Source organism: Thermobispora bispora DSM 43833 (assembly GCF_000092645.1).
Lineage (GTDB): Bacteria > Actinomycetota > Actinomycetes > Streptosporangiales > Streptosporangiaceae > Thermobispora > Thermobispora bispora.
Genome location: NC_014165.1, coordinates 171,894 through 229,564 on the forward strand (window position 1 = coordinate 171,894; position 57,671 = coordinate 229,564).

Annotated in this window: 45 protein-coding genes (2 of these 45 cut by a window edge); 20 read left to right on the top strand and 25 right to left on the bottom strand. The window is 72.3% G+C overall.

The genetic code is table 11. The features are described from left to right. Together TBIS_RS00745 and TBIS_RS00750 are read right to left on the bottom strand one after the other, a co-directional pair. Nucleotides 1-173 carry the start of a cation-translocating P-type ATPase gene (locus TBIS_RS00745; protein WP_013130411.1) on the bottom strand. Its footprint begins 4,213 nt before the window's first position, so the window shows 173 of its 4,386 coding nt (coding positions 1-173); the start codon lies at nt 171-173; its stop codon lies off the left edge, out of view. 829 nt (nt 174-1,002) lie between these two features. After that, nucleotides 1,003-1,512, bottom strand: a complete 510-nt coding sequence (locus TBIS_RS00750; protein ID WP_013130412.1) for a VOC family protein — start codon at nt 1,510-1,512, stop codon at nt 1,003-1,005. A gap of 114 nt (nt 1,513-1,626) precedes the next feature. Here TBIS_RS00750 and TBIS_RS00755 point away from each other — a divergent pair, with 114 nt between their 5' ends. Next, nucleotides 1,627-1,839, top strand: a complete 213-nt coding sequence (locus TBIS_RS00755) for a hypothetical protein (protein ID WP_013130413.1) — start codon at nt 1,627-1,629, stop codon at nt 1,837-1,839. 373 nt (nt 1,840-2,212) lie between these two features. Here TBIS_RS00755 and TBIS_RS19655 read toward each other — a convergent pair whose 3' ends face one another. After that, entirely contained in the window at nt 2,213-3,634 is a 1,422-nt protein-coding gene (locus tag TBIS_RS19655; RefSeq protein ID WP_013130414.1) for an ROK family transcriptional regulator, read from the bottom strand. 108 nt (nt 3,635-3,742) lie between these two features. On the opposite strand from TBIS_RS19655, the gene xylA reads away from it, so the two are divergent. The 3 genes from xylA (at nt 3,743) to TBIS_RS00775 (ending at nt 7,182) form a co-directional block, all read left to right on the top strand. Further along, nucleotides 3,743-4,888 carry a xylose isomerase gene (gene xylA, locus TBIS_RS00765; RefSeq protein WP_013130415.1) on the top strand — a complete coding sequence of 382 codons (1,146 nt, stop codon included), beginning with the start codon at nt 3,743-3,745 and terminating at the stop codon, nt 4,886-4,888. Nucleotides 4,889-4,899: 11 nt separating this feature from the next. Further along, nucleotides 4,900-6,291 (top strand): xylulokinase, encoded by a 1,392-nt coding sequence (xylB, locus tag TBIS_RS00770; protein ID WP_013130416.1) that lies wholly within the window; start codon nt 4,900-4,902, stop codon nt 6,289-6,291. Nucleotides 6,292-6,495: 204 nt separating this feature from the next. Beyond that, a complete protein-coding gene (locus TBIS_RS00775; protein WP_013130417.1) occupies nt 6,496-7,182 on the top strand; it encodes a DUF998 domain-containing protein in 687 nt (228 codons plus the stop codon). Here TBIS_RS00775 and TBIS_RS00780 read toward each other — a convergent pair. The 4 genes from TBIS_RS00780 to TBIS_RS00795 are packed head-to-tail and all read right to left on the bottom strand — an operon-like array spanning nt 7,163 to nt 11,105. Beyond that, entirely contained in the window at nt 7,163-7,738 is a 576-nt protein-coding gene (locus tag TBIS_RS00780; protein WP_013130418.1) for a GTP-binding protein, read from the bottom strand. The genes TBIS_RS00775 and TBIS_RS00780 overlap by 20 nt on opposite strands. Continuing rightward, nucleotides 7,719-8,084 (bottom strand): DUF742 domain-containing protein, encoded by a 366-nt coding sequence (locus TBIS_RS00785; protein ID WP_013130419.1) that lies wholly within the window; start codon nt 8,082-8,084, stop codon nt 7,719-7,721. Before TBIS_RS00785 ends, TBIS_RS00780 begins: the two co-directional genes overlap by 20 nt. Before the next feature lie 13 nt (nt 8,085-8,097). Next, the gene (locus TBIS_RS00790; RefSeq protein WP_013130420.1) at nt 8,098-8,505 is read right to left on the bottom strand and encodes a roadblock/LC7 domain-containing protein; all 408 of its coding nucleotides are present in this window, start codon (nt 8,503-8,505) and stop codon (nt 8,098-8,100) included. Then, nucleotides 8,502-11,105 carry a sensor histidine kinase gene (locus tag TBIS_RS00795; RefSeq protein WP_158306163.1) on the bottom strand — a complete coding sequence of 868 codons (2,604 nt, stop codon included), beginning with the start codon at nt 11,103-11,105 and terminating at the stop codon, nt 8,502-8,504. The genes TBIS_RS00790 and TBIS_RS00795 overlap by 4 nt, the downstream gene beginning before the upstream one ends. A 232-nt stretch (nt 11,106-11,337) precedes the next feature. On the opposite strand from TBIS_RS00795, the gene TBIS_RS00800 reads away from it, so the two are divergent. After that, entirely contained in the window at nt 11,338-12,147 is an 810-nt protein-coding gene (locus TBIS_RS00800) for an SDR family NAD(P)-dependent oxidoreductase (RefSeq protein ID WP_013130422.1), read from the top strand. 101 nt (nt 12,148-12,248) lie between these two features. Here TBIS_RS00800 and TBIS_RS00805 read toward each other — a convergent pair whose 3' ends face one another. From TBIS_RS00805 to wecB, 3 genes are all read right to left on the bottom strand, one after another. After that, nucleotides 12,249-13,070 (bottom strand): hypothetical protein, encoded by an 822-nt coding sequence (locus tag TBIS_RS00805; RefSeq protein WP_158306164.1) that lies wholly within the window; start codon nt 13,068-13,070, stop codon nt 12,249-12,251. 1,078 nt (nt 13,071-14,148) lie between these two features. After that, complete coding sequence (locus TBIS_RS00810) at nt 14,149-16,233, bottom strand: glycosyltransferase family protein (RefSeq protein ID WP_013130424.1); 2,085 nt, start codon at nt 16,231-16,233, stop codon at nt 14,149-14,151. A gap of 426 nt (nt 16,234-16,659) precedes the next feature. After that, nucleotides 16,660-17,787 carry a non-hydrolyzing UDP-N-acetylglucosamine 2-epimerase gene (gene wecB / locus TBIS_RS00815; RefSeq protein ID WP_013130425.1) on the bottom strand — a complete coding sequence of 376 codons (1,128 nt, stop codon included), beginning with the start codon at nt 17,785-17,787 and terminating at the stop codon, nt 16,660-16,662. Between the two features lie 56 nt (nt 17,788-17,843). Here wecB and TBIS_RS00820 point away from each other — a divergent pair, with 56 nt between their 5' ends. The 6 genes from TBIS_RS00820 to hisC all read left to right on the top strand — a co-directional run bounded on the left by TBIS_RS00820 (nt 17,844) and on the right by hisC (nt 25,857). After that, nucleotides 17,844-19,574 carry a glycosyltransferase family 4 protein gene (locus TBIS_RS00820; protein WP_242384291.1) on the top strand — a complete coding sequence of 577 codons (1,731 nt, stop codon included), beginning with the start codon at nt 17,844-17,846 and terminating at the stop codon, nt 19,572-19,574. Between the two features lie 110 nt (nt 19,575-19,684). Then, complete coding sequence (locus TBIS_RS00825; protein ID WP_013130427.1) at nt 19,685-20,947, top strand: nucleotide sugar dehydrogenase; 1,263 nt, start codon at nt 19,685-19,687, stop codon at nt 20,945-20,947. Between the two features lie 13 nt (nt 20,948-20,960). Then, complete coding sequence (locus TBIS_RS00830; protein ID WP_013130428.1) at nt 20,961-22,049, top strand: glycosyltransferase; 1,089 nt, start codon at nt 20,961-20,963, stop codon at nt 22,047-22,049. A gap of 47 nt (nt 22,050-22,096) precedes the next feature. Next, nucleotides 22,097-23,926: a DUF4434 domain-containing protein gene (locus TBIS_RS00835; protein WP_013130429.1), complete on the top strand. Its 1,830-nt coding sequence runs from the start codon at nt 22,097-22,099 to the stop codon at nt 23,924-23,926. 32 nt (nt 23,927-23,958) lie between these two features. Next, nucleotides 23,959-24,618 carry an NUDIX hydrolase gene (locus TBIS_RS00840; protein WP_013130430.1) on the top strand — a complete coding sequence of 220 codons (660 nt, stop codon included), beginning with the start codon at nt 23,959-23,961 and terminating at the stop codon, nt 24,616-24,618. A 180-nt stretch (nt 24,619-24,798) separates the two neighbouring features. Further along, a complete protein-coding gene (gene hisC / locus TBIS_RS00845; protein ID WP_013130431.1) occupies nt 24,799-25,857 on the top strand; it encodes a histidinol-phosphate transaminase in 1,059 nt (352 codons plus the stop codon). Nucleotides 25,858-26,318: 461 nt separating this feature from the next. Here the strand turns inward: hisC and TBIS_RS00850 are convergent, their stop codons facing one another. The 4 genes from TBIS_RS00850 to purD all read right to left on the bottom strand — a co-directional run bounded on the left by TBIS_RS00850 (nt 26,319) and on the right by purD (nt 31,513). Continuing rightward, on the bottom strand, nt 26,319-27,548 hold the full coding sequence (locus tag TBIS_RS00850; protein WP_050760598.1) for a hypothetical protein: 1,230 nt from the start codon (nt 27,546-27,548) through the stop codon (nt 26,319-26,321). Between the two features lie 270 nt (nt 27,549-27,818). Further along, complete coding sequence (gene murA / locus TBIS_RS00855; RefSeq protein ID WP_013130433.1) at nt 27,819-29,096, bottom strand: UDP-N-acetylglucosamine 1-carboxyvinyltransferase; 1,278 nt, start codon at nt 29,094-29,096, stop codon at nt 27,819-27,821. 167 nt (nt 29,097-29,263) lie between these two features. Further along, nucleotides 29,264-30,115 carry a phosphoribosylaminoimidazolesuccinocarboxamide synthase gene (locus TBIS_RS00860; protein WP_013130434.1) on the bottom strand — a complete coding sequence of 284 codons (852 nt, stop codon included), beginning with the start codon at nt 30,113-30,115 and terminating at the stop codon, nt 29,264-29,266. A gap of 156 nt (nt 30,116-30,271) precedes the next feature. Next, entirely contained in the window at nt 30,272-31,513 is a 1,242-nt protein-coding gene (gene purD, locus TBIS_RS00865) for a phosphoribosylamine--glycine ligase (protein ID WP_050760383.1), read from the bottom strand. A gap of 779 nt (nt 31,514-32,292) precedes the next feature. On the opposite strand from purD, the gene corA reads away from it, so the two are divergent. After that, the gene (gene corA, locus TBIS_RS00870) at nt 32,293-33,390 is read left to right on the top strand and encodes a magnesium/cobalt transporter CorA (protein WP_013130436.1); all 1,098 of its coding nucleotides are present in this window, start codon (nt 32,293-32,295) and stop codon (nt 33,388-33,390) included. A 196-nt stretch (nt 33,391-33,586) separates the two neighbouring features. On the opposite strand, the gene TBIS_RS00875 is transcribed toward corA, so the two are convergent. Beyond that, entirely contained in the window at nt 33,587-34,213 is a 627-nt protein-coding gene (locus TBIS_RS00875) for a TetR/AcrR family transcriptional regulator (RefSeq protein ID WP_013130437.1), read from the bottom strand. Between the two features lie 115 nt (nt 34,214-34,328). On the opposite strand from TBIS_RS00875, the gene TBIS_RS00880 reads away from it, so the two are divergent. Together TBIS_RS00880 and TBIS_RS00885 are read left to right on the top strand one after the other, a co-directional pair. Further along, complete coding sequence (locus tag TBIS_RS00880) at nt 34,329-35,516, top strand: cytochrome P450 (protein ID WP_013130438.1); 1,188 nt, start codon at nt 34,329-34,331, stop codon at nt 35,514-35,516. Between the two features lie 20 nt (nt 35,517-35,536). Further along, nucleotides 35,537-35,758 carry a ferredoxin gene (locus TBIS_RS00885; RefSeq protein WP_013130439.1) on the top strand — a complete coding sequence of 74 codons (222 nt, stop codon included), beginning with the start codon at nt 35,537-35,539 and terminating at the stop codon, nt 35,756-35,758. Here the strand turns inward: TBIS_RS00885 and TBIS_RS00890 are convergent. The 4 genes from TBIS_RS00890 to fbaA all read right to left on the bottom strand — a co-directional run bounded on the left by TBIS_RS00890 (nt 35,736) and on the right by fbaA (nt 40,478). Next, nucleotides 35,736-36,647, bottom strand: a complete 912-nt coding sequence (locus TBIS_RS00890; protein ID WP_013130440.1) for a glycerophosphodiester phosphodiesterase family protein — start codon at nt 36,645-36,647, stop codon at nt 35,736-35,738. The two genes, TBIS_RS00885 and TBIS_RS00890, sit on opposite strands and share 23 nt — an antisense overlap. Before the next feature lie 434 nt (nt 36,648-37,081). Next, entirely contained in the window at nt 37,082-38,365 is a 1,284-nt protein-coding gene (locus tag TBIS_RS00895) for an adenylosuccinate synthase (protein ID WP_013130441.1), read from the bottom strand. A gap of 510 nt (nt 38,366-38,875) precedes the next feature. Further along, nucleotides 38,876-39,316: a DUF3151 domain-containing protein gene (locus TBIS_RS00900; RefSeq protein ID WP_013130442.1), complete on the bottom strand. Its 441-nt coding sequence runs from the start codon at nt 39,314-39,316 to the stop codon at nt 38,876-38,878. Between the two features lie 139 nt (nt 39,317-39,455). Beyond that, nucleotides 39,456-40,478: a class II fructose-bisphosphate aldolase gene (fbaA, locus tag TBIS_RS00905; RefSeq protein WP_013130443.1), complete on the bottom strand. Its 1,023-nt coding sequence runs from the start codon at nt 40,476-40,478 to the stop codon at nt 39,456-39,458. Between the two features lie 191 nt (nt 40,479-40,669). On the opposite strand from fbaA, the gene TBIS_RS00910 reads away from it, so the two are divergent. Both TBIS_RS00910 and TBIS_RS00915 read left to right on the top strand, forming a co-directional pair. Beyond that, the gene (locus TBIS_RS00910) at nt 40,670-41,359 is read left to right on the top strand and encodes a DedA family protein (RefSeq protein WP_013130444.1); all 690 of its coding nucleotides are present in this window, start codon (nt 40,670-40,672) and stop codon (nt 41,357-41,359) included. A 55-nt stretch (nt 41,360-41,414) separates the two neighbouring features. Continuing rightward, the gene (locus TBIS_RS00915; RefSeq protein ID WP_013130445.1) at nt 41,415-41,846 is read left to right on the top strand and encodes a hypothetical protein; all 432 of its coding nucleotides are present in this window, start codon (nt 41,415-41,417) and stop codon (nt 41,844-41,846) included. On the opposite strand, the gene pyrE is transcribed toward TBIS_RS00915, so the two are convergent. Then, nucleotides 41,824-42,360 carry an orotate phosphoribosyltransferase gene (gene pyrE / locus TBIS_RS00920; RefSeq protein WP_013130446.1) on the bottom strand — a complete coding sequence of 179 codons (537 nt, stop codon included), beginning with the start codon at nt 42,358-42,360 and terminating at the stop codon, nt 41,824-41,826. The two genes, TBIS_RS00915 and pyrE, sit on opposite strands and share 23 nt — an antisense overlap. 119 nt (nt 42,361-42,479) lie before the next feature. Between pyrE and TBIS_RS00925 the strand changes: the two genes are divergently transcribed. Together TBIS_RS00925 and TBIS_RS00930 are read left to right on the top strand one after the other, a co-directional pair. After that, the gene (locus TBIS_RS00925; protein ID WP_013130447.1) at nt 42,480-44,957 is read left to right on the top strand and encodes a sigma-70 family RNA polymerase sigma factor; all 2,478 of its coding nucleotides are present in this window, start codon (nt 42,480-42,482) and stop codon (nt 44,955-44,957) included. A 189-nt stretch (nt 44,958-45,146) separates the two neighbouring features. Continuing rightward, nucleotides 45,147-46,553 carry an NYN domain-containing protein gene (locus TBIS_RS00930; RefSeq protein WP_013130448.1) on the top strand — a complete coding sequence of 469 codons (1,407 nt, stop codon included), beginning with the start codon at nt 45,147-45,149 and terminating at the stop codon, nt 46,551-46,553. A 195-nt stretch (nt 46,554-46,748) separates the two neighbouring features. Here TBIS_RS00930 and TBIS_RS00935 read toward each other — a convergent pair whose 3' ends face one another. Together TBIS_RS00935 and TBIS_RS00940 are read right to left on the bottom strand one after the other, a co-directional pair. Continuing rightward, nucleotides 46,749-47,381 (bottom strand): response regulator, encoded by a 633-nt coding sequence (locus tag TBIS_RS00935; RefSeq protein WP_013130449.1) that lies wholly within the window; start codon nt 47,379-47,381, stop codon nt 46,749-46,751. After that, complete coding sequence (locus TBIS_RS00940) at nt 47,374-51,018, bottom strand: HAMP domain-containing protein (protein WP_013130450.1); 3,645 nt, start codon at nt 51,016-51,018, stop codon at nt 47,374-47,376. Before TBIS_RS00940 ends, TBIS_RS00935 begins: the two co-directional genes overlap by 8 nt. Before the next feature lie 176 nt (nt 51,019-51,194). On the opposite strand from TBIS_RS00940, the gene TBIS_RS00945 reads away from it, so the two are divergent. Further along, complete coding sequence (locus tag TBIS_RS00945) at nt 51,195-52,733, top strand: PP2C family protein-serine/threonine phosphatase (protein WP_013130451.1); 1,539 nt, start codon at nt 51,195-51,197, stop codon at nt 52,731-52,733. Between the two features lie 227 nt (nt 52,734-52,960). On the opposite strand, the gene TBIS_RS00950 is transcribed toward TBIS_RS00945, so the two are convergent. Continuing rightward, a complete protein-coding gene (locus TBIS_RS00950) occupies nt 52,961-53,791 on the bottom strand; it encodes a putative RNA methyltransferase (protein WP_013130452.1) in 831 nt (276 codons plus the stop codon). Between the two features lie 317 nt (nt 53,792-54,108). After that, the gene (locus tag TBIS_RS00955; RefSeq protein ID WP_013130453.1) at nt 54,109-56,340 is read right to left on the bottom strand and encodes an MMPL family transporter; all 2,232 of its coding nucleotides are present in this window, start codon (nt 56,338-56,340) and stop codon (nt 54,109-54,111) included. A gap of 254 nt (nt 56,341-56,594) precedes the next feature. Here TBIS_RS00955 and TBIS_RS00960 point away from each other — a divergent pair, with 254 nt between their 5' ends. Then, a complete protein-coding gene (locus TBIS_RS00960) occupies nt 56,595-57,080 on the top strand; it encodes an NUDIX domain-containing protein (protein WP_013130454.1) in 486 nt (161 codons plus the stop codon). Between the two features lie 66 nt (nt 57,081-57,146). On the opposite strand, the gene TBIS_RS00965 is transcribed toward TBIS_RS00960, so the two are convergent. Beyond that, nucleotides 57,147-57,671: the final stretch of a transcriptional regulator gene (locus TBIS_RS00965; protein ID WP_013130455.1), read on the bottom strand. It continues 750 nt past the right edge of the window; the window shows 525 of its 1,275 coding nt (coding positions 751-1,275); its start codon lies beyond the right edge, outside the window; its stop codon occupies nt 57,147-57,149.

The following is a 57,671-nucleotide window of genomic DNA, read 5'->3' on the forward strand; positions in this document are numbered from 1 at the left end:
AGCAGGGCCGCGGACCGCTCGGTCCCCGGGCCGCCGATCCCGCGCAGGTCGATCCGGAGCCCGCCCGGGCAGGCGATGACCCGGCGCGGCGTCACCACCAGCCCGCGGAGGGGTTCCGGGAGCACGTCCCTGAGCACCGGGGCGTACGACGCGAACAGCTGGGTGAGGAACATTCGGTCTCTCCGTGTGGACGACTGCCTGGTTCCTGGCCCTGGGGATTCACCGGGATGGCCGGTCATCCGGCACCGTGAGCCGTTGGCGGCCGGGTACGGCCGGCCGGGCGGGGCGCCGTGGCGCGGCCCGGTGCGGCGGTGCGGTCAGTCATCACCCCTCCTCGCTGGCGTGCGATGGGGGGTTGACCGGCGTGCCCGCCGGGCGCTCCGGCGGGCTCCGGCCGCGTGGCGGCGGCCGGGTTCCGTCGTCTCTACTTCTTCCCCACGAATCCCGGACGGCCAATCCCGGAAAAACAGTGCCTTGACTCACGAATCAGCGCGCTGTGCAGGCGGGCACCGCGGACGGAACGCGTGCGGGTGCGGTCACGCCGTGGGGCACCGGCGGGGACGGCCGGCCGGAGGCCTCGCCCGATCGATACGGGGCGGCCAGCCGTACGCGCCCGAGCGGTTCGGGCCGGTCGGCGGGACGGGCTCGATCGGGTACGGGCTGGTCGGCGGGACGCGCCCGACCGGGAAGGGCAGTTCAGCGGGGCGCGCCGTGGCCGCGTGGACCGCGGGGCCGAGTTCGGCCGGAGCAGGGGGATCAGCGGGAGATGCCGTGGCGCGTGGACGCGCGAGAGTGAGCGGGGCCGGAGCCCTGGGCGGTCAGTCGGAGAGGCCCTGGCCGCGCGGACCTGCGAGACGCGCCATGGTTCCGTGGACCTGCGGGAGCGAGCGGCGGCCGGAGCCCTGAGTGATCAGTCGGAGAGGACCTGGCCGGGCGGACCTGCGGGACGCGCCGTGGCCGCGTGGACCCGCGAGAGTGGGCGGCGGCCGGAACCTTGGGCGATCAGCGGGAGACGCCGATGCCGCCCTGGGTGTGGGCGCCGTACCGCTCGATCTCCTTGGCCAGGTCGAGCGGCCGGATCGTGCTCCGCCCGGCGATGATCTCGTCGGTGAGCCGGTCCGCCGGCACCACCCAGCACACCTCGAACTCGAGGCCGTCGGGGTCCTGGGCGTAGAGCGCCTTGGTGGTCGAGTGGTCGGAGGCGCCCACGAGCGCGCCCATCTCCTGAAGCTTCCGGGCGATGCGCTCGAGTTCGGCGAGCGTGTCCACCTCCCAGGCGAGGTGGTAGAGCCCGACCGTGTGCCTCCCGGCGGTGGACGGCCCCGCGTGCGGGCCGATCTCGAAGAGCGCGAGGTCGTGGTCGTTGGTCGAGCCCGGAGCCTGCAGGAACGCCGCCCCGCGCAGGGCGATGTCGCCGATGACGCGGAACCCGAGCGCCTCCTGGTAGAAGGCCACGCTCCGGGCGAGGTCCCGCACGTAGAGCACCGCGTGGTTGAGCCGCTGGACAGGCATGACCTCTCCTTGAAATTTCAATCATGGTATCCGGCGGCTTTGCGACCGGAAAACGTCGGTGGGTGGCCATAGGGTGGGCGGTGAACCGGCGACCGAGGGCCCAAGGGGGGATGAATGATCGGGGACGACGCCACCCGCCAGTACGAGGCCAACCAGGCCTTGTTCCGGGCCGTTCACGAGGTGGCTGTCCGTCATGCCGGTGCGCCGTTCGATCAGGTCGTCTCGGCGCTCACCGGCAGCCTGCCGCCGACCCCGCGGTTGCAGGCGGATGAGATCCGCCGCATCGCCGAGGAGATCAGTCTGGGGCGCGACCCGTCGGGGCTCTGACGGGCCTTACGGCGGCTCCGCCGGGGTCGCCGGCCGCGGGCGTGCCTCCGTCACCGTCTGGCGGGCGCGATCCCGCAGTGCTCGCGGAGGTACGTCTCCGCAGGCCGGGCGTGCCCGGTCCGCGCCGGTGGGCATGCCCCGGGCGGCCCGGCGGGCGTGCCCGCCGGGTGCCCCGCGGCCGTGGTGGTCCGGGTGGCCGGCCGCGGGCATGCCGAAAGCCCGGCGGGATCTCAGTCGGCCGCACCGGCCGGTTCAGTCAGACGGGAACCGGCCGGCCGTGGGCGGGCCACGGTCACACCGGCAGGCTCGGTTGGATGCCAAAGAGCCGTGCCGGTCGGCTCAGCCGGATGTCGGACGGCCGCACCGGCCGGGTTCAGCCGGACAGCAGGGCGGCCGGGTCGGCGATGACCTGCTCGATCACCTGGCCGGCCGCGCCCAGGGCGGCCGCCTCGGTGCCGAGGCGGGAGACCACCACCGGGGGCACGGTCGGACGCATCCGGCCGAGCCGGGTGGTGAGCGCCTCGGTCACCGGCTCGGCGAGCCATGGGAAGAGCGGCGCGTAGATCCCGCCGAGGACGATCGCGTCGGGGTCGAGCAGGTTCACGGCCGAGCAGAGCGCGACGCCGAGCGCCGCCCCGGCCTGCTCGCACGCGGCGAGCGCGGCCTCATCCCCGGCCTCGAGCCGGGCGAGCAGGTCGCGGACGCCCGCGGCGGGCGCCTCGGCGGTGACGTCCAGGCCCTGCGCGGTATCCGGGCCGTGCGCGGAGCCCGGGCCCTCCGTGGTACCCGGACCCTCCGCGGTACCCGGGCCTTGTGCGGTGCTCGAGCCTTGCCCGATACCCGGGCCATGCGCGGTGTTCGATCCTTGCGCGCTGCCCGAACCGTGCGCGGTGTTCGAGCCTCGTCCGATGCTCGAGCCCTGCGCGGTGCTCGGGCCGTGCGCGGAGCCCGGACGGTGCGCGTCGCCCGGTCCCGTGATGCCGGCCGCCGCCAGCAGGGCCTCCTGTCCGGCGTACCGCTCCAGGCAGCCGCGGCCGCCGCACCGGCAGGGCGGGCCCTCGGGGCGGACCACCACGTGACCGAGCTCCCCGGCGAAGCCGTGCGTCCCCCGGAACAGGCGGCCCTGGACGACCACCCCGGCGCCGATGCCGATCTCCCCGGAGACGTACACGAAGTCGGGCAGGCCGGTGCCGAACCACAGCTCGCCGAGCGCGGCGAGGTTCGCCTCGTTCTCCACCCGCACCGGGAACGGCAGGTCGAGCAGGCCGGCGACCGGGACCTCCCGCCATCCGAGGTTCGGCGCGTTGTACACCGTCCCGGTGGCGTCCACGGGTCCGGGCACGGCCAGGCCGCCGCCCACCACCCGCAGCCCCATGTCCACAGCCTCATCCACAGCCGAGAGCGCCATTGTCCGCAGAGATCCGATGACTTCCACAGGGTCGGCGCCCCGGTTGTCCACAGCCTGTGTACGGCGCAGCCGTACCGTGTGGGCGAGGTCGACCACGCGGAGGGCGAGGTAGTCGACGTTCACCTCCAGGCCGAGCGCGGCGACGCGGTCGCCGCTCACCTGGACCTCGACCCCCGGCCTGCCGCGCTCCCCGTCCCGCACCGGGCCGGCCTCGGTCACCAGCCCGGCCTCGATGAGGTCGGAGACGAGCTTGGAGACGGTCGTCTTGGTGAGCCCGGTGATCTCCGCGAGCGCCGCTCGGGTGAGCGATCCCCGGGCGCTGAGCTCGCCGAGCACGAGCGCCAGGTTCCGGGCGCGCATTGCGTCGTGCCGTATTGCCCGTTTCATCACACCTCTCCGCCGTGGGCGGGGTGATTCTCCCACCCGCCTCTTGACCCGCCGTGCTCGGCGGCCGATATTTAGTCCACAACGTGGACTAAATCGGAGGCAAGCGTCATGTACACCCCCACCCCGGAGGACCGCTTCTCGTTCGGGCTGTGGACCGTCGGCTGGCAGGCGCGCGACCCGTTCGGCGACGCCACCCGGGCCCCGCTCGACCCTGTCGAGACCGTGCACCGCCTCGCCGAGCTCGGCGCGTACGGCGTGACCTTCCACGACGACGACCTGCTCGCGGTCGAGCCGGACCGGACCAAGGCCATCGAGCGCTTCAAGAAGGCGCTGAGCGAGACCGGCCTCAAGGTCCCGATGGCGACCACCAACCTCTTCACCCACCCGATCTTCAAAGACGGCGCGTTCACCAGCAACGACCGGGACGTCCGGCGCTACGCCCTGCGGAAGGTCATGCGCAACCTCGACCTCGCCGCCGAGCTGGGCGCCAAGACCTACGTCTGCTGGGGCGGCCGGGAGGGCGCCGAGTCGGACGCCGCCAAGGACGTCCGGGCCGCGCTCGACCGGTACAAGGAGGCCCTCGACATCCTCTGCCAGTACGTCATCGACAAGGGCTACGACATCCGGTTCGCCATCGAGCCGAAGCCGAACGAGCCGCGCGGCGACATCCTGCTGCCGACCATCGGCCACGCGCTCGCCTTCATCAACGAGCTCGAGCACCCCGAGCGCGTCGGCCTCAACCCGGAGGTCGGCCACGAGCAGATGGCCGGGCTGAACTTCGTCCACGGCATCGCCCAGGCGCTCTGGCACGGCAAGCTCTTCCACATCGACCTCAACGGCCAGCACGGCCCGCGGTACGACCAGGACCTCATCTTCGGCCACGGCGACCTGATCAGCGCGTTCTTCCTCGTCGACCTGCTCGAGCACGGCGGCTACGACGGCCCGCGCCACTTCGACTACAAGCCGATGCGGACCGAGGACAAGGAGGACGTCTGGGAGTCCGCCGCCGCGAACATGCGGATGTACCTCATCCTCAAGGAGAAGTCGAAGGCGTTCCGCGCCGACCCGGAGGTTCAGGAGGCGCTCGCCGCCGCCCGGGTCCCCGACCTCTCCCAGCCGACGCTCGCCGAGGGGGAGACCATCGACGACCTCCTCAACGAGGAGTTCGACCCGGACGCCGCCGCGGAGCGCGGCTACCACTACACCCGGCTCAACCAGCTCGCCATGGAGCATCTCCTCGGCGTCCGCGGCTAAGGAGGGCGAACGTGACGCTCGTCGCCGGGGTCGACTCCTCGACCCAGAGCTGCAAGGTCGTGATCCGCGACGCGGAGACCGGTGCCCTGGTCCGGGAGGGGCGGGCCCCGCACCCGGACGGCACCGAGGTCCACCCGGACCACTGGTGGACCGCCCTCCAGGCCGCCATCGAGGAGGCGGGCGGGCTGGACGACGTCGCCGCCATCGGCGTCGCCGCCCAGCAGCACGGCATGGTCTGCCTCGACGAGAACGGCGAGGTGGTACGGCCGGCCCTGCTGTGGAACGACGTCCGGTCGGCCAAGGCCGCCTCCGACCTGGTCGCCGAGCTCGGCGGCCCGGAGCGGTGGGCGGAGGCCGTGGGCAGCGTCCCCGTGGCCTCGTTCACGGTGACCAAGCTCCGCTGGCTCGCCGAGCATGAGCCGGAGAACGCGCGGCGCACCCGCTCGGTCTGCCTCCCGCACGACTGGCTCACCTGGCGGCTCGCCGGCCGGCCGGAGGTGATCACGACGGACCGGGGGGACGCCTCGGGCACCGGGTACTGGTCCCCGATCACCGGGTCCTACCGGATGGACCTGCTCGAGCTCGCGATGGGCGCCACCCCCGAGGTGCCCCGGGTGCTCGGCCCCACCGAGCGGGCGGGCACGGCGGGCGACGCGGTGCTCGCCCCGGGCACCGGCGACAACATGGCGGCCGCGCTCGGCGTGGGCATGGGCCCAGGGGACGTGGTGATCTCCATCGGCACCTCGGGCACGGCGTTCGCGGTCTCGGACACCCCGTCCCGCGACCCGTCCGGCACGGTCGCCGGGTTCGCCGACGCCACCGGGCGGTTCCTGCCGCTCGTGTGCACGCTGAACGCGGCCCGGGTGCTCGAGGCGGCGGCCCGGATCCTCGGTGTCTCCCACGACCGGTTCAGCGAGCTCGCCCTGCAGGCGCCGCCGGGCGCCGGCGGGCTGGTGCTCGTGCCGTACCTGGAGGGGGAGCGCACCCCGAACCTGCCGGACGCGACCGGGTCCCTGCACGGGCTGCGGCTCGCCACGTCCACCCCGGCGCACCTCGCCCGGGCGGCCGTGGAGGGCATGCTCTGCGGCCTGGCCGACGCGCTCGACGCGCTCAAGATCGAGCCCCGGCGGATCCTGCTGATCGGCGGCGGCGCGCGCTCCGAGGCGGTCCGGCGCATCGCGCCCGCGGTGTTCGGCCGGCCGGTGCTCGTCCCGGAGCCGGCGGAGTACGTCGCGAACGGCGCGGCCCGCCAGGCGGCCTGGGTGCTCTCCGGGAAGCCGGAGCCGCCGGAGTGGCGGCTCGGCGAGATGGCTCGCTACGAGGCCGACCCCACCCCGGGCCTGCGCGAACGCTACCGGGAGGCCACCGCCCTGGTGGCCGGCGGCGCCGTGGCGGGGGCCTGACCGGAGGCGGGGACGGGTCCAGCGGTGGGCGGCTCTCCCGGCCGCCGCCCCGCGGGTCCGTGGCGGCCCGCCCGCCGCGGGAGCGACCGCGGGCCGCGCCGGCCGGCGGGTCCGCCCACCCTGATCCTCCCCTGATCCGGAATCCGGGATGAATACGCGGATTCCCGGATGTACGGGGCGGTCCGGGCACGGGAGGCTCGGAACATGATCCGACCGCTCTCTCCCGTGATCGCGTGCGCCGGCCTCGGCACCGCGATGATCGCGCTGCTCGCCGGTCTGGTGGGAACCGGGGCACCGGCCGACCCGGTCTCCATGACGATCAGCGATCACGTGGCGCGGGGCGGCGGCGTGCTCCGGCCGGCGCTGGCGGTGCTCGGCGCGGCCTCGCTCGTCCTGGTCGCCGGGCTGCGCGCCGCCGGGGCGCCGGTACGGGGCCGGCCGGCGGCGTGGCTGGCCGGGTGGGGCGTCGCGCTGATCACGGCCGCCGTGCTCCCGGTCCGGGCGGCCACCGGTGGGGCGGAGGCGCCCTGGGAGGCGCACCTCCATCACGGGGTGATGATCGCCGCGTTCGTAAGCGTCCCGGTCGCCGCCCTGCAGCTCGTCGGCCGGTTCGAGCGGGACGAGCGCTGGCGTGTGGCGGCCCGCCCGGTCGAGTGGCTCACGCTCCCCGCTGGACTGGGCCTCACCGCGCTCACCTACGTGATGCTCCCCGGCCAGGGCGTGATGATCGGCGTGGTCGAGGGTGCGCTGCTCGCCGTCGACACGGCGATCCTCGGGGTGCTCGCCGTACGGCTGCTGCGGCTCACCTGGGGACCGGTGCCGCGCCGGGGACGGCGGCCCGCCGGGGGTGGTGCGGTGGCCCGGCCCCGGATCAGCGCTGCGCCGCGGTGAGCATCTTGAGCGCGTGCTCGACGAGGGTGATGAGCACGACCTTGACCGAGGCGCGGCGCCGCACGTCGCAGAGGAGCACCGGCACGTCGGGGTCGAGGTCGAGCGCGATCCGGACGTCCTCGGGGTCGTGCCGCTCGGCGCCGTCGAAGCAGTTGACCGCCACGATGAAGGGCGTGCCGCGCTGCTCGAAGTAGTCGATGGAGGGGAAGCAGTCGGTCAGCCGGCGGGTGTCGGCGAGCACCACGGCGCCGAGGGCGCCGTAGGCGAGCTCGTCCCACATGAACCAGAAGCGCTCCTGCCCGGGCGTGCCGAACAGGTACACCACGAGACCCTCACGGATGGTGATGCGACCGAAGTCCATCGCCACCGTGGTGGTCGTCTTCCCCTCCACACCGTAGAGGTCGTCCACGCCGACCCCACGGTCGGTCAGCACCTCTTCGGTGCGTAACGGACGTATCTCGCTGATCGAGCCGACCAGGGTCGTCTTGCCGACGCCGAAGCCGCCGGCGACGAGGATCTTGAGAGCGACCGGCTCGTCAGAGGGCGCGAAGGCCATTGATCACTTCCTTCAGCAGGCTGGTGCTTGGCAGCGGCGCCACGTGCGCCGGGGGCCGTACCCGGATCAGGCCCAGGTCCCGGAGGTCTCCGAGCAGGACGCGGACCACGCCCACGGGCAGATCCACGTCCGCCGCGATGTCGGCCACGGAGGCGCCATGGCGCGCGATCTCGAGGATCCGCCGCTGCTCAGGACCGATGTTCGCGTCCCCCGGCGGCTCGCCGGTGGTGGTCACCATGGCGATGAGATCGAGGTGGTCACCGGAGGAGCGGGTACGGCCCCCGGTCAGCGCGTACGGCCGGACCAGGGGTCCCGCTTCCTCGTCGATCCACCACGGATCCGTCATGTGACGTCCCGTCTCATGGCGTTACCTGCCGGGGGTTCGTCGACATGTGCTGGCCGACCCGCTTGACCAGCATCGCCATCTCGTAGGCGATGTGGCCCACGTCGGCGTCGGCCTCGGCCAGTACGGCAAGGCAGGTGCCCTGGCCGGCCGCGGTCACGAACAGGAAGGCGTTCTCCATCTCGACGATGGTCTGCCGTACCTCCCCCCCGCCGAAGTGCCGGCCGGCACCGCGGGCGAGGCTCTGGAAACCGGCGGCGACCGCGGACAGGTGCTCGGCGTCCTCACGGCTCAGCCCTTGCGAGGCCCCGACGACGAGCCCGTCGTTGGAGAGGATCACCGCCTGACGGACCGCGGCGACCCTGCTGATCAGGTCGTCGAGCAGCCAGTTCAGTTCGCCGGTCGTCGTCGCTTTGCCGGTCATTCGTCACCCTTTTCGCGGTACGTGTCTGGAACGTGGTCGGCTGACGCGCTGCCGCTCGGGTCTTGGGACTCCGCACGGCCACGCTGCGCCCCCCGTTGGATGGCGGAGAACAACGCCCGCACCTGCTCCGGCGGCCGTTCGGCGATGCCCCCGGCGGGGGTGGGCGCCGACAGCGGCCGGTTCCGGAGCTGCGGGGCGAGGCTCGCCTGGCGGACCCGCCGCGGCAGGCCGTTGTACGTGCCGTTCGTGATGGACACGCGCGCCCGCTCCACGCCGCTGCGCAGGACGCCGCGCTGTGGCGCGGGGGAGTCCTGCCCCGCGGTCTCCCCGGAGCCGCCCTCGGCCCGGGCGGGCGCCGGGGCGGTTCCCGCGGGTTCGCCCGCGGGCTCGGGTGCGGCGCCGGGCCGCCCGGCCTGCGGTGCACCGGTCTCGCCCTCCGGCGCGGCCTGCGCCGGGGCCGGGATCCGCTGGTCCGGCGGCGTGGCCGAGGCGGGCTGGGCCGGCGGCGGGGTGCCGCGGTCCGGAGCGGCGGGCGTGGTCCGCACGCGGCGCGGCAGCGGGGACGGGCCACCGGGGCGGGCGGCGCCATCGAGGGCGGCGGCACCGCCGGAGCCGTCCGCCTGCGCGGGCGGCTGGTCCGGGGCGGGCGTCTGCGGCCGCGCCGGCGGCGCGAAGAGCGACGCGCCCTGCTCGGCCGGTTCCGGCCGGGCCGCCCGGTCCTCCTGTGCCGGGGGCTCCTCCTGCCCCAGCCGGTTCTCGATCCGCTCGGGGCGGCCGTGCGCCCGGCCGCGCCCCGCATCGTCCGGGACGGTGCCGGTCGCGTCCTCGTGGGCCACGAGGGTGCGCGGGATGAGCACGATCGCGGACGTCCCGCCGTACGGCGAGCCGCGGAGGACCACCTGCACCCCGTGGCGGGCGGCGAGCCGGCCGACGACGAACAGCCCGAGCCGGTCGCTGCCGGCCGGGTCGAACTCCGGCGGGTCGGCGAGCCGCCGGTTGATCTCCGCGTACTCCTCCGCGCTCAGGCCGAGGCCGCGGTCCTCGATCTCCACCACCAGGCCGTTGGCGACGATCTCGCCCCGCACGTCGACCCTGGTCGACGGCGGCGAGTAGACCGTCGCGTTCTCGAGCAGCTCCGCGAGGAGGTGGACGAGGTCGGCAACGGACTCGCCGCGAAGAGCCGCCTCGGGGATCGGCCCGAGCGTGATGCGGCGGTAGTCCTCCACCTCGGCGAGCGCTCCGCGGACCACGTCGATGAACGGGACCGGCTTGCGCCAGGTCCGGCCGGGCGGCGCCCCGGAGAGAACGATCAGGTTCTCCTCGTGGCGCCGCATGCGCGTGGTCAGGTGGTCGAGCTGGAACAGATCTTCCAGGAGCTGAGGGTCCTCGGTGCGCCGCTGCATGGCGTCCAGCAGCTTGAGCTGGCGCTGCAGCAGGCTCTGCTTGCGCCGGGCGATGTTGAGGAAGACCTGGTTGATGCCGCGGCGCAGGTGCGCCTCGCCGACGGCCGACTCGACCGCCGTCCGCTGGACCGTGCTGAAGGCGTGGGCGAGGTCCTCGATCTCCGCGGGGCCGTTGACCTTGATCGGCGGAGCCTCGGCGCACGCGTCGATCTCCTCGCCGCGCCGGAGCCGCTCCACCAGCCGCGGGAGCCGTACCTCCGCGAGGTCGAGGGCGGCGTTGCGCAGGTCGGTGAGCTCGCCGGTGAGCCGGCGGCCGAACCGGGCGGAGAAGAGGATCGTCGCGACGATGGCGACCAGGCCGAGGCCGCCCGCGATGGCGAGCCGGGTGACGATCCCGGTGGCCACCGACGTGGCCTCCTTGGTGAGCGCCTCCGAGGCGCGCGTCCGGGCCTGGTCGAGCCGGGACAGCAGGCTGTCCACGGTCCCCGCCCAGTTCTGCGCGGCGTCGGGCAGCTCGCCGCCCGCGCGCACCCGGGTGAGGATCTGGGTCTCCAGCTCGGTGAACCGGGTGAAGACCGAGGAGCTCAGCACCTCCTCGTACGGCTCCCGCATGGCGCCGGCGAGGATGGGCCGGTTCTTCTCGACCAGGAACCGGCGGGTGGCGACCCAGTCGCTGAGCCTGCTGCGCTCGGCGTCGGTGAGCACGCCGCTCACCAGCGCGCCGCGGATCAGGGTGTCCTCGCGCGCGATCATCTCGTACGCGTTCCCCATGCCCTGCATCGCGGCGGCCTGGCGGTAGATGTCGAGGTCCGGGAGGGCGACGAGCCTCTCGTAGAGCGCGAAGAGCTGGTCGAGCAGGCCGTTGTAGGCGTCCAGGGTCTGCAACCGGTCGAATCGGCCGAGCGTGACCGACTCCCGGATCGAGGGGAGGCGGTCGAGCTGGGCGAGCAGGCTGTCCACGGAGGTCAGCAGCTCGCCGCTCATCGCGTCCCGGGTCGAGGGGTCACGCGCCGCCGAGGTGAACTTCTCCATCGCCGCGGTGGTCTTGGTCTGCTGGGCGGCGAGCTCGTTCGACCCGGTCTGTCCCGAGCTGAGCAGGCGCACGGTGATGGCGCGTTCGGCCTGCAGCTCCAGCCCGAGATCGGCGGAGGTCACCCCGATGGCCTCATAGAGGGCGTTCGCCCTAAATAAGGACACCACATCACCAATGGTGACCTTTAGGACAAACCCCCACATAGCACTCAGCACGAGCAGCGGTAGGAGTAGCAGCAAGAAGATCTTGAACCGTATCGACCGGTTTCGGGAACTCATGGCCACTCCTGCAAAGTTTGGAGGCTCGTGCCGCAATTAATTAGGACATACCTCCGAAGATCGACAGAAGGCTAGCACTCTGTACTGTTCTCGCGCAGAGGACAGAGGAGGATGTCACATGATTGCAGTGATCACCGGGGCCGGTTCGGGAATCGGTGCGGCGGCGGCGTTAGAGCTGGCCAAGCGCGGATACCGGCTCGTTCTGGTCGGGCGAACTCCGGAGAAGCTAGCGGGGGTGGCCGACCGTATCGCTTCGGTAACCGAAACCCGCCCGGACACCATAACCGCCGACTTCGCCTCGCTCGACCAGGTCCGTTACCTCGCCGATCAGCTCCTCCGGCGGTATGACGACATCCATGTCCTGATCAACAACGCCGGGGTCATGACCAGCCAGCGCCGCATCACCGCGGACGGCCATGAGCTGATCATGCAGGTCAACCACCTCGCCCCCTTCCTGCTCACCAACCTCCTCTTCGACCGGCTCAAGTTCGCCTCGGCCCGGGTGATCAGCACCTCGTCGATCGCGGCGTACTCCGGGACCATCGACCCCTCCGACCTGTCGCGCGAGCGCCGCTGGTGGAACAGCTGGCTGCAGTACTTCGACTCCAAGCAGGCGAACGCCCTGTTCACGGTCTCCCTCGCCGAGCGCGGGCTCAACGCGACCTGCTTCCACCCCGGCGTGGTGCGGACCCCGTTCGCCGGCGACACCCTCACGATGAAGCTGATGCTGATGATCCCCGGCCTGGCGAAGCCGCCCGCGACGGCCGCCGCCCGGCTGGTCCACCTGGTCACCCACGACGACGGCATCAACCACCCCGGCAGGTTCTTCATGGGGAACGGGCCGGCCTGGGTGCCCCGGAGGATGAAGGACCCGGAGCTCGCCGAGGCGCTCTGGGAGGCGAGCTGCGCCGCCACGGGGCTGCGGTGACCGGATCCCGCCCCGGGTCCGGCGGATCCCGGCGCACCGGGGCGTATCGGGGCGTTTCCCCGCCCACCGGCGGCGAGCCTCCGCCCCGCTGACCGCGTACCTCACCGGTACTCCGCCACGGCGGCGGCGAGCGCCTGGGGATCGTCCACCCACAGGTGGACGCGGCGGACCTCACGGGGCGCACCGCCCCGGAGGCGTATCGGCACGGGCTCCCCAGGTGGAGCACCGTGTTGCTGCTTTCCGACCTCCACGACCGGCTCGTCGCCGTGGGCCATGGCGGTGCGGCGCCGGCCGCGCGACCTCGGCAGCGGCACGACCCGGTCGATCGCGGCCAGCGGCACGGAGAGGTCGGCGAAGCAGGAGTACCGGATGCGCAGCGTGTCCGGGCCGACGGTCACCGGCTGGACGACCAGCCCCGCCGCGAACCCGGCGAGCCACCAGCAGCCGATGAGGGAGACGGCGAGCAGGATCCAGCGCACCGTCGGCCAGGGCACCGCGAGCTCGACCCCGAGCATCTCCACGGCGGTCAGCCCGAGGACGGCGCCCAGGAACCCCATGACCGGCCGGTGGTGGGGGATGCCCTGTCCACCCGGCGGCACGCCCCGCTTGCGGAGCACGAGGAGCACGAGGGCGCGCTGGAGCATGAGCTCGTGCGCGATGAGCCGGCCCACGGGTTCGGGCAGAACCGATTCCACGGCCCGCATCGCGGCGGTGAAGCGATCGGGTTCCTCCCGGGCGAACCGGCGGTAGGCCCGCCGGATCTCCACGATCTCGATCACGATCAGCCAGAAAAGGAGCACTTCCGTGGCGATCACGACCATGGTCGCGTCGCCGATCGAGGTCACCCCGGAGAGGACGAGAACCGCCTCGACCGCGATGATCACGGGCACGAGAAATTTCGCAAGACGGACTAAGTGGCTCATCCGTCGCCGGACCGTATGGGCGGCGTCGTGCGTGCTCATCCGGTCGACGGCCGGCCCGCCCGGGTGCCTCCGCGCTCCCTGGTTTCGGACGTATACCGCCGCGAACACGGTCGTTCCCATTTCCGCTCCGCCCACCGCGCGCCGGCGATATTCCCCGGGAATGAGCCCGGGCATCGAATTGCAGGGAAATCCTTACCGTCAGCATGACAGGAAGGCATCGGGACGGTAATCCTTCATCGCCGGAATTCGGTGATATGTGGGCGGCGGAATTCCGGCTGCGGAGCACGTGAGAGATATCAGAGGCGGCACGGATGAAACATGAATGAAATTCAATGTGACGGGCCCGTGGCGGGAGCGTCGCTCACGGTGCAATGCGGTGGACCCGCTCGCCGTGCCGTGGGAGCGGGCCGCCCGGGGTTCCCATGCGCTGATGCCGGGGTCCACCGCGCCGTGGGGAGCGGCCGGCCGGGATCCCGGTGCGCCGATGCCGGGGTCGCCTCGTGCGGTGCGGAGCGGGCCGGCCGGGATCCCGGTGCGCTGGTGCCGGGCCTCGTACCCGTGTCGTGGGGAGCCGGCCGTCTGGGGGTCCTGTGCGCTGATGCCCGGGGTCCACCGCGCCGTGGGGAGCGGCCGGTCGGAGTCTCCGTGCGCCGATGCCGGGGGTCGCATCCGGGCCGTGGGCGCACGCCCGGGTCCGGCGCATGCCCGCCGCCACGCCGGGCGTGCCCGCCGGCCGGCGGGCACGCGTGCGGGCCGGGATCGCGTCCAGCGGATGCCGTGGAGGACACGCCCGCACGTCCGCCCGCCGGCCCATCGTTCAGGACCACGCCCCGCGTCGAAGGCGGACTGACATCCGTTGCGCCGCGCCAACTCACCCGGGACAAGGCTCCGTAGGACGGGCCCCGGGACGCGGCCAAGGGACGGCTCCGGGGACGCGGCCGTAGGACGGATCGTGGCCGGCTCGCCGGCCGTGGGCCCGGCGGCCCGGGCACGCCACCGTTTACGGAGCGGCCGGAGGCGTGCCCGTGCCGTACGGCCCCGGCCGGATCGGCGCCGGGCCCGGGCGACCGGCGGGCGCTCAGATGAGCACGTGGCGCTCGGGGTTGCCGGCGAAGCAGAACTGGGCGTTCCGGGTGAGCTTGTGGTCGGCGGCCTGCCAGGTGTGCGCCTTGGCGTCGGCGCCCCGGATGTAGATGAAGTTGAACCGGTCGGCGGAGTAGATCCGGATGCCCTCTTCCTTGCACCGCCGGACGAGCCGGGTGTCCTCGCCGGCGTTGACCGGCTCGAACGGCATCGCCCGCAGCAGGTCGGCCTTGGCCAGGATCGTGGCGCCCTGGATGAGGTGGGCGTACCGGTGCTCCAGGCCGGGCAGCCGGAGCACGGTGATGTCCTGGTCGGGGAAGTAGGTGTAGTGCGCGCCCTTGCCGACCATCTCGGCGTCGGTGTAGTCGAACGCCCGGATCAGGTCGGACAGGTAGTGCTCGCCGTAGATGTTGTCGTCGTCCATCTTGGCGATCAGCTCGCCCTCGGCGTGGGCGATGCCGTGGTTGAGCACCTCGCCGAGCGTCCAGTCCGGGTCGGCGGTGAGCACCTTCACCTCGGGGATGCCGGCGGCGAGGGCCTTGTCCCGGACGACCGACGGGTCCTCGCTCATGTTGTGCAGGACGAGCACCAGCTCCAGGTTGCGGTGGCGCTGCCGGGCCACCTGGCTGATCGCGTGCTCGATCTGGCCGGGCCGGTTGGTGGGGAGGACGACCGAGACGGACCGCGACCGGGGGCGGACCGGCCAGCCGAGGTCGCGGAGGATCTGGTCCACCCGGTGGGAGAAGGTGTGCTTGCTGAGCACCTCGCGCATGGCGAGGTGGCCCTGCCGGGCGCGCAGCTCCGGGCTGTTGAGGAAGTAGAGCGCGAGGTTGTAGGCCTCCTCCTGGGTGTGCGCCACCGGGATGAGATCGCCGAAGGTCTCCTCGATCGCCCGGGACCAGCCGGAGAGCACGGTGGTGGAGCAGGCGGAGAGCTCGAAGACCCGCCGGGCGCACATCGTCGGTGAGTCGATCACCGAGTTCACGTTGAGGAAGATCTTGTACATCTTGTACGCGGCGAGCATCTGCTCGTACGGCAGCTCGCCGACGATGTGCGGGCGGTACTCCTCCGGCCAGGCGTACTTGTCGGCGACGGTGGCGTTGCGGGCGAAGATGTGCAGGCCGAGCTCGCGCAGCGGGGCGAGCACGGTCTCCATCTGCTCGCGCCGCTCCGGGTGCTTGTCCCGGAAGTACATGCCGGCGAAGACGATGTCGTACGGCCGGCCCAGGCGGGTCTGGATCGGGTTGTGGATGCGCGGCTGGGCGGCGAACTGGAGCACGCCGACCCGGTCGTGCCCCAGGATCTCCCGGTACTTCGGGATCATGTCGCCGTCGCAGGTGTAGACGTAGTCGAAGAGCTTGGCCGTCTCGATGAAGTGGTCGAAGTTGGGCGGGTCCTCCTTGTTCCAGAAGACCGTGGGGATGCCCTGCTCCTTGAACCAGGCGACCAGCTCGCGCAGCTCCTTCTTGGGAGCGTTGGTCCCGGTCATCTGATAGCGCCAGCGGCCCTGGTTGCCGTGCCAGGCCGACTCGCAGAACAGTAAGTCGGGCCGCTTCTCGGCGAAGATCTCCCGCCAGTCGTGGAGGCCGAACTCGATCTGGTCCCACTCGTAGCGGAAGGCGAGGCGGGAGAAGTCGTCGAGGATCACGGCGACCCGCAGGTCGGGCCGGACCACCGGGCCGTCCGGCCACTGGAGGGTGGGGATGGTGACCTCGGGGCCCTTCGCCTCGGCGAGCTTGGCCGCCTCGGTCACCGGCAGCGGCGGCTTGGGGGCCTTGCGTACCTTGATCGCCTTGCTGAGATCGCGGGGCAGCCGGACGAACTTGCCCGGTTTGGTGGCGCCGGTGAGCGCCTGGGCGACCCGGTATGGGCGCTGGGCCTGCGTCGCCTTGAGCTTCCAGGTGGCGTACTCGGCGCGGGCCTCGGCGATGGCGAGCCGCTTCTCCAGGTCCCGGATGCGCTCCTCGTAGCGCTCGACGATCTTGCGTTCCTCGGGCAGCCAGTTCACCGGCCCGAGCCGGGTGAATCGCGGCGCGTCGGGTGTTTCGTCCGGAAGGCGAGTCTCATCCGTCTCAGCCATATCTCCCCCCTCGCGGAACGCCATCGTACGGTGTGCCACGCCCGACTCGCGTAGGTATCGGGCCAAGAGGCATGGCTCGCGAGGGTATCCGGCGAATCGTCCGCCCTGGTGGCCGCCGGGAAGCCGTCCGGCGTCCGGAGCCGTGGCGATGACCCGGCGATGACCGTGCACCCGGACCCGGTGGGGGAACCGGCGCGTCCGGGATGGCGATGAGAGTCCGGGAGCCCATCATCCGCCAGGCCAGGTGTGGCCAGGGTTCTCGCCGTGGCCGGGATCGCGGTGAGCACCGCCCGGCACGCTCGGCCGGGGGATGACCCGGCCGACATGTTCGCCCGTGACGGCGCACCGCCCGGCACGCGGCGGCCGGGGTCGGCCCCACTGCGACGCCGCCGGGCGGGATCAGCCGACCGTGCCGCCGGGGTCGGTTCAGCCCACCGTGCCGCGGCCGGCCGGCGAGAGGTTGTCGCCGCGCAGCCAGGCGGCGATCACCCGGGCGATCCGCGGGCCGGCCTTGCCGTCCCACAGCGGCGGGAGCTCCCCGGCCGGGGTGGCCGCGCCGTCGGCGAGGGCCTTGGCCGCGGCGGCCGGGAGCGAGGCCGGGGTGACGAGCCGGTTGGTCCCGTGGGTCACGGTGATCGGCCGCTCCGTGTTCGGCCGGACGGTGAGGCACGGGATGCCGAGCATGGTGGTCTCCTCCTGCACCCCGCCGGAGTCGGTCACCACGAGCGCGGCCCCGCGCACCAGGGAGAGGAAGTCCACGTACCCGAGCGGCTCGATGATCTTGAGGTTCTCCCGGTCCACCAGCCCGGCCTCGGCGAGCCGCGTACGGCCCCGCGGGTGGAGCGGCACGATCACCCGGACGTGCTCGGCCACGCCGAGGACCGCCGACACCAGCTCACGGGCGGCCTCGGGGTCGTCCACGTTGGCCGGCCGGTGCAGGGTGGCGACGGCGTAGCGGCCGTCCACGCCGAGCCGCCGCTTGATCGGCTCCGGGTCGAGCTTGGGCAGCGCGGCGAAGAGGCTGTCGATCATGGGGTTGCCGACGAAGTGGACCTTGGCCGGGTCCACCCCCTCGTTCGCCAGGTGGGAGAGCGCATCGGGCGAGGTGCAGAAGAGCAGATCCGCGAGGGCGTCGGTGACGACGCGGTTGACCTCCTCCGGCATCTCGCGGTCGAACGAGCGCAGCCCCGCCTCCACGTGCGCGAACGGGATGTGGAGTTTGGCGCAGACGAGGGCCGCGGCGAGCGTGGAGTTGACGTCGCCGTAGACGACCACGAGCGCGGGGGCGTGCTCCTGCAGCACGTCCTCCAGCCCCACCAGGAGCGCGGCCGTCTGGCGCGCGTGGGTGCCGGACCCGACCCCCAGGTTCGCGATCGGCTCGGGAAGGTTGAGGTCGGCGAAGAACACGTCCGACATGAGCGCGTCGTAGTGCTGGCCCGTGTGCACGATGGCCTGCCGCACCCCCAGCTCGGCCAGCGCGTGGACCACGGGGGCCGCCTTGACGAAGTTGGGCCGTGCGCCCAGCACGTGCAGGACGAGGGGGTTGTCCCTCATTTACCTCGCCTTTCCTCCGGACCTGGGGCAAACGCTGCCTATGGTACGGTCACGCCGTGGAATCCGAGGCCAACAACCCCGCTCCGGCGGTGTCCACGTCCTCAGGCGATCCCATGCCGACCGGTTCGCGCAGCACGTCCACATCGAAGATCGACGCCAAGAAGGCACGCGCCGACCTGGGCAGGTTCCTCCGTGGCTTCGTGAAGAACCCGGTCGTGGTCTCCCGGATCTTCGTGAGCAAGGTGAGATCCGACCCGATGCGGGTGGCCCAGGCGGCGGCGGAGGCCATGCCCGCGCCGCTGCGCCCGCTGGTGGGGCGCGTGGCCTGGCCGGTGGCCCGGTACGTGAAGGTCACCACGCGCAAGGTCGTCCGCAGGATGGCCGACGGCCCCCTGGAGAAGGCGAAGGACCTCTTCGACCAGGGCCGGATGTCAGAGGCGATCAAGGTGCTGCGGCCGCACCAGCGGTGGCCGTTCATCCGCCGCCGGATCGCCTACTACGAGGGTGAGATGGCCGCCCTCGGGCCGAACCCCATCCCGCCGCAGCCCAAGGTGACCGTGGCCGACCGGGTTCCCGGGCGGGTGCTCCACCTGGTCACGAACGCGCTGCCGTACACGCAGGCGGGGTACACGGTCCGCACCCACCGCATCGTCACCGCGCAGCGGGCGGCCGGGCTCGACCCCCACGTGGTGACGAGCTGGGGCTGGCCGATGCTCCAGGGCCACACCGACGCCGCGCCGTACGAGGATATCGACGGCATCCCGTACCACCGGCTGCTGCCGAAGGGTGAGGTGCCGTCCGAGAGCCGCGGCCGGATGATCCTCGGGGCCGCCGAGGTGACCGAGCTGGTGAAGACCCTCCGGCCCCAGGTGCTCCACGCGGCGACCGACCACCGCAACGGCTCCGTGGCGCTCGCCGTGCGGGAGCGGACGAACACCCCGTTCGTCTACGAGGTGCGCGGGTTCCTCGAGGAGACCTGGGTCTCCCGCGACCCGCGACGGGTCGGCAGCGAGCGCCACCGCATGCAGCGCGAGCGCGAGGCGCAGATCATGCGGGAGGCCGACGCCGTGGTCACGCTCGCCGAGACCATGGCGGCGGAGATCGTCGAGCGGGGCGTGCCCCGGGAGCGCATCTACCTCGCGCCCAACGCGGTGGACGACTCCCTGCTCACCGCCGAGTTCGACGGCGCCGCGCTCCGCCGGCGGTACGGCATCGGCGACGACGAGATCGTGGTCGGCTCGGTGTCGAGCATCGTCGCCTACGAGGGCTTCGCCACCCTGCTCGACGCGGCGGCGCTGCTCCGGGAGGCCGGAACCCCGGTGCGGGTGCTCCTCGTCGGCGACGGCGCCGAGCGGCCCGCGCTGCTCGAGCAGGTCGAGCGGCTCGGCCTGAAGGACCTCGCGATCCTCCCCGGGCGGGTCGCGCCCGACGAGGCGCTCCAGGCGCAGGCGGCGCTCGACATCTTCGTCTGCCCGCGCGAGGACCTGCGGGTCTGCCGGCTGGTCACCCCGCTGAAGCCGGTGGAGGCGATGGCGCTCGGCAAGCCGGTGGTGCTCAGCGACCTCCCCGCGCTCGCCGAGCTGGTGGGCTCGGGCGAGGCGGGCGTGCTCGTCCCGCCGGGCGACGCCTCGGCGCTCGCGCGGGCGATCGCCGAGCTCCGCGACGACCCGGCGCGCCGCCGCGAGATGGGCGAGGCCGGGAAGGCCGAGGTCGCGGCGAAGCGCACGTGGAGCAGCCTGGCGAAGACTTACCAGAACATCTACCGAACAGTTACGGACGGGAGATAAGCCACTAAACGAAGAGTCCGTGGCATCAAGCACCATTGGTGCTGAGTTGAGATAACCTTTGCCACCATGAAGCGTTGTTCCCACCCCCACGTCGCTCCCCAGGTCACAACGTGACCGGCTTCGACCTCACGATCATCGGACTGGGATACGTGGGCATGCCGCTGGCCAAGGAGGCCACGGCGGCCGGTCTACGGGTGGCTGGTCTGGACGTCGATCCGCACAAGATCGAGGAGCTCAAGGCCGGTCGGTCGTACATCGACGACCTGACCGACGGAGACCTCGACGCCATGCTGTCCGCGGGCTTCACGCCCACGGTGGATCCCTCGGTGCTGGCCGGGTCGAGCACGATCGTGATCTGCGTGCCCACGCCGCTCGACGAGGACCGCCGCCCGGACCTGTCGGCGGTGGTGAACGCGAGCCGGACCGTGGCCGGTCAGCTGCGGCCCGGGACGCTCGTCGTGCTGGAGTCCACCACGTGGCCGGGCACCACGGACGAGGTCGTGCGCCCGATCCTGGAGGAGTCGGGGCTGCGCGCCGGCGTGGACTTCCATCTCGCCTTCTCGCCGGAGCGGATCGACCCCGGCAACCCCAAGTACGGCGTGCGGAACACCCCCAAGGTCGTCGGCGGTTACACCGAGGCCTGCCGGGAGCGGGCATGCGCCTTCTACTCCCGGTTCATCGAGCGGGTGGTCCCGGTCAGCGGGACCCGCGAGGCCGAGATGGCCAAGCTGCTCGAGAACACCTACCGGCACGTCAACATCGCGCTCGTCAACGAGATGGCGATCTTCTGCGACGAGCTGGGCGTGAACCTATGGGAGGCGATCGAGGCCGCCGCGACCAAGCCGTTCGGCTTCCAGAAGTTCCTCCCGGGGCCGGGTGTCGGCGGTCACTGCATCCCGGTCGACCCGTCGTACCTGTCGTACACGGTGCGCAAGCTCGGCTACCCGTTCCGCTTCGTCGAGCTGGCGCAGGAGATCAACGAGCGGATGCCGTCCTACGTGGTGACCCGGGTGCAGCGCCTGCTGAACCGGGCGCGCAAGCCCGTGAACGGGTCCCACGTGGTGCTGCTCGGGGTCACCTACAAGCCGGACATCTCGGACACGCGGGAGACGCCGGCGGTGCCGGTGGCCGAGGCGCTCCTCGAGCTGGGGGCCGACCTGTCCTACTGCGACCCGTTCGTGAAGGAGTGGTCGGTCAAGGGCAGGGTGATCCCGCGCCGGGAGAGCCTCGAGGAAGCGGTCGAGGAGGCCGACGTCGCAGTGTTGCTCCAGCAGCATTCCGCGTTCGACCTGGATACTGTGGAGCGCAAGGCGCGGCTCGTGCTCGACACGCGCGGGGTGCTGACCGAGAGCGACCGCGTCGAGCGGTTGTAGGAGGGGTCCGCGCGTGCACGTGCTCGTCATGACGGTGGTCCACCACCCCGAGGACGCCCGGATCCTGCACCGGCAGATCCGCGCGCTCGTCGACGCCGGTCATGAGGTCACGTACGCAGCGCCGTTCACCGCCCGGGGCGTCACGCCCCGGCCATGGGTCACCGGGGTGGACCTGCCGCGCGCCGCGGAGCGCCGCCGCATCGCCGCGATCTGGGCGGCGCGCAGGCTCTTCAAGCGCATGCGCGGCAAGGTGGACCTGGTCCTCATCCACGATGTGGAGCTGCTCCTCGCCGTGGTCGGGGTGCGCAACCGGCCACCGGTGGTCTGGGACGTGCACGAGGACACCCCGGCCACCCTCTCCCTCAAGCCGTGGCTGCCCGCGTTCCTCCGCCCGCCGGTGCGGTTCCTCGCCCGGCTGCTCGAGGGCACGGCCGAGCGGCACCTCCACCTGCTCCTCGCCGAGTCCGCCTACGCCCAGCGGTTCAAGCGGCAGCACCTGGTGGTGCCGAACGAGACCTGGGTGCCGGACCACGTCGTCCCGCCGGGCGACGACCGGGTCGTCTACCTCGGCTGGCTCTCCGAGGCCCGGGGCGTCCACGAGGCGGTCGAGGTGGCCCGCCTCCTGCGGCCCCACCGGGTCTCCGTCGAGCTCATCGGGTACGCGGACCCGCAGAGCCGGCCGCTGCTCACCGCCGCGGTCAACGAGGGCCTGCTCGAGTGGCGGGACTTCATGCCGAACGACGAGGCGCTCAAGCGGCTCGACGGGGCCCTCGCCGGGCTCTCCCTCCTCCACGACGAGCCGAACTACCGCCACTCCATGCCCACCAAGATCGTTGAGTACATGGCCCACGGGATCCCCGTGATCACCACGCCCTCTCCCCGGGCCGTCGAGCTGGTGGAGCGCTACCGGTGCGGCACGGTCGTGCCCTGGCGGGACCCGGCCGCCGTGGTGCAGGCGATCCTGCACTACCGGGACAACCAGGAGGAGCGGGTGCACACCGGTGGCCGCGGGTACGCCGCCGCCCGGGCCTACCACCACTGGCCGAACTCGGCGCGCCGGTTCGTCGCCCAGCTCGAGGCCTGGGCGGCCGGGCGGGAGTGAACCGGCGTGTGACCGTTCGACGTGCGAGGGGCGGTGGTGTCCTAGCCGTGCGGTGGCTCACGATCTTCCTCGGGCTGGTGATCCTGGCCGGGGTGGCCGCGACCGTGATCGTCCTGCGCGAGGGGTCACCGGATCCCGGCGCCACGGCGGCGCGGTCCGCCCCGCCGCAGGCGACCGCGAAGCCCTCTCCCACGGAGAGCAGCTTCACCGATCCCTGCGGCACGTTCGAGACCGTGCAGCGCACCCCCTACCCGGTCAGCGGGTACTGGCTGGTGCCCACCTCCGACCCGTGCACCTGGCGCCGGCAGCTCGAGGCCATCCACCGCCTCGGCGGCGACACCGTGATCCGGCTCGGCTTCGGGCTCGCGCCCCGGCCGGTGAACGACCAGGGCCAGGTGCTCGAGGCCCCGGACTTCAGCGGAGACAAGAAGCCCAAGCCCGACAAGCGGTACCTCGCCTGCGTGGAGGACGGGCTCCCCTGCGTCAAGGCGGCCGAGCGGGATCTGAAGGCGGCCCACCCCGATAACCGGATCAGCTGGACGTACGTCTACCGCACCGATGAGCGCTTCGGGTCCGGGATCTTCCGGTGCCCCACCATGGAGCGCCAGATCGAGGTGGGCGGCGCGGTCTACTACCGGCTGATCGCGCCCGAGGACGGCTCGGACGACCCGTCGTGCGACTTCTCCTCCAAGGGGCGGGCCTACCACCTGATCCTCATCCGGGGTGAGACCAAGGACAGCCTCACCGAGCTGCTCGACCTCGGCGACCGGTTCGGCATCCAGGTCTTCCCGGCGCTGCCGTCCGCCCCCCGCGACCCGGTCGCCTCGACCACCGCCAACCCGCGGCACATCGGCACGCTCACCACCCTGACCCGGCGGATCCTCCAGGACTACGGCGACCGGTTCAAGGACCGGGCCTCGCTCGGCGGCGTCTACCAGCCGTTCGAGCTGCAGCTCCGCGAGTGGCCCGACCCGTCGAAGGTGCAGACGCTCCAGGTCTACGAGGAGCAGCACCGCATCGTCGAACAGGAGCTCCCCGGCAAGCCCATCCTGGTGAGCCCGTACATCGACTCCCGCCGCGAGCGGGACTTCACCGCCACCCCCGCCCAGGTGGCGGAGGGGTTCAAGGCCGTGGCCCGGACCGGGGTGGAGATCATCGCCCCGCAGGACGGCCGCGGCACCGGCAAGGTCGGCCTGTACTGGCCGAACCTGAAGAACAAGCCGGTGGACGAGCGGCTCGAGCCGGTGGTCGGCAAGAGCACCTACGCCCAGGCGTACTACGGCTCCACCCGCGACTACTACCGGGCGATGGCCCGGGCCCGCGAGGAGCTCGCCGCCGAGGGGGTCGACGTCGAGCTGTGGGCGAACGTGGAGGCGTTCGAGCCGGCCGCCACGCCCGCGACCAAGTGCGCCGCCCAGACCCGCGGCCGCACCGACAAGGCCCGGCTCGACACCCAGGTGGCCCTTGCCACGCCGTACGTGTCGAAGCTGATCTCCTACATGTGGAGCGACTTCTTCACCTGCGGCTCGCCCTCGCTCTCCGAGGAGATCGCCCAGGACTGGAACCGGCCGATCGCCGTGGAGGCGCGGCGGGTGCGGCGGGACATCCAGGACGGCCTGGAGATCCGCGGCTTCCACCTCCAGGGCGCCAAGGTCACCCTCACCTGGGCCGGCATCTCCACCCCGCGGGTGGTGGACTCCACCGCGGTGGGCTGGCACGACCCCACCCCGATCGAGGGCCTGCCGGCCGGGGTGGAGCGGGTCTGGATCCCGGTGGACTGGGGCAGCGTGCCCGGGGACGTGTGGGTGCGCGTGACCGTCACCGCGCCCGACGGGCGCAAGGCCGCCGAGTCGGTGTACTACCACAACGCCGCCTGACCACCCCCGGCGGTGCGGTAGCGTGCTTTAACATGATCCCGCGTATCGCGGTAAGCGTGGATCTGGTCGTGCTCACCGTCCGGAACCAGCAGCTCAGCGCGTTGGTCTGGCGGCGTGATCGACCCCCCTACGAGGGGAAGTGGGCCCTGTCGGGCGGGTTCATCAAACTCGACGAGGACCTGCCGGCCGCGGCGGCCCGCGTGCTCGCCGAGCGCGCCGGGCTCAAGGACGCGCCGGTCCACCTCGAGCAGCTTCAGACGTACGGGTACCCCGCCCGGGATCCCCGGCGGCGGGTGCTGAGCGTGGCCTACCTCGGCCTCGCCCCCGACCTGCCGGCCTCCACCGAGGCGCACATGAGCTGGCAGCCGGTGTCCGAGCTCACCGACATGGCGTTCGACCATCGCCGGATCATGCTCGACGGGGTGGAGCGGGCCCGCGCCAAGCTGGAGTACACCTCGCTCGGCGCCGCCTTCTGCCCGCCCGAGTTCACCGTGGCCGAGCTCCGCCGGGTCTACGAGATCGTGTGGGGCCGCCGGCTCGACCCCCGCAACTTCCACCGGAAGGTCACCAAGGCGAAGGGGTTCCTCGTGTCAACCGGCCGCACCACGACCCGGGACGGCGGCCGGCCGGCGATGCTCTACCGGCGGGGCCCCGCCGTCCTGCTCCACCCTCCGATGCTGCGGTCGTCGTGACCGGCGTGCCGTGGCGGTCGTGATCGCCACGCCGGGACCACCGGGGCCGGCCCCCGCGCTCCGGCCCGCCGGCGCCCCGCGGCCGCCCACCTCGTCCGGCGAGCGCCGGCCGGCCGCGGGCCGCGCCGCACCCGGTGGCAGGGGTCCCGCGGGCGCACACCCGTCTCCTAAGGTGGGGGCATGCCGCGTTTCCGCTCCATCCTCGAGACCATGCCCACCTACAAGCCCGGGAAGACCGTGGTGTCCCCGGAGGGCAAGTCGTACAAGCTGTCCTCGAACGAGAGCCCGTACGGGCCCCTGCCGTCGGTGGTCGAGGCGATCGCCAAGGCGGCCACCGAGATCAACCGCTACCCCGACCCGGGCGCGACCCGGCTCACCGAGGCGATCGCCGAGCGGCTCGACGTGCCGCCCGGTCACGTGGCGCTCGGCGCCGGGTCGGTGGCCGTGGCGGCGCAGATCCTCGAGGCCGTCGCCGAGCCCGGGGTGGAGGTGCTCTACGCCTGGCGCTCCTTCGAGGCGTACCCGCTGCTCGCCGACCTCGCCGGGGCCACCTCGGTCACCGTCCCGCTGCGGGACGAGACCCATGATCTCGAGGCGATGGCCGACGCGGTCACGCCCCGCACCCGCCTGATCTTCGTGTGCAACCCGAACAACCCGACCGGGACGGTGTGCCGCAAGGCCGAGATCGAGCGCTTCCTCGACCGGGTCCCCGAGGACGTGCTCGTGGTGTTCGACGAGGCGTACCGGGAGTACGTCCGGGACGCGGACGTGCCCGACGCGCTCGTCTACTACCGGGAGCGGCCGAACGTGGCGGTGCTGCGCACCTTCTCCAAGGCGTACGGCCTCGCCGGGCTGCGGGTCGGCTACCTGATCGGGCAGGAGCCGGTGGCGGCCGCGGTGCGCAAGACGCCCCCGCCGTTCTCGATCAACCACCTCGCTCAGGCGGCCGCGGTCGCCTCGCTCCAGGCCGAGGACGAGCTCATGGCCCGGGTGGAGAGCGTGATCAAGGAGCGGTCCCGGGTCCGCGAGGCGCTGATCGCCGACGGGTGGACGGTCCCGCCGACCGAGGCGAACTTCGTCTGGCTGCGCCTCGGCGAGCGGACCACGGCGTTCGCCGAGCACTGCGCCGGGTACGGCGTGGCGGTGCGGCCGTTCGCCGGGGAAGGGGTCCGGGTCTCGATCGGCGACCCGGAGGCGAACGACGCCTTCCTCGCGGCGGCGCGGTCCTTCCCCCGGTGACGTGCGCCCCGCCCGGGCCTTCCCCGGACCGTGGCGAATGCCCCAGACCGTGGCCGAGCCCGTCGCCGTTCGGGACGGGCGTCTGAACGCTCATGCACGGCCTGGGTGAGGCCTTCCTCCGTGTCTGACCCACGCGGCCGTCCGCCGGCCGCAGCGTGCGCCTGAGCGTTCGGCGATCCATGCCCCGTAGCCCTGCAGACCCTGGCCGAGCCGTCGCCGTTCGGGACGGGCGTCTGAACGCCCGTACACGGCCTTTTCCGGTGACCGGCACCCGCTCGGCCGTGACGCCCTACGCCGGCCCGTGGCGCACGCCTGAGCGCTCCTGCACGGCTCCTCACGGTTGAACGGCACCCGCCTGGCGTGGCCTGACCCTTCGCCGGCCCGTGGCCTACGCCTGAGCGCTCGCCCACGGCCATGAGCCGTACACCCGCCTCTCGCCGCCCACGGCGAGAGGCGGCGTGTCACCGGCTCAGCTTCTCCACGATCAGCCGGTAGAGCTGCCGGGGCCGTCCCGGCTGCGGGCTCCGGTTCGGCGGCAGCGGCCAGGCGAGGCCCTCGTCGACCAGCGTGCGGAGCAGGCGCCGGGCCGTGCGCGGGGTGACGCCGAGGAGTTTCCCGGTGGTCTCCGCGTCCACGACCCAGTCCCGGCTGTCCAGCTTCGCGGCGAGCCGGCTGAGGATCTCCATGCCCTTCCGCTTCGTCATGCCGTTCTGGGCGGACGCCGACCGGGGCGGTGGCACCAGCGCGCGGCCCTCCCGGTCGATGGCGAAGCCGTGCGGCTGCTTGCCGCCCTGGCTCCGGGTGAGCGCGCCCTTGGCGTGCGCCTCCGCCTCGTGGATGGTCCGCCCCAGCCCGACGCCGATCTCGGCGATCAGCCCCAGCTCCTCCCTGATCCGGGCGGCGAACGGCATCACCCGGAATCCGTCGGTGACGGCCGCGATCGAGCCCATGGTGGCCACCACGAGATAGCTGTGGCCGTCGATCGGCCACACCCCGGCGCTGATCCGGTTCGCCTCCTGGACCAGCAGCCGGTGGAGGGAGAGCCGTAACTCCTCGCGCCAGTACCGCGGCGCGGACCGCCGTACCGGCTCCCGCAGGGTCGGAACCTCGACGAGGACCACGGCGAGCTGCGACTCCTCCAGCCGGTGCCGGGCGCCGAGCAGGGCGGCCGTCTGGAGCGCGTTGCGGATGGCCGCGGTCGTCGGGCGGATCGGCACGGCGGGGAACCCCGCCGCGGTGAGCCGCTCGGCGACGGCCCGGACGCACGTCAGCGCCGCCGTGGTCACCCCCTGCCGGAGCAGCCGCTCGTGGAAGGCGGTGATCGTGCTGACGGGCCCGGGTTCCTCGCGGGTGGTCACCTCGGTCGAGGGGAGATCGAGGTCGGCGTACGCCTCCTCGATCTCCGCGCGGCTCAGCCCGTCCACGCTCACCCGGCGGGGGTCGACCCGCTCGTCCAGAGCCGCCCTGGCGATCGCCGCGGTCAGCGACGGACCGCCGAACTGCACATGCGTGGCCGGCATCGTCAGCGCGCCGGCCCGCTGGGCGATCTCATAGGGGACCGGGCTCGCGAAAAGGCACGCGTCCACGCTCGGGCCGAGCCTGAGCACCTTGTCGGCGGCCTCTCGCTCGTCCCGGTAGGCAACGGCGATCAGCCGGCAAGGTAGGGGAGCCGAGATGCTCCCCATGAGCATCACCCGCTCGACGAGATCATGCGACCCGACCACGCCGATGGTGAGCTCCGGCGTCACCGTGCCCAATCGCGACCCGCGCGGCCCCTCTTCCGTGCGCTCGACCAATGTTCGTCCCATCCAGTTGCCTCGTTGTCATGGCTTCCCTTTGGAACGATCGCTTGAAACGGCCGAAATGTAACGCGAAGATTTGCCGCAATTGCATTTGCGGGTCGCATCTGCACTTGTATTTGTAAAGTTTGTGCAGGTCAGCGCGGAAATCCGGTTAGCGGCTCACCGGTCGGCCGGAGTGGAAATTTCACGTTCCACATTCGCGCCCAGAGCCCGCATCCGTTCGGCGACCGCCGAGTGGCCCCGATCGATCAGATAACCGGACTCGATCACGGTCTCGCCCTCGGCCACCAGACCGGCCAGCACCAGTGCGATTCCGGAGCGGAGATCGTGCGCCGTCACCTGGGTTCCGCGCAGCGGCGTGGGCCCGTGCACCACCGCCCGGCTGCCCTGGACCTCGATCTTGGCGCCCATCTTGTTGAGTTCGCCGGCGAGCGCGAAACGCCCGTCGAAGATGCGCTCGTGGATGTAGCTGGTGCCGTCCGCGAGGCAGGCCACCGCCATGATCGGCGACTGCAGGTCGGTGGCGAAGCCCGGATAGGTATCGGTGATCACATTGATCGGCCGGAGCGGCTTCTCCCGGCGCACGTGGAGCACGGCGCCGTTGGTCTCGAACTCCACCCCCATCTGCTCGAGCTTCCACCGGACCACGCCGAGGTGCTGGAGCTCGGCGCCGACGAGGGTCACCTCGCCACCGGTGATCGCCGCCGCCATGGCGAACACGCCCGCGTCGAGCCGGTCGGGCATGACGGTGTGCTCCACCGCCTTGAGGTTCTCCACGCCCTCCACGGTGATGAAACCGGTGCCGCCGCCGCGGATCTTCGCGCCCATCCGGGTGAGCATCGCGATCACGTCGAGCACCTCCGGCTCGAGCGCGGCGTTCTCGATCACCGTGGTGCCCTTGGCCAGCGTGGCGGCCATGACGAGGTTCTCGGTGCCGGTGTGCGAGGGCGTGTCCAGGTAGAGCGGGGCGCCGACCAGCTTCCCCGCCTTGATGTGGATCACGCTCTCCTGCTCGTTCACCACGGCGCCGAGGCGCTTGTAGCCGTTGTAGTGGAAGTCGAGGTTCCGGCTGCCGAGGTTGCAGCCGCCGATGCCCTCGATGACCGCCTCGCCCAGCCGGTGGAGCAGGGCGGGGACGAACAGCACCGTGCCGCGGAACCGGTTGGCGATCGCCGCGGGCAGCACCGGGCTGGTGAGCCGGGAGGCGTCGATGACCAGGGTCCGCTCCGACTCGTGGAACTCCACGGTCGCGCCCACGGCCTGGGCGAGCTCCACCGCCCGGCGGACGTCTTCGATCACCGGAACATTGCGCAGCACCGTGCGACCCTCGGTCGCCAGCAGCGCCGCCCCGATCATGGGAAGTACGGCGTTCTTCGCGCCCTGAATGAAGGCGGTTCCACGCAGTACGTTGCCACCGCGCACGCGGTAACGAACCATGAATGGTCTCCTAGCTCGGGGGAAGGGGAAATTTCGGGACAGGCTGGGCTCACCGCACCGGCGGGCCGCATAACGGCTTTGGGCCGCTGGTCAGATTAGCCGCTCACCCGGGTCGATTTACCGCGATTGAGAAACGGATCACCGGGCCGAATCGCCCGGATTCCCGATCACGGCTCGAAGCGGCGCCCGGTCAGCAGCTCATACGCCTGGATGTAACGTTCCCGGGTACGCGCCACGACCTCGTCGGGGAGCGGCGGCGGGGCCGCCCCCGAGGCACGATCCCAGCCGGACTCCGGGGAGAGCAGCCAGTCCCGGACGAACTGCTTGTCGAACGAGGGCTGCGGACGGCCGGGCTTCCACTCGCCGAGCGGCCAGAACCGCGACGAGTCCGGGGTCAGCACCTCGTCGCCCAGCGTCAGCACGCCATTCTCGTCCCATCCCAATTCGATCTTGGTGTCGGCCAGGATTATGCCCCGCTCCGCCGCGATCCGCGCACCGCGCTCGTACACCGCGAGCGTGATCCGCCGCAGCTCCTCGGCGACCTCCTGCCCCACCTCGGCGACGACCTCGTCGAAGGTCATCGGCCGGTCGTGCTCGCCCTTGGGCGCCTTGGTCGACGGCGTGAAGATCGGTTCCGGCAGCCGTGACCCCTCGGTCAGCCCGGGCGGCAGCGGGACGCCGGAGATCGCGCCGTCCTTGCGGTAGTCGGTGAGCCCGGAGCCGGCGAGGTACCCCCGCGCCACGCACTCGACGGGCACCATCCGCAGCTTGCGGCAGAGCACCGCCCGGCCGGCGTACTCGGGCGGGACGTCCGTGGAGACGACGTGGTTGGGGACGATGTCCGCGAGCTGGTCGAACCACCAGAGCGACAACTGGGTGAGGATCTTCCCCTTGTCGGGGATCTCCGGCTGGAGCACGTGGTCGAACGCCGAGATCCGGTCGGACGCGACCATCAGCAGGAGGCCGTCCTCGGTCTCATAGAGATCGCGGACCTTGCCCGAATGCAGATGCTTCACCATGTCATCTTCCCAGTCGTCCGGACCCGTTCGGCCGGCGGACCCGGCGTGTGCCGCCGCGGCCGCCGGAGGGGCGCCCCGGCCGGATGCCCGTGCCGGCCCGGCCGGAGGAGGCGCCCCGTCGCGGCGGCTTTCGCCTGTCACCCTTGAGTTGACGCTTCAGGAGGCCGCGGCGTTCAACGCGATGTCGGAGCGGTAGTGCGAGCCGCGGAGGGTGATCCGGCCGATCGCCTCATAGGCCCGGGAGCGTGCCTCGGCCAGGTCCGCGCCGGTGCCCACCACGTTGAGCACCCGGCCGCCGGCGGAGACCAGCCGGCCGCTCTCGTCGCGCGCGGTGCCCGCGTGGAGGACGTACGCCCCTTCGACGTCGCTCGGGAGCCCCAGGATCGGGTCGCCCTTGACCGGGTCGGCCGGGTAGTTCTCCGCGGCGAGGACCACCGTGACCGCGGCGCCGCCGTGCCAGCGGAGCGGCCCGTGCGCGGCGAGGTCCCCGGTCGCGCAGGCGTACAGCAGGCCCCCGAGCGGGGTGGCCAGCCGGTCGAGCACCACCTGGGTCTCCGGGTCGCCGAACCGCGCGTTGAACTCGACCACCTTCGGACCGGCCGAGGTGAGCGCGAGCCCGGCGTACAGGACCCCCGTGTACGGCGTGCCGCGCTCGGCGAGCTCGGTGATCGTGGGCGTCACGATCTCCGACATCACCCGCTCGGTCAGGTCGCCGGGAATCCACGGCAGCGGGGTGTAGGCGCCCATGCCGCCGGTGTTCGGCCCCTTATTCCCATCGTAGGCACGCTTGAAATCCTGGGCCGGCTGCAGCGGCACCGCCGTGGAGCCGTCGCAGAGGGCGAAGAGCGACAGCTCGGGACCGTCGAGGAACTCCTCGATCACCACCCGCTCGCACGCCCGGGCGTGCGCGAGCGCCCGGTCCCGGTCCTCGGTCACCACGACGCCCTTGCCCGCGGCGAGGCCGTCGTCCTTGACCACGTACGGCGGGCCGAAGGCGTCGAGCGCGGCGGCGGCCTCCTGCTCGGTCGTGCAGACGAAGGACCGGGCCGTCGGCACGCCCGCGGCCGCCATGACCTCCTTGGCGAAGGCCTTCGAGCCCTCGATCATGGCCGCCCGCTCGGACGGCCCGAAGCACGGGACGCCGGCCTGCCGTACCGCGTCGGCCACCCCGGCCACGAGGGGCGCCTCCGGGCCGATCACGACGAGGTCGGCGCCGATTCGCTTCGCCAGGTTGGCGACCGCCTCCCCGTCGGTGGGCCGTACGGAGTGGAGGACGGCGTCGTCGGCGATGCCCGCGTTGCCGGGGGCACAGTGGACTTCGGAGACGGCGGGGTCACGCCGCAGCGCGCGGCACAGCGCGTGCTCGCGGCCCCCGGATCCAATGACAAGAACGCGCACCCATTCATTGTCCCTGTTCACGACGCCCGCTCCGCCCGGCCGGGCGGGCCGCCCCGCCGGGCTCTCTCGCGCGGTTCCCATCCTGACCCGGTGCGCGATGGGAGTCCCGGGCCGTGGCCGGTGGCGACGTCCCGGGACATGGCCGGTGGCGAGGGCGCGGCGTCCCGCGGGCGGCGGGGGCGGCGGATGTGCGGGCCGCTCACCCCGTCCGCCGTGGCGCGCCGGGGCGGCCGGTGGAAGCTCACCGCCGATCCGCACGGCGGGGCCGTTCTCCCGGCCGGAATTCCGGTTGTGAGGTGTCGAATCGATCGGACTCCCGCGGCCGAGTGAGCGCGCCGGGCGGACCGGGATCGGTGCCGCGCGGAGGTCATGGTGCGCGGATCCGGCCCGGCCGGCGCGGAAACGCGCCGCGAGTACGGCGGATCCGGTGGCACGAAGCGGACGAAGAGGGGATGATATATATGTTCGGCCTAGCCGAAGTCTGATTACTTTGGGTCATTTGTCGGGTGGGCGCCAAATCGTCGATTGCGGCGTAGGTACCCTTTAGAAGGCGCTGATCCGTGCTGTGGTAGGTTGACGGGGCTTTCGTGCCCGCTCGTCTCGTGGTGATTGGAGGTGGTCGGGATGAGTTCTGGTGATCCTGCCAGTACGTGCAGCACCGTCGCCGTTCCTCACCCCTCCACTTCGACCATGAGCCCGAGGGGCACCTCTCGCCCAGCATGACCGGTGATCTTTGATTTCGCGCGTGGAGCGTGCCGCTCGGGCGGAAAGGATCCGCCATGCGCTCTTCGCTGCTTTTTCCACGCATCAGGCCACGCGTTCTCCCCGCCCGGCTGACCACGCCCGCTCCTGAGCCGAGCCCCGAGCCCGCGACCGGCCACTCGGTGGTGGAGTTCGGCGCCTACATCGGCGGTGAGAAGATCACCGTGCGCAGCGTGCCCGAGGCCGTGCGGCTGGTCCGGGAGCACAACGCCGAGGGCGCGCGGGACGACGCCTTCGTCTGGGTCGGCCTGCACGAGCCGGCCGCGCCCGAGGTCGAGTGGCTCGGCGAGGTCTTCGGCCTGCACCCCCTGGCCGTCGAGGACGCCATCAAGGCCCACCAGCGGCCCAAGGTGGAGCGGTACGGCGACTCGCTCTTCGTCGTGCTCAAGACCGTGTCCTTCCGCGAGCACGACCGGGCGAGCGGCGACATCATCGACACCGGCGAGATCATGATCTTCGTCGGCCACGACTTCGTCGTGACCGTACGGCACGGCGACAACTGCCCGCTCGGCGGCGTCCGCCAGCGGCTCGAGGGCGACCCGAAGTGGCTGCGCCGCGGCCCGACCGGGGTGCTGCACGCGATCGCCGACCACGTGGTGGACAAGTACCTGCAGGTCGTCGACCTCATGCAGGCCGAGCTCGAAGAGGTCGAGGCCGCGGTGTTCGCCGAGGTCAGCTCCCGGGACATCAACCGGATCTACCAGCTCAAGCGGGAGATGCTCGAGCTGAAGCGGGCCGTGCAGCCGCTCCAGGCGCCGTTCGACTCGCTGCCGCAGCGGCGCATCATCCCCTCGGAGATGCGGGAGTACTTCCGCGACATCGGCGACCACCTGTCCCGGGTCTGCGAGCAGGTCCAGGCGTCCAACGAGCTGTCCGACTCGATCCTGCAGGCGGCCCTGGCCCGCTCCAACGCGCTCGCCAACGAGGACATGCGGAAGATCTCCTCGTGGGTGGCGATCATCTCCGTGCCCACGATGATCGCGGGCATCTACGGCATGAACTTCACCCACATGCCGGAGCTGGACACCAAGTTCGGCTATCCCGTGGTGCTCGGTGTGATGGTCATCGCCTGCACCCTGCTCCACCGGGCGTTCCGCCGCAACGGGTGGCTGTGACCGCCTCCGGCGATCATCTCCGCGTCCCCCGTCGCATCCCGATCCCCCTTCAGGAAGCAGCGATGACCCGGCGTTCCCGGTCCGGCCGGCGGCGCGGGCCGGAGCGGACCACCGTGGTCACCACCGGTGCCGTGCCGTACGGCCGGCGTCACACCGCGCCGCGCAGCCGGTGTCGCACCGTGCCGCGCAGCCGGTGTCACACCGTGCCGCGCCCGAGCACGGCGAGGCCGCCCATCGCGATCTCGGCCGCCCTCCGCCCGGCCTCCCACGCCCGCTCGGGCGGCTCCCCGCGGTCCATGCTCACCTGGACCGCCAGGTTGGCGGCGCCGCTGAGCGCGCCGATCACGGCGGCCGCCTCGGTGCGATCGAGCTCCCCCGGATAGGTCTCGTGCAGCGCGGCGGCGAGCCGCCGTTCGGTCTCGAAGAGGAGCCGCAGCCCGCGCGCCCGTAACGCGGGGACCGACGAGACCAGGCGATACCGCACCGAGGAGAGCTCCGAGGCCATGTCGGCCGGGAGCAGCGACGCCCGGAGCCCGTGCTCGACCAGGCGGAGCAGCACGTCCCGGATGGGCTCGTCCGGCCGGCGATCGGCGAGCAGCTTGAGCGCCTCGTCCGTCCGCTCCTGGTGGTCGAAGAAGAGCACGTCCTCCTTGCTGCCGAAGTAGCTGAAGAAGGTCCGCGCGGACACGTCGGCCGCCGCGGTGATCTCCGCGATCGTCGTCTCCTGGTAGCCCTGCTCGCCGAAGAGGCGCAGCGCCGCCTCGACCAGGGCGCGCCTGGTGCGCAGCTTCTTGCGCTCGCGCAGTCCGAGCGGCTCGCTCATGCTCGCCATCCTATGGGGGAACGCAGAAACTTTCATTCATTGCAAATCGACATTCAGTGCTGTTTTGTGGTGATAAGTGCTCTCGACACATCGGGCGTCCAGCTGGGGGTGGCCCATGACCGAGAGCCTGAACCACGTGGCCTGCTATCCCATCCACCGCGAGCACATCTTCGACCCCCCCGAAGCCCTGACCCGCTGGGCCGAGCAGGCCCCGATCCACCCGCTCACCTTCCCCGACGGCCACGAGGGGTGGCTGGTCACCGGGTACGCCGCCGTCCGGGAGATCCTCGCCGACCGCAGGTTCAGCGCGCGGCCCGAGCTGGTGCACTCGCCGTTCTTCGACCGGATCGAGCGGGACCCGCAGCGCCAGGAGGGGTTCTTCATCCGGATGGACCCCCCGGAGCACACCCGCTACCGGCGGCTGCTCGCCGGTGAGTTCACCGTCCGCCGGATGATGCGGCTCGAACCGCGGATCAAGGAGATCGTCACCGAGCACCTCGACCGCATGGAGCTCGCCGGCCCGCCCGTGGACCTGGTGCAGGCCTTCGCGCTCCCCATCCCGTCCTTGGTCATCTGCGAGCTGCTCGGCGTGCCGTACGCGGACCGGGAGAAGTTCCAGCGCGACTCGGCGACCATGCTCGACCTGGAGTCCACGCCCGAGCAGGTCCAGGCGGCCGTGGACGACCTGCTCGCCTACCTCGGCGACCTGGTCACCCGCAAGCGGGAGCACCCGGAAGACGACCTGCTCAGCGTGATCGCCCCCAAGCTCACCCTCGAGGAGGCCGCCGGGGTCGGGCTGCTCCTCCTCGTCGCCGGGCACGAGACGACCGCGAACATGCTCGGGCTCGGCACGCTCGCCCTGCTCTCCAACCCCGATCAGCTCGCCGTGCTCCGCGGCGACGCCGAGCTGATCGGCAACGCGGTGGAGGAGCTGCTGCGCTACCTCACCATCGTCCAGATCGGGCTGGCCCGCGCCGCGCTCGAGGACGTCGAGATCGCCGGCACCCGGATCCGGGCGGGGCAGACCGTGCTCCTCATGCTGCCCACCGCGAACCGCGACCCCGAACGGTTCCCCGGCGGGGACGCCCTCGACCTCACCCGGCCGGCCCACGGCCACCTCGCGTTCGGCCACGGGATCCACCAGTGCCTCGGCCAGCAGCTCGCCCGGCTGGAGATGCGCATCGCCTACCCGGCGCTCTTCGAACGGTTCCCCGGGCTGCGCCTCGCCGTGCCCGTGGCCGAGATCCCGCTGCGGACCAGCATGGTCGTCTACGGCGTGCACCGCCTGCCGGTCACCTGGTAGCCGTCACCGAGGAGGAGCCCGTGAAGATCAAAGCGGACACCGGCCGGTGCATCGGCGCCGGCATGTGCGTGATGACCCTGCCGGAGGTGTTCGACCAGAGCGAGGAGGACGGCACCGTGGTCGTCCTCGCCCCGGACCCGCCCGGGGAGCTGCACGCCCTGGTGCGCCGCGCGGTCACGCTCTGCCCGTCCGGCGCGCTCTCCCTGGAGGAGACGCCGGTCAGCAGCAACAGCACCGGCTGAGCGGCGCCGGCAGCGGGAACCCGCGGGACCGCCACAGCGGCCGCATCCGGTCGGGGTAGTCGGTGACGATCCCCGACACGCCCAGGTCGATCAGCCGTCCCGCCTCCGCCACGTCGTTCACCGTCCAGGCGATCACCGGCATGCCGTGCCGCCGGGCGTGCTCCATCACCTCGTGGTCGATGAGCACCCACTCGGGGGAGAGCGCGGTGGCCCCGGCGGCACGGGCCGCCTCGACCAGGCTCCCGCCGAAGTCGTCGAGGTGGATCCCGTTCATCCACTCGGGCGACATGGTCGGCTTCTCCACCAGCGCGTACCGCGGGATGCCGAGCGGCCGCACGATCTCGAGGATGCGCCAGTCGAAGGCGAGGATCGACGACCGCCGCAGCAGCCCGCGCCGGTCGAGCTCGGCCACGACGAGGTCGGTGAGCCGCCGCGGATCCGCGGAGAGGTCAGGCCGGGTCGGGTCGGTCTTCAGGTCGAGGTTGAGCCGCACGTGGCCGGCGCCGAGGGCCTCGATCAGGTCGAGCGCCGCCCCGAGCGTGGGCATCCGGAGGCCCGGCACCGGCACCTGAGTGGCGGCGAACGGATCCTCCGGGCACCGGGGCCGCCGCCGCCCCACCTCGAGCGTGTGCAGCTGGGGGAGGGTGAGCGAGATCACCGGTTTGCCGACGTAGGGGGCTCCCTCCGCCGCCGGGGCCGTGTCGGCGCTGGTCACGTCCGACACGATCAGGTCATGGCAGAGGACGAGCTCGCCGTCGGCCGACATGACGAGGTCGAACTCCAGCACGTCGACCCCGAGCTCGAGCGCGTGCATCAGCGCGGGAAGGGTGTTCTCGGGCCGCAGCCCGCGAGCCCCACGGTGGCCGTGCAGCTCCACATATCCGTACACAGAGCGTGCATGCTAGAGCCACCCGGGGAATCCGCCGTAACGTTCCAGAAAGTGCCCGGTGTCGGGCGGATGGCCGCCCGGTGAGATCCCCGCCGGCGGCGGGCCGTACCCTGCGGGACGCGCCCTGCGGACCGTCCGCGGGGGCCGTACGGCTCCGGACGCGCCGATCCGCCGCCGAGCACACTGGGACCGTGGATGGCCGGGCGCTCGCACGCCGCCGCCCAGGCGACCGCGCTCGGCAAGGTCACCGCGGCCGGCGATTACGGCGGACCGGCCGCACCTCCCCTCGGACGCGCCGAGCCCGGCCGCGGCCGAGCCGGCCGTACGTTCCGGGGCGGTATATCCGTGGCGGGCCGATCCCGCCACGGCGGGCCAGGGCGCCTCGGCGCGGCGGCCGCGCCGAGGCGAGGCGCGATCCCGGAGGCGCGCTGGTGTCAGAGGAGCGGGCGCAGCACCAGGGTCTGGTCGCGGCCCGGGCCGACGCCGATCGCGGAGATCGGTGCGCCGGTCAGCTCCTCCAGCGTCCTGACGTACGCCTGAGCGTTCGGCGGCAGATCCTCGAACGACTTGGCGTCCGAGATGTCCTCCTGCCAGCCCGGCAGCTCCTCGTAGATCGGCTTGGCGTGGTGGAACTCGGTCTGCGTCATCGGGAACTCGTCATGGCGGACGCCGTCGATGTCGTAGGCCACGCAGACCGGGATCCGCTCCAGGCCCGAGAGCACGTCGAGCTTGGTGAGGAAGAAGTCGGTGATGCCGTTGATCCGCACCGCGTACCGGGCGATGACCGCGTCGAACCAGCCGCAGCGGCGGTTGCGCCCCGTGGTGGTGCCGTACTCGCCGCCGGTCTGGCGCAGCCACTCGCCCTGCTCGTCGAGGAGCTCGGTCGGGAACGGGCCGGAGCCGACGCGCGTGGTGTACGCCTTGAGGATGCCGATGATCTTGGTGAGCCGGTTCGGCGGGATGCCGGCGCCGGTGCAGGCGCCGCCGGCCGTCGGCGAGCTCGAGGTGACGAACGGGTAGGTGCCGTGGTCGATGTCGAGCAGCGTCCCCTGGCCGCCCTCGAGCAGCACGACCTTGCCCTCGTCGAGCGCCTTGCTCAGCACCAGCGACGTGTCGGTGATGTACGGGCGCAGCCGCTCGGCGTAGCCCAGGTATTCCTCGAGGACCCTGGCGGGCTCCAGGCCGCGCCGGTTGTAGATCTTGGTGAGGACCTGGTTCTTCTCGTTGAGCGCGACCTCGATCTTCTGGCGGAGGATGCCGGGGTCGAGCAGGTCCTGGACCCGGATGCCCACCCGGGCGATCTTGTCGCTGTAGGCGGGGCCGATGCCCCGGCCCGTGGTGCCGATCCGCGCCTTGCCGAGGTAGCGCTCGGTCACCTTATCGATCGCCTTGTGGTGGGGCATGATCAGGTGGGCGTTGGCCGAGATCAGCAGACGGTCACAGCTGATGCCGCGCTCGGTCAGCGCGTCGATCTCGCTGAGCAGCACGCCCGGGTCGATGACGACGCCGTTGCCGATCACCGGAACGACGTGCGGCGACAACACCCCGGTGGGCAGCAGGTGCAGCGCGTACTTCTGGTCCTTGATGACCACCGTGTGGCCCGCGTTATTGCCGCCCTGGTAACGCACCACGTAGTCGACGTCGGCGCCGAGCAGGTCGGTGGCCTTTCCCTTGCCCTCGTCGCCCCATTGGGCGCCCACGAGAACGACAGCCGGCATAGTCCAACTCCCAGGCACAAACGAAAACCCCCGGCGCAAGCGCACAGGGGCTCTTGCAACCCGAGACTACCCGAGGGCACCGGCCGGGAACCAAGGGGAATACCTGACGAATCGCATCAGACCTGGCGAGATGTGATGCCGTACGCGCCGGTCATTCAGGGTCATCGCCACACCGGTCACCGGCGCTCCAGCCCGCACGGCCCGCCGCCGGCCACGGGCATACCCGGCATCCGTGATGAAGGTGGCACAACGCGTCGATGGGCCGCCCGTGAGCTTCCGGACGGCGCGTCCAGGGACCGCCGTGAGCTTCCGGCTCGGCGCGCCGAGGAGCCCGTGCGGAAAGTGACTCTTGGGATGCCGGCGATGTCGTGCCGGCGCCCTGGCCGTACACGCGCGATCACGTCTTTCGGGCTCATCGGTGCAGCGGCGGCCGGCGATCAAGCGGCCGCCGCACGCGCCCGTCCCGGAGCGGCCGCGCGGACCGCCCGCCCGCGCGGCCCCGGTCGGTGGTCAGCCCTCCGCCTTCTCGCTCGCCTTGCCGTTGAGGATCTCGGCGGCCGTCGGGCTGCTGTCCCGCAGGAACTGGGCACAGCGCACGGCCTCGTCCATCTCCCCGATCGCCTGGGCGGCCCGCTGGAGGGCGTACAGGCAGCGCAGGAACCCCCGGTTCGGTTCGTGTTCCCACGGGATCGGGCCGTGTCCCTTCCATCCGGCCCGGCGGAGCTGGTCGAGCCCGCGGTGGTAGCCGGTGCGCGCGAACGCGTACGACGTCACCGCGTGACCGGCGGCGAAGTACTCGTCGGCGAGCCGGGCCCAGGCCGCCGAGTAGGCGGGGAACCGAGCCGCCACGTCAGCCGCCCGTGCGCCGGACTCGAGCATCTGGCGTGCCTCGGGGTTGTCGGGCAGCAGCGTGGGCGGCGGACCGGCAAGGAGGTTCTCATGCGTTTCCATGAACCCAGTGTTACCCGCGCGGTCACGGGCGCGACATAGGGGGTCGGGCGGAAACGACCCGGCCCCGACCGGCCCCCGTTTCCGCCCGGAGGTCCCCCGCCGAGCCGGCCCGGTGGCGCCGGCTCGGCGGCTCAGTCGCTCACTTGATCCGCTTGCCGGCGGACTTGAGCTGCTCGCAGGCCTCGACCACGCGCTTGGCCATGCCGGCCTCGGCCAGCTTGCCGTACGAGCGCGGGTCGTAGACCTTCTTGTTCCCGACCTCGCCGTCGACCTTGAGCACGCCGTCGTAGTTCTTGAACATGTGGTCGGCGATCGGCCGGGTGAAGGCGTACTGCGTGTCGGTGTCGATGTTCATCTTCACCACGCCGTAGGAGATCGCCTCGTGGATCTCCTCGAGCGCCGAGCCGGAGCCGCCGTGGAAGACCAGGTCGAACGGCTTCTCCTTGCCGTACTTGGCGCCCACGGCCTCCTGGATCTCCTTGAGCACCGACGGGCGCAGCTTGACCTTGCCCGGCTTGTACACGCCGTGGACGTTGCCGAACGTGGCCGCGAGCAGGTAGCGGCCGCGCTCGCCGAGCCCGACCGCCTCGGCCGTGGCGAGGGCGTCGGCCGGCGTGGTGTACAGCTTCTCGTTGAACTCGCCGACGATGCCGTCCTCTTCACCGCCGACGACGCCGATCTCCATCTCCATGATCACGCGGGCCTCGGCGCACTTCTCCAGGAGCTCCGCCGCGATCCGGAGGTTCTCCTCCAGGGGTACGGCCGAGCCGTCCCACATGTGGGACTGGAACAGGGGGTCCTGGCCGCGCTTGACCCGCTCCCGGGAGATCTCGATCAGCGGGCGCATGAACCCGTCGAGCTTCTCCTTCGGGCAGTGGTCGGTGTGGAGGGCGATGTTGACCGGGTACTTCTCGGCGACGACGCGGGCGAACTCGGCCAGCGCCACCGCACCGGTCACCATGTCCTTCACCGCCGTGCCGGAGAAGTACTCGGCGCCGCCGGTGGACACCTGGATGATGCCGTCGCTCTCGGCCTCGGCGAAGCCCCGTAGGGCGGCGTTCAGCGTCTGCGAGGAGGTCACGTTGATCGCCGGGTAGGCGAAGCCGCCCGCCTTGGCCCGGTCGAGCATCTCGGCGTAGACCTCAGGGGTGGCGATGGGCATCGGGATTCATCTCCTTCTGGACGGTAACCGGCGTTGACCAGTATTTCAGACAGCCATGCCCGCCACCGAAGCGTGACGAGGATCAAGCCGTCCGGGCGATCTGGGAAACTTGTGACCACCCGCGTCGTCGTGAATCCTCAGCGGGCTCTCGTGCTCAGTCTTGCCTCGAAAGTGAGGGGTAGAGTCATCCCGTGGACGTGCTCTTGAACCTTCTTGACCCCAAATGGTGGCTGAGCATGCTCGGCGCCTTCGCCACCATCGGGGTCATCGCCATGATCTTCGCGGAGACCGGGCTGCTCGTGGGCTTCTTCCTGCCCGGCGACTCGCTGCTGGTCTGCGCCGGGATCTTCTGCACGGCCTCCGCGGCGCAGGCCTTCGGGATCCCACCGCTGAACCTGACCGCGCTGCTCATCGGAACCCCGCTCGCCGCGATCTGCGGTGCCCAGCTCGGGCACTACCTCGGGGCGAAAGTGGGGCGCAAACTCTTCGAACGGCCGGATTCCCGGTTCTTCAAGCAGGAGCACGTCCGGAAGGCCGAGTACTACTTCAACAAGTTCGGCCCGGCCAAGGCGGTGATCATCGCCCGGTTCATGCCGATCGTCCGCACGTTCATGAACCCGGTCGCCGGCGTCCTGGAGATGGACGCGAGAAAGTTTTTCGTGTGGAACGTGGCCGGCGGCATTTTGTGGGTCGAATCGATGGTGCTGCTCGGATACTTCCTCGGCTCCAAGGTGGAGAACATCGATCGGTTCGTCCTCCCCGGCGCCATTGTGATCATCATTCTCTCGGTGCTGCCGATCGTTCGCGAGGTGCTCAAGGAGCGCCGGGCCGCCCGGATGGCCGCGCCGCGGGGCCGGCACGCCCGGCAGCGCATTCAGTAAGAAAACGGGGCAAAACCGTAGTGAGAATTTCACGCCCCCGCTAATCTCCCCGAGTGTGGGACGCCACAGGTCTGATCGAGCGGGCGCGGCCAAGCCGCTGACCATCGGCGCGGCCGTCGTGCTGGTGCTCGCCGTGCTCGTGGTCGCGGTCCGGACGCTGATGCCGGACGGCGGCTCCGACGCGTCCGCGGCGGCGACGCCGGCGGCCGAGGCGGCCGCGTCCGAGAACCCCGCCGAACGTGTACCCACCGTGCGGCTCGTGTGCCAGGCGGAGCGCTGCCCGGTCTTCGTCCGGATCCCCGGCGGTGACGTGCTCATCGACCGGGACCTGAGCAAGGGCGAGGAGGCCTCCTACTACGAACCCGAGCTCGAGATCGTGCTCGACGACGCCGGCTCGGTACGGGTGTTCGAGAACGGGACCCCGCGCGAGGGCGGCCAGCCGGGCGAGCGCGAGGCGTTCAAGGTCAAGCGAGACCCAGATCGGTGAGGGAGTAGGCCGACCGGTACGGCAGGCCGGTCGCGCGCAGCCTCTCCTCGCCGCCGCGGTGCACGATGCTCGCGATCCCCACCACCTCGGCGCCCGCCTCCCGCAGCGCCTCGACCGCGGTGAGCACCGAGCCGCCGGTGGTGATGGTGTCCTCCACGGCGAGCACGCGCCGGCCTGCCACATCCGGCCCCTCGATCCGGCGCTGCAGGCCGTGCGCCTTGCCCGACTTGCGCACCACGAACGCGTCGAGCCGGCGGCCCCGGGCCGCCGCCGCGTGCAGCATCGCGGTCGCCACCGGGTCGGCGCCGAGCGTGAGCCCGCCGACCGCCTCGTAGTCCAGGTCCGCCGTGAGGTCGAGCATCACCCGCCCCACCAGGGGCGCGGCCTCGCCGTCGAGCGTGATGCGCCTCAGGTCGATGTACCAGTCGGCCTCCTGGCCCGAGGAGAGCACGACCCGGCCGTGCACGATCCCCTTGCTCTTGATCAGATCCAGCAGCTGCTCGCGGTCGCTCATGAGGCCAGCCTAGAGCCTGGTGCCCCCGGCTCCGCTACGTAAAGCCAGGTCAGCGGTTTAGCCATGAGGCCGGTTGCGGAATGTAGCTTGCGGCAACGGTGCGTAATCGCGAGGTCGCAATGCGGAGAAAGAACCGGCAATCCGACGAGGAGCTGCTCGACGCGGTCCGGAGGGGCGACACCTCCGCCTACGGCATGCTCTACCAGCGCCACGTCCTGCCCGCCCGGGCCCTCGCCCGGCGGCTGGTGCGGGGCGATGAAGAGGTGGAGGACGTCCTCGTCGAGACCTTCGCCGGGGTCCTGGAGATCATCCGACGCGGGGGCGGCCCCGGCTCCGCTTTCCGGCCCTTCCTGCTGGCGTCGCTCCGCCGCTACGCCGCCGCCGGTGAGGTCGATCTCACGGACCCGGACGCCTGCTACGTGGACCCGGAGCTGGCCGGGCTCGAACAGGCCCCGCTCGCCCGGGCGTACCGGTCGCTGCCCGAGCGCTGGCGGGCCGTGCTCTGGCACATCGAGGTGGAGGGCGCCACGCCCGCGGAGACGGCCCCGCTGCTCGGCATGTCCGCCCGGCGCACCGCGCGGTTCGCCCGCGAGGCCCGCGGCGCCCTCCGGGAGGCGTACCTCGCGCTCCATGAGAGCGACGCGCACGACGAGGCGTGCCGCCCGGTGCTCGCCCTGCTCCTGCGGCACGTCGAAGGGCTGCTGCCCAAGCGCGAGGCCCGCACGGTGGACCAGCACATCGCCGGGTGCATCGAGTGCCGGTCGGTCTTCCTCGAGCTCACCGACGTGACCCAAGGGCTCCGGATGATCGTCGGCCCGCTCTACGCCGGGCCGGCGGCGGAGGACTACCTCAGCGATCTCCGCAGGGTGCGGCAGGAGGCGAGGCGCGGGCCGGTGCGCGGGGTGCTCCTCCCCTTAGCGCGCCTGCTCCCCGGGTTGTGGCGGCGGCTGCCCCCGGCCCAGCGGGCGGCCGCCGCCGGTGCCGCGCTGCTGCTCTCCGCGGTCACCGTCATCCTCTCCGCCGAGCCGGTCGGCGAACGGCGGGCGGTCGGCGGCCTCGCCCTCCCCACCCTGCCGTCCCCGGACTCCGCGGTGACCGGGCAGGCCGGTGACGGGCCCGGCCGGCCGGAGCGGGGCGAGCGCGCGCGGCCGCGCGACGGGCATCGGGCCGGTGGCCCCGGCGGTGCCCCGGACGGGCTTCCGGCGGGCGAGGCGGGCTCCGGGCCCCGGCGCGGCACGGGCGCGCCCGCGGGCTCACGGGCATCGGACGCTTCCGCCCGGCCGCAGCCCGGCGCCGGCGGCCTGCCGGTGCGGCGGCCGCTCGCCGCGCGGGATCCCGGCCCGGCGCCGTCCGCCGCGGGGGTTCCCGATCCGGCGCCGGCCGGCGCGGATCACCCGGTCCGCCTGACGCGGCGGCCCGACCTCGGCATCACCGTCCAGCCGCTCGGCGCGCTCGTGCGCGGCCGATCCGGCATCGTCGCGCTCGGCGCCCGCAACACCGGCACGGCCCGCACCGAGCGGGTGGTGGCGACCGTGCTGCTCCCGCCCGGGGTCCGGTTCCGCGGCCTGGTGGCCCCGGAGCGTCCGGGGGCGGGCCGGCCCTGGTCCTGCCGGGACGCGGCACGGGCCGTGCGGTGCACCCGCCCCGGGCTCGCCGCCGGGGCATCGGCCACCGCCTTTCTGCGGGTGAAGGTGGCCGAGGGCGCGCCCCTGGGCCGCCCGGTGCGGGCATGGGCGCGCTCGGGGGAGCGGATCGCGTTCGCGACCTCCTCGTCCGGGGTGCGCGCCATGGGGGTCCCGGCCCGCTTCGCCGCGGAGGGCCGGCTCCTCACCCAGGTGATCGGCGGCGTCCTGTTCGGCCCGCCCGGGGACGCGCCCACCGGCGTCCCGGCGACCGTTCCCGGCGGCCCGGAGGCCAACGCCGAGAGCGGCGCCCGGCTCACCCTCCCGGCCCGCGGCCGGGTGCTCTGGGCCGGCCTCTACTGGTCCGCCGCCGGCCACGGCCGGCTGCAGGCCGGTGAGGTCCTGGTGCGCGCGCCGGGCGCCCGGGGCCCGGTGACCGTGCGCCCGGCGTCGGTGATCCGCCGTGACCTGCCCGGACTGTCCGGCTACCAGGCGTTCGCCGAGGTCACCGGCCTGGTCCGGGCGCACGGGAGCGGCCAGTGGGCGGTGGCCGGCGCCTCCGCCGCCCTCCGGCCGGGCGGCCCCGGCGTGCTGCGGTGGGCGCGGTGGACCCTCGTGGTGGTCGCGGCCGATCCGCGCCAGCCGTTCGGCCGGGTGATGGTGCTCGACACCGCCGAGGTCGTCGACGACCGGGGACGGCTGAACGTCCCGCTCACCGGGCTCGCGCCCGCCGCGTCCCCGGTGCGGATCGACCTCGCCGTGTGGACCGGCGAGCGGGACGGCTCGGCCGCGCTGCGGGACCGGTCACGGCGGGGTGCATCGGCCCGGGGGGACGGCCAGGGTTCTGACGTCTCGCTCGCCACCGCCCGGCCGCTGCGCGGGCTGCTCGGGCAGCGGCCGGTGCTCACCCTGACCGGTGTGCGTGACACGCTGCTGTTCGGGGTGGCCGCGGTCAGCGCGCACCACTGGTCATGACCGGGCCGGACGGAAAAGATCACCAAATCACGGCAAAATGGAAAAATGGCGACGGGTTCTGGTCGTGGGGTGGCCGCGGCAAAGCCGATTCCGCATTCGCGTGAGCGGGAACTGAATCGCCGGGAATCGTCCTCGCACGATCACCTGGTTCATTACGCTGAGGGAGCCAGGTAGGAAGGGCGGTGTCACATGGACCGGTGCGCGCTTTTCGTGGACGCCGGCTATTTGCTGGCGGATGGCGCAAGGGCCGTTCATGGGACCCGCCAGCGCGAGGCCGTCTCCTGGGACTTACCGGGCCTGGTGCGGTTTCTCGGCAAGCTCTCCCGGGACCGGACCGGCCTGCCGTTGCTGCGGTGCTATTGGTACGAGGCGACCGTCGAGGGCCGGCGGACGCCCGAGCACGACGTGCTCGCCGACATCCCCGGCATCAAGCTCCGCCTCAGCCGGATCCGCCCCGGCCGGCGCGAGGGCATGGACGCCCAGGTGCACCGCGACCTGATGACGCTCGCCCGGAACAACGCGATCTGCGACGCCGTGGTGGTGAGCGGTGACGAGGACCTCGTCCAGGTGATCTGCGACGCCCAGGACCTCGGCATCCGGGTGACGGTCGTGCAGATCGCCGGCGAGAGCGGCTGGTCGTCCGCCCGGGCGCTCCGGCAGGAGTGCGACGACCTCATCGAGGTCGGCGGCGGCCAGCTCCGGCCGTACGTCACCCTGGTGACCGCCACCGGCTCCCCGCCGAGCCCGGCGCAGGGCAACGGCCGGGCGCCCGGACCGGCCGGCAACGGCCAGGCGTACGACTCCGGGCCCGGCCAGTACCAGCCGAAGCACGGCGCGCCCAACGGGCGGTCCCCCGGGCTGCCCTCGGGGCCGCAGCCCACGCCGCCGCCTCCGGCGGGCGCCCACGCCCGGCAGCCGGACCAGCCGGCGCTCCCCGCGCCGCTCGACGGGCCGTCCTCGCCCCGGTACAGCCCCGAGCCCACCTCCGCCCCGCAGCTCGCCCAGCAGCAGCCCGCGGCCCAGCCGCAGGCCGGCCAGGGCCAGCCGCCGCAGGGGCAGCAGAACCGGCCCGCGGCCCAGCCACAGCCCCAGGCCCGGCCGCCGCAGCCCGCCCCGGGACCGGCCTCCCCGCTCAACGCGCCGATCCCGCCGCAGGCGCCGCCGTCCGCGCAGCCGGCCTCCGCGCCCGCCGCACCGTCCACCCCGCCGCCCGTCCCCGCGCCGGTCTCCGCCCGCCAGCCCGCACCGCAGACCGGGTACGACCCCGGAAACGGGTATGTGCCGACCCCGCTCGGGCCGTACACCGGGCCGCAGCCGGCCCCGGTGCAGACGCAGAGCGCCACCGGGACGATGACGCTCGCGGAGGCGGTGAAGTCGGCGCACAAGGAAGGCCACGAGTTCGGCCAGTCGGTGGCGCGGGACGCGCCCCCGCTCTGGCTCGAGGCGGTCCTCGCCCGCAAGCCGCGGATGCCCTCCGACCTCGAGGCGCGGCTGCTCCAGGGGTCCTCGCTGCCGATCGACTTCCTCCTCCACGAGGAGGTCCGCCAGGCCCTGCGCCGCGGGTTCTGGGACGCGCTCGAACGGGCGCGCGGCTAGCCGTCGCCCTGCTGCGGCGCCCCCGGCCGGCCGTACGCCGGGCCGTGGCGGCCTTGGACGGTCCGGCGCCGATGGACAGCGTCGCCGTGAGCGCCGTCCCAGCGGCGGCACGCGAACGGAGGGCTACCCGAGATCCGGCCCGCCCCGGCGGCACCCGGCCGCGCCCGCCGCCGCATCGGCACCCCCGGGAGGAGGTCACCGGAGCGCGTCGAGGCCCGCCCGGAGCCGGGCCACGCTGCCGTCGAGCGCCTCGAGCGCCTCGGTGAGCGACCGGTCCGCGCGCGTGCCGGCGAGCTCCCGGACCTTGCCGAGCTCGGCCTCCACCGCGGTGAGCCGGTCGGACAGCTCGCCCAGCACCGAGCCCAGCTCCCGCTGCTCGCGCCCGGCCAGCTCGGCGGAGAGCCGCTCCCGGAGCATCTGGGCCTGCTCGGCGAGCCGCCGGTTCACGTTGTAGAGCTCGACGAACACCGAGACCTTCGCCCGGAGCATCCACGGGTCGAACGGCTTGGTCAGGTAGTCCACCGCGCCCGCGGCGTACCCGCGGAAGGTGAGGTCGGGGGCGCTGTCCAGCCCGGTCAGGAAGATGATCGGGATGTTGCGGGTGCGCTCCCGGCGTTTGATGTGCGCCGCGGTCTCGAAGCCGTCCATTCCGGGCATGCGCACGTCGAGCAGGATGAGGGCGAAGTCGTGGGTGAGCAGCGCCTTCAGCGCCTCCTCCCCCGACCGCACCGGGTACGGGTCCACGTCGAGCGAGCTGAGGCTCGCCTCGAGCGCGATGAGGTTCTCTTCCCGATCGTCGACCAAGAGGATCTTGGCGCGATCAGGCATCCGGCGCACCCCCTTCCCGCGGTTCGGGCCGCCCGGCGGGCCCGCGCTCGGAGCGGCTCTGGGCGAGCCAGCCGCGGAGCCGATCGAGCAGGAGGTCCACGTCGACCGGCTTGGGCACGTAGTCGGACGCGCCGGAGGCGATGCTCTTCTCCCGGTCCCCGTGCATGACCTTGGCGGTCAGCGCGATGATCGGGAGGTCCGCGAACTGCGGCATCTTCCGGATCGCCGACGTCGTGGCCCACCCGTCCATCTCCGGCATCATGATGTCCATCAGCACGAGGGCGACGTCCTCGTTCCGCTCGAGCTGCTCGATGCCCTCACGCCCGTTCTCCGCGTAGACCACCGTCGCGCCGTGCCGTTCGAGCACGCTGGTGAGCGCGAACACGTTGCGGATGTCGTCGTCGATGATCAGGATCTTGGCGCCGTTGAGCGGATCCTCACCCTGCCACCGGTCCGCATCGGACGGTCGCGGGGAGTCCAGCCCGGTCAGCGCGGACGACGGCGCCGCCTCCGGCGGGACGCTCTCGGCCCGCTGCTCCGGCTCCGGGCCGCTCCCGGCCGCAGTCCCGGCGGGCGCGGCCCCGCTGTCCCAGGACGACAGCGGGCCGGTGTACACCGCCGGCAGGTAGAGGGTGAACGTGCTCCCCTCGCCGGGCGTGCTCGCCACGTGGATCTCCCCGCCGAGCAGCCGGGCGATCTGCCGGCAGATCGACAGGCCGAGCCCGGTGCCGCCGTACTTCCGGCTCGTGGTGCCGTCCGCCTGCCGGAACGCCTCGAAGATGACGTCGAGCTTGTTCGGCGCGATCCCGATGCCCGTGTCGATCACCCGGAACGCGAGCATGTCCGGCGTGTTCTTGAGCGCCTCGTCGGCGTACTGGACGTCCGCGGGCGCGCGGCCGACCTCCAGCCGGACCTCGCCCTCATGGGTGAACTTGATCGCGTTGGAGAGCAGGTTGCGGAGCACCTGCTGCAGGCGCTGCTCGTCGGTGTAGATCTCCTGCGGCGCGGACGGGTCCAGCCGGACGGTGAAGGCCAGCTCCTTGTCCTCGGCGAGCGGGGCGAAGGTGGCCTCCATGTACTCGACGAGCCGGGGCAGCGAGATCTGCTGCGGGTGGATGTCCATCCGGCCCGCCTCGACCTTGGACAGGTCGAGGATGTCGTTGATGAGCTGCAGCAGCGCGGTGCCGGCCTCGTGGATCGTCTTGGCGAACTCCACCTGCCGCGGGGTCAGGTTGCCCTCGGCGTTGTCCGCCAGCAGCTTGGCGAGCACGAGCAGGCTGTTCAGCGGCGTGCGCAGCTCGTGCGACATGTTGGCGAGGAACTCGGACTTGTAGCGCGACGAGATCGCGAGCTGTTCGGCGCGCTCCTCCAGGGCCCGCCTCGCCTGCTCGATCTGGAAGTTCTGGATCTCGATCGCCCGGTTCTGCTTGGCGAGCAGCGCGGCCTTCTCCTCCAGCTCGGCGTTGGACCGGCGCAGCTCCTCCTGCTGGCGCTGCAGCTCGTCGGAGCGCTTCTGCAGCTCGGTGGCGAGCCGCTGCGACTCCTTCAGCAGCGCCTCGGTCCGGGAGTTCGCCTTGATCGTGTTGATCGTGGGGCCGGTCGCCTCGACGAACTGGGTGAGGAAGGCCATGTGTACCTCGCTGAACGAGGTGAACGAGGCCAGCTCCAGGACGCCGAGGACCTGGTCCTCGAACTGGATCGGCAGCACCACGATCTGCGCCGGGGTCGACCGGCTCAGACCGGTCTCGACCGTGATGGAGCCGGGCGGCACGTTGTCGATGGTGATCTGCTTGGCCTCCAGGGCGGCCTGGCCGACCAGGCCCTCGCCGAGCGCGAACCGGGAGCGCGGGCTCAGCTCCGGCTGCACGCCGTACCCGGCGACGAGGTGCAGCTCACCCTCCTCCATCAGGTAGCAGGCGCCGTAGTGGGCCGACACGAGCGGGGGGACCTCGCTCATGATCAGCCGCGCGAGCTCCTTGAGGTCGCGGTGGCCCTGCATGAGCCGGGAGATCCGGGCGAGGTTGCTCTTGAGCCAGTCCTGCTCCTGGTTGGCCTGCGTGGTCTCGCGCAGGGCGGCCACCATCGTGTTGATGTTGTCCTTGAGCTGGGCGAGCTCGCCCGGGGCGTCGACCGTGATGGAGCGGGTGAGGTCGCCGCGGGCCACCGCGCTCGTCACCTCGGCGATCGCCCGCACCTGCGTGGTGAGGTTCCCGGCGAGCTCGTTCACGCTCTCCGTCAGCCGCTTCCACGTGCCCGCCACGCCGTCGACCCTGGCCTGACCGCCGAGCCGGCCCTCCGACCCGACCTCGCGGGCGACCCGGGTCACCTCGGACGCGAACGAGGAGAGCTGGTCGACCATGGTGTTGATGGTGCTCTTCAGCTCGAGGATCTCGCCCTGCGCGTCCACGTCGATCTTCCGGGTGAGATCCCCGTTGGCGACGGCCGTCGTCACCTCGGCGATGTTCCGCACCTGATAGGTCAGGTTGTTCGCCATCGAGTTGACGTTGTCCGTGAGGTCCTTCCAGACCCCGGAGACGCCCTTCACCTCGGCCCGGCCGCCGAGCCGGCCCTCGGTGCCGACCTCGCGGGCGACGCGGGTGACCTCGTCGGCGAAGGCGGAGAGCTGGTCCACCATCGTGTTGAGCGTCTCCTTGAGCTCGAAGATCTCACCCCGCGCGTCCACGGTGATCTTCTTGGTGAGGTTGCCCTGGGCGACCGCGGTGGACACGGCCGCGATCTGGCGGACCTGCACGGTCAGGTTGTTCGCCATCACGTTCACGCTGTCCGTGAGGTCCTTCCAGACTCCGGAGACGCCGCGCACCTGCGCCTGACCGCCGAGCCGGCCCTCGGTGCCGACCTCGCGCGCGACCCGGGTCACCTCCTCGGCGAAGGCGGAGAGCCGGTCCACCATGGTGTTCACGGTGTTCTTGAGCTGCAGCATCTCGCCGACCGCGTCCACGGTCACCTTGCGGCTGAGATCGCCCTGGGCGACCGCGGTGGTGACCTCGGCGATGTCGCGCACCTGAGCGGACACCCGGCTGGACATCGTGTTGACGGCCTCGGCGAGGTCGCGCCAGCTCCCCGACATCCCCTCGAGCCTCGCCCGGCCGCCGAGCCGGCCCTCGACGCCGAGGTCCTTGGTCACCCGGGTCACCTCGGAGGTGATCTGGGCGAGCTGGTCCACCATCCCGTTGATGGCCTTGTTCAGCCGCCGGATCTCGCCCCGCGCCTTGGGATCGTGCGGCATCCGGCAGGAGAGGTCGCCCTTGGCCACCGCGTCGATGACGTCCGCGGCGTTGCCGACCTGGGTGACCAGCGATTCGATGATCTCGTTGATGGCGTCGATGGGCCCGGACCAGATCCCGGAGGCCGGCCCGGGGGTGAGGCGCTCGTCGAACCGGCGCTCCGTGACGATCTCCCGATGGACGCGCATGAGCTCGGTGACCGTCCGCTCGCGCTGCTCGGCGAAGTCGTTGAGGAGGAAACCGATCTCGCTCAGCACGCCGGGCGGGGCGTCCGTCAGCCGGTGACGCAGGTCGCCGTTGCGCCAGGCCTTCAGCGCCTCGAGGAACGGCCTGAGATCGGACTCGGCGTAGACCCGCTCGGCTTCCATCGGTGTGGCCTCGGTGGGCGACATCTCAGCCTCCTTCCCCGAGGATTCGGCGCGGCGGGCGGACCTCTACGGCTCGGCTCCAGGAGGTACGGCGGGCGCGCGGAGACTCACCACCTGGATTAACGCCAGTCTGTCATGTTCTGTGAGTTGTTGTGGACATGCCCTTGACGTACGGTCAACCTCGATGTGGTAGAGAGGGCATGGTGACCATTCCACAGGCCGTTCTCGCCGCCCCCATCGCGCCCGGCGAGACGGCGTTGCCCGAGGCGAAGCGGTTCACCCGCGAGGTGCTGACCGCGTGGGCGGTCATGTCCGTGAGCGCCCGGGCCGAGCGGCTGGTCGAGGAGCTGCTCGCCGACCGGACCGGTGAGCCGGTCGAGCTCGCCTGGATCCACTGCGGGCAGAGCATCCGGCTCGAGGTGCGGGAGAAGCCGAAGGAGAGAACGCCCGCCTCCCCGGCCGGGGCGAGCGAGTGGGGGGAGGCCTACGGACCGGGGGTCCGCGCCCGGTGGGCGACGATCGACCTCCCCGAGGAGGAGCGCGCACCGGAAGCGGGTGAGGAACGGGCCGCCGAGGCGCGGCACGGGGCCGGCTGGCTCGGTTTCCTCGCCGACGCGAGCGACCTGCTCGCCGGGACGCTCGACCCGGACATGGTCCCCGCGATCATCGCCCAGGTGGTGGTCCCCCGCCTCGCCACCTGGTGCGCGGTGCACACCGCCGAGCACGCCGGTGGGCCGCTGCGGCTCGCCTACGTGTGGCACGCCGACGAGACCCAGCTCGATCGGCTCCGCCGGCGGCTCAGCGACCTCCCGGAGGCCGGTGCGGACGGCCCGGAACTCCAGCAGATCGGGGAGTGGCAGACGCTCGCCTTCCCGCTCACCGCCCGGGGGCGGCGGCTCGGCGTGATGCGCCTGGGCCGCCGGGACACCTTCCCCGAGGAGATCGTGCAGATCGCCGAGGACCTCAGCCGCCGCGCCGCGCTCTCCATGGACAACGCGCGCCTCTACGCCCGGCAGGCCGCGGCGAAGCTCGCCCTCCAGCGCAGCCTGCTGCCGCCGGAGCTCCCGGTCATCCCCGGCCTCGACTTCCACGTCATCTACGAGCCGGCCGGTGAGGACAACGAGGTCGGCGGGGACTTCTACGACCTGTTCCCGGTGGGCGACGGGGCCTGGCGGTTCGCCATCGGCGACGTGTGCGGCACCGGGCCGGAGGCGGCGGCCGTCACCGGTCTCGCCCGCCACACCCTCCGCCTGCTCGCCCGGGAGGGGTACGGCGTGGCCGCGGTGGTCGGCCGGCTCAACCAGGCGATCCTCGAGGAGGGGGAGCGGGCCCGGTTCCTCACCCTGCTCCACGGGGAGATCGCGTCCGGCGAGAACGGCGTCGACCTCACGCTGCTCTCCGCCGGGCACCCCGAGCCGCTCCGGTTACGGCCCGACGGCACCGTGGAGCCGGTCGCCACGCCCCAGACCCTGCTCGGCATCTTCCCCGAGGCCGACTACGCCGCGGAGCGGGTCCACCTCGACCCCGGCGACGTGCTGCTCGCCGTGACCGACGGGGTGACCGAGCGCCGGTCGGGCTCACGGCTGCTCGACGACGACGGCGGCCTGGCCCGGCTGCTGGCGGACTGCGCCGGCCTGTCCGCGCGGGCGGTGGCCGAGCGGATCCGCCGTGCCGTACAGGAGTTCGCGGCCGAGCCGAGCACCGACGACGTGGCGATCCTCGCGCTGCGCGTGCCCTGACGGGCACCGGCCCGTCAAGGCACGCGGACCCGGTGTTCCCAGCACCAGGCCCATCTTCCAGAGCTTCCGGCCCGCCCGCGCCCCGCGGACACGGCCTGCCCCGGAGCCGATCCGGCGCCGTGCGGCCGGTGGCGCGGACGCCCGGTGGACCACGACGCCCGGCGCAGGAACCCCGGCGATCGAATGGCCGCCCCGGCGGTGAATCAGGCGGCGCACACGTCACACGGTCACGGCGTCAGCTCGGTCACCCGCCAGGTGGTCACCCGGAACGACGCGGCGACGCGCACCGTGCCGGGGAGCCCGCGGATCCGGCCGGCGAGCGTCTCCGGGTCGGTGTGCCACGCGCTCGGCCCCATGGCCACCACGGCCTCGACCGCGTCGTGGCCGAGCGCCAGGTCCAGCTCGATGATCTCGTGCCCGGTGCGGGTGAACCGGCCGCCGAGGGCGGCCTCGAGCCGGCGCTCCTTCTCCTCGTCCACGGAGAGGAGCCCCAGCCGCTCCACCAACGGCCGCAGGTGCCCGTCCGTCGGCGTGACCACGATCAGCGTGCCGCCCGGCCGGAGGACGCGGGCGAACTCCGCGGCGTTGCGCGGGGCGAAGACGTTGAGCAGCACGTCCACGCACCGGTCGCGGACGGGCAGCCGCCGCCACACGTCGGCCACCACGGCGCCGATGCGGGGGTGCGCCCGCGCGGCCCGCTTGAGCGCGTGCTTGGAGACGTCGAGCGCGATGCCCACCGCCCGGTCGTCCAGCGCCCGCGCCAGGTAGTGGCCGGTGCCGGCGCCCGCGTCGGCCACCACGGCCGCGCCACGGCACAGCTCGGCGAGGCGGCCGGCGAGCGGCGCGTAGTGGCCGGCCCCGAGGAACGCGGCCCGGGCCGCGACCATCGCGGGTGTGTCGGCCGTGCCGGGCGGCTTCGACCCGGTGAGCATGTTGACGTACCCCTGCCGGGCCACGTCGAACGAGTGCCCCCGCTCGCACCGGACCGCGCCACCGGTCAGCGCCACCGCCGAACCGCAGACCGGGCAGATGAGGTAGCCGATGACGTCCGCGAGCACCCAACCATCTTGACGCGCCGGCCGCGGACCGCATGCGGCGGCTCCGGCGGCACCGCAGCCGGGCGGGCCGTACGCCGGGGCCGTGGTACGGGCGGGCGCGAGGGCTTACCCTCCCCGGCGCGCGCGCCACGGGGCGTCCCTCCCTGGTCAACGCACTGGCGGGGGCGGAGCCCTGGCCCGGCGCGCCACGGGGACCACGGGCCCCGGCGTGCGCCACGGGGAACCAGGCCCCGGCGTGCGCCACGGGGCCTCGGGCGCCGGCCGTGCGACGGCAGACGCACGGCTCCCAGGGAGCGGGAGCCGTGCGTGGAGCCGGGTCAGCCGACGAGGGCGGGCGTCCGCTCCTTCTCCTGCTCGTCCCCGTGCGAGAGCGTGGGCAGCCAGCCGAGCCAGCGCGGCAGGTACCAGTTCCGGTCGCCGAGCAGCCGCATGGCCGCGGGGAGCAGCACGGCGCGGACGATCGTCGCGTCGATCAGGACCGCCACGGCGAGCCCGAAGCCGAGCTCCTTGAACTGGAGCAGGGAGAGCGTGGCGAAGGTCGCGAACACCGCCACCATGATGATCGCCGCGCTCGTGACCACGGCGGCCGTGCTCGTGATCCCGGTGACCACCGCGTCCTCGGTGCGCATGCCACTGTCGTACGCCTCCCGGATCCGGCTGAGGATGAACACGTGGTAGTCCATGGAGAGGCCGAAGAGGATCACGAACAGGAAGAGCGGCACCCAGTCGGTGATCTCCCCGGTGGAGCGGAAGCCCAGCAGGCTCTCGCCGTACCCCTTCTGGAAGACCAGCACGAGCACGCCGTAGGCCGCGCCGACGGAGAGCAGGTTGAGCGCGATCGACGTGATCGCGATCACCACCGAGCGGAACGAGACCAGCAGCAGGAGGAACGCGAAGAGCAGCACGAACCCGAACACCAGCGGCAGGCTGCGGCGGAGCTGCTCGCCGAAGTCCATCCCGTTGGCCGTCATCCCGGTGACGTGCGCGCCGGGGAGGGTCTCGGGGATGACCTGCTCGCGGAGCGTGCGGATCGCCTGCTCGGAGACGGCGTCGGTGCCGGTGCCCTTGATGCCGATCGTGATCATCGCGACGGTCTTGTCGGGGTTGACCACGACGTTGATCGGCTCGTTGGTCTGGCCGGTGGCGAGCGCGCGCCGCTTGAACTCCTCGATCCGGGCGGTGAACTCGGGTGCGGTCACGTCGGCGGCCTTGACCACGACCACGGCCGGGTCGGTGCCGCTGGGGAAGGCGCTGTTGATCCGCTTGAAGGTCTCGGCGATCGAGTAGTCGCCCTGAAGGTCGTCGATGCTCTCGGGGCCGGTCTTGAGGCCGAGGGCCGGGACCGCGAGCGCGGCGAGCAGGCCGCCGGCGACGACCACCGAGAGGCCGGGGCGGCGGAGCACCGGCTTGAGGATCGCGCTCCACAGGCGGCTCTCGCCGCCGCGCACCCCGAGCACCCGGCGCCAGGTGATCCGGCCGCCGGTGGCCGCCCGGACCGTGCCGTGGATGAGCCGGGAGTCGATCTTGTCCCCGATCAGCGAGAGCAGTGCGGGGAGGACGGTGAGCGAGCCGAGGACGGCGGTGAACACCACGAGGATGGTGCCCTCGGCGAAGCCCATGAAGATCCCGCTGCCGGTGAGGAACATCCCGGCCATGGCCACCATGACCGTGATGCCGGAGATCAGCACCGCGCGGCCTGAGGTGGCCGCCGCGATCTCGATGGCCCGCCGCGGGTCGCGGCCCTTCGCCCGCTCCTCGCGCTGCCGCATGATGTAGAAGAGCGAGTAGTCGACGCCCACCGCCAGCCCGATGCAGAGCATGAGGTTGGCGGTCAGCGAGTGGACGTGCAGGAGCTGGCTGGTGAAGGCGAGCAGGCCCGTGGCCGCGAAGATCGCCGTCATCGCCAGGGCGACCGGGACCAGCGCGGCGAGCAGCGCGCCGAACGCGGCGAGCAGGATGCCGACGGTGATGGGGATCGAGAGCTGCTCGGCGCGCATGAAGTCCCGGTCGATCGCCTCGTTGATCAGCAGGTCGCTGCTCGCATCCCCGGCCTGCTCGATCCGCAGCTCCGGATGGGCCCGCTGCACGCCGGCCACCGCGTCGAGCACCGGCCGGACCCGGTCCTTCGCCGTGGCGGCGTCACCCTTCATCTCGAACCGGATCAGCGCGGTGCGCCGGTCCTGGGTGACCGGGGACGGCTCCGGGTCGTACGGCGTGCGCACGTTCTGGACCTCGCCGGTCGCCTCGACCGCGCTCTTGACGTCGAGCACCGCCTGGCGGAACCGGGGGTCGTCGGCCGTGAGCGACCCCTGCCGGGCCTGCACCAGGACGAACTCGCCGGCGACCCTCGGGAAGCCCGCCTCGTCGAGGATCCGGAGGGCTTCGCGGGAGTCGCCGTTCAACGCCTCCCACCGCTCCATCTCCGCGGTGCCGACGGCGTTGCCCGCCACTGTCGCCACGGCCACGAACACGACCCAGATCAGCAGCGCCCACCAGCGGTGCCGGGCGCTCCACCCCCCGATCGCGGCCGCGAAGTTCCTTTGACGCATGATGATCACCCCTCCACCCGGCAACGGTAGAAATCGATCAAGGGGTGCACATCGGACGCTTGGACCGTTTCGGGGGTACTGCCGCCGGGGCAGGGCCATCGTCCACCGGAGCGAGATCCGGGGGGTCATTCCCTCCTCAAGGGGTAGGGGATCTCCCTGAGGCCTCGGGGATAGGAGATCTTTCCTCCGGGCCGCGCGGCCGCGATCTCCGTTAGGCTGACAGATATGCGTCGTTTCTCCGGTGTGGCACGGTCGTGATCCCACCCGAAGCCTTCTACGCCGGCCTGAACAAGGTGCTCGCGGCCGCGGCGGGGTTCATCACCGACGCGGCGGGCCGGGTATTGCTGGTGAAGCCCAACTACCGGGACCACTGGGGCCTGCCGGGCGGGCACATCGACGAAGATGAGCACCCCGAGATCGCCTGCGCCAGAGAGCTCCAGGAGGAGCTGGGGCTCACCCTCCCCGTGGGCCGGCTGCTCGTCGTCCAGTGGGTGCCGCCGTTCGACGGCCGGCCGTACCCGCTGATCCACTTCCTCTTCGACTGCGGCACCGTGCCCGACGGCGCGGAGGTGGTCCTGCAGGAGGAGGAGCTCGAAGAGTACGGCTACTTCACCGCCGAAGAGATCAAGGACCGGGAGCTGGTGCCGGGCTTCCTGCTGGCCCGGATCACCGCCGGGGCGCGGGCACGCGCCACCGGCGGGACCTTCTACCTCGGGCCGTCGGCGGGCGCGCCGGCCTGACCCAGGGTTTCCCCGGATCCGGGGCCGGGGGACGGGCCCGCCGGCGGGCGGACGGCCCGCCCTCGCTCACGGCGCCGGGGACCGCTCGTCTTCCGCCCCCGGAGCCGCCGGGGCATCCGCGTCCGGGGACGCAGAGGCGGTCTGCGCCGGGGTCACCTTGGGGTGCACCACGATGGGCACGCTCGAACGCAGCACCCCCGAGCCGTGGATCGCGTTACCGTCGTGATCCTTCCACGTCTCCAGGTGGTAGGTGCCCGCGGGAACGCCGATCCACTTGTGGTACTGCCAGGAGTTGCAGGCGAATTGCACCGGCTCACCATTCGGGCGGAGTGCGACCCAATAATGCGCGGTCCCCTGCGGGCACTGATTGTTCGACCATAATTCGATGTCGCCCGGGGCCGTCATCGTCCACTCGCGGGAGAATAGCCGGAACGCCATTCGCTCGATTCTCATGGTGAATCCGTGTCCCGCCGGCGGCTCGGACGGAGCGGAGGTCGGCGACGCGGTCAACGTCCGCGGAGGCTCCTCATCGTCCGGCGTGAAGGTGAAATACAGGGCCAGCCCGATGGAGACGACCGCCACCGCCGCGAT

Excerpts from the sequence above, each read along its gene's own strand:
- TBIS_RS00750 (WP_013130412.1), bottom strand. The coding sequence starts at position 1,512 with ATGCCTGTCCAGCGGCTCAACCACGCGGTGCTCTACGTGCGGGACCTC.
- TBIS_RS00755 (WP_013130413.1), top strand. The coding sequence starts at position 1,627 with ATGATCGGGGACGACGCCACCCGCCAGTACGAGGCCAACCAGGCCTTG.
- TBIS_RS19655 (WP_013130414.1), bottom strand. The coding sequence starts at position 3,634 with ATGAAACGGGCAATACGGCACGACGCAATGCGCGCCCGGAACCTGGCG.
- xylA (WP_013130415.1), top strand. The coding sequence starts at position 3,743 with ATGTACACCCCCACCCCGGAGGACCGCTTCTCGTTCGGGCTGTGGACC.
- TBIS_RS00775 (WP_013130417.1), top strand. The coding sequence starts at position 6,496 with ATGATCCGACCGCTCTCTCCCGTGATCGCGTGCGCCGGCCTCGGCACC.
- TBIS_RS00780 (WP_013130418.1), bottom strand. The coding sequence starts at position 7,738 with ATGGCCTTCGCGCCCTCTGACGAGCCGGTCGCTCTCAAGATCCTCGTC.
- TBIS_RS00785 (WP_013130419.1), bottom strand. The coding sequence starts at position 8,084 with ATGACGGATCCGTGGTGGATCGACGAGGAAGCGGGACCCCTGGTCCGG.
- TBIS_RS00790 (WP_013130420.1), bottom strand. The coding sequence starts at position 8,505 with ATGACCGGCAAAGCGACGACGACCGGCGAACTGAACTGGCTGCTCGAC.
- TBIS_RS00800 (WP_013130422.1), top strand. The coding sequence starts at position 11,338 with ATGATTGCAGTGATCACCGGGGCCGGTTCGGGAATCGGTGCGGCGGCG.
- TBIS_RS00805 (WP_158306164.1), bottom strand. The coding sequence starts at position 13,070 with ATGAGCCACTTAGTCCGTCTTGCGAAATTTCTCGTGCCCGTGATCATC.
- TBIS_RS00810 (WP_013130424.1), bottom strand. The coding sequence starts at position 16,233 with ATGGCTGAGACGGATGAGACTCGCCTTCCGGACGAAACACCCGACGCG.
- wecB (WP_013130425.1), bottom strand. The coding sequence starts at position 17,787 with ATGAGGGACAACCCCCTCGTCCTGCACGTGCTGGGCGCACGGCCCAAC.
- TBIS_RS00840 (WP_013130430.1), top strand. The coding sequence starts at position 23,959 with ATGATCCCGCGTATCGCGGTAAGCGTGGATCTGGTCGTGCTCACCGTC.
- hisC (WP_013130431.1), top strand. The coding sequence starts at position 24,799 with ATGCCGCGTTTCCGCTCCATCCTCGAGACCATGCCCACCTACAAGCCC.
- TBIS_RS00850 (WP_050760598.1), bottom strand. The coding sequence starts at position 27,548 with ATGCTCATGGGGAGCATCTCGGCTCCCCTACCTTGCCGGCTGATCGCC.
- murA (WP_013130433.1), bottom strand. The coding sequence starts at position 29,096 with ATGGTTCGTTACCGCGTGCGCGGTGGCAACGTACTGCGTGGAACCGCC.
- TBIS_RS00860 (WP_013130434.1), bottom strand. The coding sequence starts at position 30,115 with ATGGTGAAGCATCTGCATTCGGGCAAGGTCCGCGATCTCTATGAGACC.
- corA (WP_013130436.1), top strand. The coding sequence starts at position 32,293 with ATGCGCTCTTCGCTGCTTTTTCCACGCATCAGGCCACGCGTTCTCCCC.
- TBIS_RS00875 (WP_013130437.1), bottom strand. The coding sequence starts at position 34,213 with ATGAGCGAGCCGCTCGGACTGCGCGAGCGCAAGAAGCTGCGCACCAGG.
- TBIS_RS00880 (WP_013130438.1), top strand. The coding sequence starts at position 34,329 with ATGACCGAGAGCCTGAACCACGTGGCCTGCTATCCCATCCACCGCGAG.
- TBIS_RS00895 (WP_013130441.1), bottom strand. The coding sequence starts at position 38,365 with ATGCCGGCTGTCGTTCTCGTGGGCGCCCAATGGGGCGACGAGGGCAAG.
- TBIS_RS00900 (WP_013130442.1), bottom strand. The coding sequence starts at position 39,316 with ATGGAAACGCATGAGAACCTCCTTGCCGGTCCGCCGCCCACGCTGCTG.
- fbaA (WP_013130443.1), bottom strand. The coding sequence starts at position 40,478 with ATGCCCATCGCCACCCCTGAGGTCTACGCCGAGATGCTCGACCGGGCC.
- pyrE (WP_013130446.1), bottom strand. The coding sequence starts at position 42,360 with ATGAGCGACCGCGAGCAGCTGCTGGATCTGATCAAGAGCAAGGGGATC.
- TBIS_RS00925 (WP_013130447.1), top strand. The coding sequence starts at position 42,480 with ATGCGGAGAAAGAACCGGCAATCCGACGAGGAGCTGCTCGACGCGGTC.
- TBIS_RS00930 (WP_013130448.1), top strand. The coding sequence starts at position 45,147 with ATGGACCGGTGCGCGCTTTTCGTGGACGCCGGCTATTTGCTGGCGGAT.
- TBIS_RS00935 (WP_013130449.1), bottom strand. The coding sequence starts at position 47,381 with ATGCCTGATCGCGCCAAGATCCTCTTGGTCGACGATCGGGAAGAGAAC.
- TBIS_RS00940 (WP_013130450.1), bottom strand. The coding sequence starts at position 51,018 with ATGTCGCCCACCGAGGCCACACCGATGGAAGCCGAGCGGGTCTACGCC.
- TBIS_RS00945 (WP_013130451.1), top strand. The coding sequence starts at position 51,195 with ATGGTGACCATTCCACAGGCCGTTCTCGCCGCCCCCATCGCGCCCGGC.
- TBIS_RS00955 (WP_013130453.1), bottom strand. The coding sequence starts at position 56,340 with ATGCGTCAAAGGAACTTCGCGGCCGCGATCGGGGGGTGGAGCGCCCGG.